Annotated in this window: 42 protein-coding genes, 2 rRNA genes and 1 pseudogene (1 of these 45 running past the window's edge); 19 read left to right on the top strand and 26 right to left on the bottom strand. The window is 72.2% G+C overall.

Going from position 1 to position 57,671, the window contains the following annotated elements; all coding sequences use genetic code 11:
- Together LY13_RS18635 and LY13_RS18630 are read left to right on the top strand one after the other, a co-directional pair.
- On the top strand, positions 1-11 hold the final stretch of the coding sequence (locus LY13_RS18635; RefSeq protein WP_253829863.1) for an acyl-CoA carboxylase subunit beta. Its footprint begins 1,639 nt before the window's first position; 11 of the gene's 1,650 nt are visible here — the last part of the coding sequence; the start codon falls outside the window, past its left edge; the stop codon is at positions 9-11.
- 98 nt (positions 12-109) lie between these two features.
- The gene (locus tag LY13_RS18630; protein WP_253829907.1) at positions 110-310 is read left to right on the top strand and encodes an acyl-CoA carboxylase subunit epsilon; all 201 of its coding nucleotides are present in this window, start codon (positions 110-112) and stop codon (positions 308-310) included.
- Positions 311-477: 167 nt separating this feature from the next.
- Here LY13_RS18630 and LY13_RS18625 read toward each other — a convergent pair whose 3' ends face one another.
- Positions 478-2,007: an MFS transporter gene (locus LY13_RS18625; protein WP_253829862.1), complete on the bottom strand. Its 1,530-nt coding sequence runs from the start codon at positions 2,005-2,007 to the stop codon at positions 478-480.
- A 90-nt stretch (positions 2,008-2,097) separates the two neighbouring features.
- On the opposite strand from LY13_RS18625, the gene LY13_RS18620 reads away from it, so the two are divergent.
- From LY13_RS18620 to LY13_RS18605, 4 genes are all read left to right on the top strand, one after another.
- Entirely contained in the window at positions 2,098-2,823 is a 726-nt protein-coding gene (locus tag LY13_RS18620; protein ID WP_253829860.1) for a GntR family transcriptional regulator, read from the top strand.
- A gap of 164 nt (positions 2,824-2,987) precedes the next feature.
- Positions 2,988-3,605 carry a Maf family protein gene (locus LY13_RS18615; RefSeq protein ID WP_253829859.1) on the top strand — a complete coding sequence of 206 codons (618 nt, stop codon included), beginning with the start codon at positions 2,988-2,990 and terminating at the stop codon, positions 3,603-3,605.
- A 499-nt stretch (positions 3,606-4,104) separates the two neighbouring features.
- Entirely contained in the window at positions 4,105-4,341 is a 237-nt protein-coding gene (locus tag LY13_RS18610) for a hypothetical protein (protein ID WP_253829858.1), read from the top strand.
- Between the two features lie 219 nt (positions 4,342-4,560).
- Positions 4,561-5,376 (top strand): 2,3-dihydro-2,3-dihydroxybenzoate dehydrogenase, encoded by an 816-nt coding sequence (locus tag LY13_RS18605; protein ID WP_308216368.1) that lies wholly within the window; start codon positions 4,561-4,563, stop codon positions 5,374-5,376.
- A gap of 106 nt (positions 5,377-5,482) precedes the next feature.
- Here LY13_RS18605 and LY13_RS18600 read toward each other — a convergent pair whose 3' ends face one another.
- The 12 genes from LY13_RS18600 to LY13_RS18545 form a co-directional block, all read right to left on the bottom strand.
- A complete protein-coding gene (locus LY13_RS18600; RefSeq protein WP_253829905.1) occupies positions 5,483-6,829 on the bottom strand; it encodes a DHA2 family efflux MFS transporter permease subunit in 1,347 nt (448 codons plus the stop codon).
- A 68-nt stretch (positions 6,830-6,897) separates the two neighbouring features.
- The gene (locus LY13_RS18595; RefSeq protein WP_253829857.1) at positions 6,898-17,505 is read right to left on the bottom strand and encodes a non-ribosomal peptide synthetase; all 10,608 of its coding nucleotides are present in this window, start codon (positions 17,503-17,505) and stop codon (positions 6,898-6,900) included.
- 51 nt (positions 17,506-17,556) lie between these two features.
- On the bottom strand, positions 17,557-18,330 hold the full coding sequence (locus tag LY13_RS18590) for an ABC transporter ATP-binding protein (RefSeq protein ID WP_253829856.1): 774 nt from the start codon (positions 18,328-18,330) through the stop codon (positions 17,557-17,559).
- Positions 18,327-19,388 (bottom strand): FecCD family ABC transporter permease, encoded by a 1,062-nt coding sequence (locus LY13_RS18585; protein ID WP_372493856.1) that lies wholly within the window; start codon positions 19,386-19,388, stop codon positions 18,327-18,329. Before LY13_RS18585 ends, LY13_RS18590 begins: the two co-directional genes overlap by 4 nt.
- On the bottom strand, positions 19,385-20,401 hold the full coding sequence (locus LY13_RS18580) for a FecCD family ABC transporter permease (protein ID WP_372493855.1): 1,017 nt from the start codon (positions 20,399-20,401) through the stop codon (positions 19,385-19,387). Before LY13_RS18580 ends, LY13_RS18585 begins: the two co-directional genes overlap by 4 nt.
- Positions 20,402-20,411: 10 nt before the next feature.
- On the bottom strand, positions 20,412-21,413 hold the full coding sequence (locus tag LY13_RS18575) for an ABC transporter substrate-binding protein (protein WP_253829855.1): 1,002 nt from the start codon (positions 21,411-21,413) through the stop codon (positions 20,412-20,414).
- Between the two features lie 57 nt (positions 21,414-21,470).
- Positions 21,471-22,334, bottom strand: a complete 864-nt coding sequence (locus tag LY13_RS18570; protein ID WP_253829854.1) for a siderophore-interacting protein — start codon at positions 22,332-22,334, stop codon at positions 21,471-21,473.
- Positions 22,331-22,585 (bottom strand): phosphopantetheine-binding protein, encoded by a 255-nt coding sequence (locus tag LY13_RS18565; protein WP_253829853.1) that lies wholly within the window; start codon positions 22,583-22,585, stop codon positions 22,331-22,333. Before LY13_RS18565 ends, LY13_RS18570 begins: the two co-directional genes overlap by 4 nt.
- A gap of 77 nt (positions 22,586-22,662) precedes the next feature.
- Positions 22,663-23,364: an isochorismatase family protein gene (locus LY13_RS18560; RefSeq protein WP_253829852.1), complete on the bottom strand. Its 702-nt coding sequence runs from the start codon at positions 23,362-23,364 to the stop codon at positions 22,663-22,665.
- Positions 23,364-24,950, bottom strand: coding sequence for a (2,3-dihydroxybenzoyl)adenylate synthase (locus tag LY13_RS18555; RefSeq protein ID WP_253829902.1), 1,587 nt, complete (start codon positions 24,948-24,950; stop codon positions 23,364-23,366). The genes LY13_RS18560 and LY13_RS18555 overlap by 1 nt, the downstream gene beginning before the upstream one ends.
- A gap of 116 nt (positions 24,951-25,066) precedes the next feature.
- Entirely contained in the window at positions 25,067-26,266 is a 1,200-nt protein-coding gene (locus tag LY13_RS18550; RefSeq protein WP_253829851.1) for an isochorismate synthase, read from the bottom strand.
- A gap of 260 nt (positions 26,267-26,526) precedes the next feature.
- Positions 26,527-27,303: a hypothetical protein gene (locus LY13_RS18545; RefSeq protein ID WP_308216367.1), complete on the bottom strand. Its 777-nt coding sequence runs from the start codon at positions 27,301-27,303 to the stop codon at positions 26,527-26,529.
- Positions 27,304-27,409: 106 nt separating this feature from the next.
- On the opposite strand from LY13_RS18545, the gene LY13_RS18540 reads away from it, so the two are divergent.
- The 3 genes from LY13_RS18540 (at position 27,410) to LY13_RS18530 (ending at position 30,104) form a co-directional block, all read left to right on the top strand.
- Positions 27,410-27,688: an SAV_915 family protein gene (locus tag LY13_RS18540; protein ID WP_253829849.1), complete on the top strand. Its 279-nt coding sequence runs from the start codon at positions 27,410-27,412 to the stop codon at positions 27,686-27,688.
- Between the two features lie 97 nt (positions 27,689-27,785).
- Positions 27,786-29,585 (top strand): acetyl/propionyl/methylcrotonyl-CoA carboxylase subunit alpha, encoded by a 1,800-nt coding sequence (locus LY13_RS18535; protein WP_253829848.1) that lies wholly within the window; start codon positions 27,786-27,788, stop codon positions 29,583-29,585.
- 96 nt (positions 29,586-29,681) lie between these two features.
- Positions 29,682-30,104: a DUF1707 SHOCT-like domain-containing protein gene (locus tag LY13_RS18530; RefSeq protein WP_253829847.1), complete on the top strand. Its 423-nt coding sequence runs from the start codon at positions 29,682-29,684 to the stop codon at positions 30,102-30,104.
- Positions 30,105-30,278: 174 nt separating this feature from the next.
- Here the strand turns inward: LY13_RS18530 and LY13_RS18525 are convergent.
- Together LY13_RS18525 and LY13_RS18520 are read right to left on the bottom strand one after the other, a co-directional pair.
- Positions 30,279-30,539: pseudogene (locus LY13_RS18525) on the bottom strand (GNAT family N-acetyltransferase); the annotation flags it as partial.
- Positions 30,491-32,248: a glycerol-3-phosphate dehydrogenase/oxidase gene (locus LY13_RS18520; RefSeq protein WP_253829846.1), complete on the bottom strand. Its 1,758-nt coding sequence runs from the start codon at positions 32,246-32,248 to the stop codon at positions 30,491-30,493. The gene LY13_RS18520 and the pseudogene LY13_RS18525, both read right to left, overlap by 49 nt.
- A 263-nt stretch (positions 32,249-32,511) precedes the next feature.
- Here LY13_RS18520 and LY13_RS18515 point away from each other — a divergent pair, with 263 nt between their 5' ends.
- Together LY13_RS18515 and glpK are read left to right on the top strand one after the other, a co-directional pair.
- Complete coding sequence (locus LY13_RS18515; protein WP_253829844.1) at positions 32,512-33,261, top strand: MIP/aquaporin family protein; 750 nt, start codon at positions 32,512-32,514, stop codon at positions 33,259-33,261.
- A gap of 13 nt (positions 33,262-33,274) precedes the next feature.
- The gene (glpK, locus tag LY13_RS18510; protein WP_253829843.1) at positions 33,275-34,780 is read left to right on the top strand and encodes a glycerol kinase GlpK; all 1,506 of its coding nucleotides are present in this window, start codon (positions 33,275-33,277) and stop codon (positions 34,778-34,780) included.
- A 41-nt stretch (positions 34,781-34,821) separates the two neighbouring features.
- On the opposite strand, the gene LY13_RS18505 is transcribed toward glpK, so the two are convergent.
- A complete protein-coding gene (locus LY13_RS18505) occupies positions 34,822-35,607 on the bottom strand; it encodes a VOC family protein (RefSeq protein WP_253829842.1) in 786 nt (261 codons plus the stop codon).
- 71 nt (positions 35,608-35,678) lie between these two features.
- Entirely contained in the window at positions 35,679-37,079 is a 1,401-nt protein-coding gene (locus LY13_RS18500; protein WP_253829841.1) for an NAD(P)H-quinone dehydrogenase, read from the bottom strand.
- Between the two features lie 84 nt (positions 37,080-37,163).
- On the opposite strand from LY13_RS18500, the gene LY13_RS18495 reads away from it, so the two are divergent.
- Positions 37,164-37,616: a gamma-glutamylcyclotransferase family protein gene (locus tag LY13_RS18495; RefSeq protein ID WP_253829840.1), complete on the top strand. Its 453-nt coding sequence runs from the start codon at positions 37,164-37,166 to the stop codon at positions 37,614-37,616.
- A gap of 222 nt (positions 37,617-37,838) precedes the next feature.
- Here the strand turns inward: LY13_RS18495 and LY13_RS18490 are convergent, their stop codons facing one another.
- The 6 genes from LY13_RS18490 to LY13_RS18465 all read right to left on the bottom strand — a co-directional run bounded on the left by LY13_RS18490 (position 37,839) and on the right by LY13_RS18465 (position 46,439).
- On the bottom strand, positions 37,839-38,786 hold the full coding sequence (locus LY13_RS18490) for a type IV toxin-antitoxin system AbiEi family antitoxin (RefSeq protein ID WP_253829839.1): 948 nt from the start codon (positions 38,784-38,786) through the stop codon (positions 37,839-37,841).
- Positions 38,787-39,084: 298 nt separating this feature from the next.
- Positions 39,085-40,368 carry a M20 family metallopeptidase gene (locus tag LY13_RS18485; protein ID WP_253829838.1) on the bottom strand — a complete coding sequence of 428 codons (1,284 nt, stop codon included), beginning with the start codon at positions 40,366-40,368 and terminating at the stop codon, positions 39,085-39,087.
- A gap of 337 nt (positions 40,369-40,705) precedes the next feature.
- The gene (locus LY13_RS18480; protein ID WP_253829837.1) at positions 40,706-41,212 is read right to left on the bottom strand and encodes a hypothetical protein; all 507 of its coding nucleotides are present in this window, start codon (positions 41,210-41,212) and stop codon (positions 40,706-40,708) included.
- A gap of 33 nt (positions 41,213-41,245) precedes the next feature.
- Positions 41,246-42,262 (bottom strand): methylmalonyl Co-A mutase-associated GTPase MeaB, encoded by a 1,017-nt coding sequence (gene meaB, locus LY13_RS18475; RefSeq protein ID WP_253829835.1) that lies wholly within the window; start codon positions 42,260-42,262, stop codon positions 41,246-41,248.
- Positions 42,262-44,451 carry a methylmalonyl-CoA mutase gene (gene scpA, locus LY13_RS18470; protein ID WP_253829834.1) on the bottom strand — a complete coding sequence of 730 codons (2,190 nt, stop codon included), beginning with the start codon at positions 44,449-44,451 and terminating at the stop codon, positions 42,262-42,264. Before scpA ends, meaB begins: the two co-directional genes overlap by 1 nt.
- Positions 44,448-46,439, bottom strand: coding sequence for a methylmalonyl-CoA mutase family protein (locus LY13_RS18465; protein WP_253829833.1), 1,992 nt, complete (start codon positions 46,437-46,439; stop codon positions 44,448-44,450). The genes scpA and LY13_RS18465 overlap by 4 nt, the downstream gene beginning before the upstream one ends.
- A gap of 188 nt (positions 46,440-46,627) precedes the next feature.
- On the opposite strand from LY13_RS18465, the gene LY13_RS18460 reads away from it, so the two are divergent.
- Together LY13_RS18460 and LY13_RS18455 are read left to right on the top strand one after the other, a co-directional pair.
- The gene (locus tag LY13_RS18460) at positions 46,628-48,325 is read left to right on the top strand and encodes a serine/threonine-protein kinase (RefSeq protein ID WP_253829900.1); all 1,698 of its coding nucleotides are present in this window, start codon (positions 46,628-46,630) and stop codon (positions 48,323-48,325) included.
- Between the two features lie 126 nt (positions 48,326-48,451).
- Positions 48,452-49,246: a purine-nucleoside phosphorylase gene (locus LY13_RS18455; protein ID WP_253829899.1), complete on the top strand. Its 795-nt coding sequence runs from the start codon at positions 48,452-48,454 to the stop codon at positions 49,244-49,246.
- Between the two features lie 452 nt (positions 49,247-49,698).
- Here LY13_RS18455 and LY13_RS18450 read toward each other — a convergent pair whose 3' ends face one another.
- Complete coding sequence (locus LY13_RS18450; protein ID WP_253829831.1) at positions 49,699-50,958, bottom strand: PucR family transcriptional regulator; 1,260 nt, start codon at positions 50,956-50,958, stop codon at positions 49,699-49,701.
- 102 nt (positions 50,959-51,060) lie between these two features.
- Here LY13_RS18450 and LY13_RS18445 point away from each other — a divergent pair, with 102 nt between their 5' ends.
- From LY13_RS18445 to hisS, 5 genes are all read left to right on the top strand, one after another.
- Positions 51,061-52,767, top strand: a complete 1,707-nt coding sequence (locus LY13_RS18445; protein ID WP_253829898.1) for a phospho-sugar mutase — start codon at positions 51,061-51,063, stop codon at positions 52,765-52,767.
- Between the two features lie 6 nt (positions 52,768-52,773).
- Positions 52,774-53,226: a flavodoxin family protein gene (locus tag LY13_RS18440; protein WP_253829830.1), complete on the top strand. Its 453-nt coding sequence runs from the start codon at positions 52,774-52,776 to the stop codon at positions 53,224-53,226.
- Between the two features lie 222 nt (positions 53,227-53,448).
- Positions 53,449-54,123, top strand: a complete 675-nt coding sequence (locus LY13_RS18435; RefSeq protein WP_253829828.1) for an LppX_LprAFG lipoprotein — start codon at positions 53,449-53,451, stop codon at positions 54,121-54,123.
- Positions 54,120-55,691: an MFS transporter gene (locus LY13_RS18430; protein WP_372493853.1), complete on the top strand. Its 1,572-nt coding sequence runs from the start codon at positions 54,120-54,122 to the stop codon at positions 55,689-55,691. Before LY13_RS18435 ends, LY13_RS18430 begins: the two co-directional genes overlap by 4 nt.
- Positions 55,692-55,737: 46 nt before the next feature.
- Complete coding sequence (gene hisS, locus LY13_RS18425) at positions 55,738-57,015, top strand: histidine--tRNA ligase (RefSeq protein WP_253829827.1); 1,278 nt, start codon at positions 55,738-55,740, stop codon at positions 57,013-57,015.
- A 327-nt stretch (positions 57,016-57,342) separates the two neighbouring features.
- Here the strand turns inward: hisS and rrf are convergent.
- Positions 57,343-57,459: ribosomal RNA gene (rrf, locus tag LY13_RS18420) — 5S ribosomal RNA — on the bottom strand.
- A 93-nt stretch (positions 57,460-57,552) separates the two neighbouring features.
- Positions 57,553-57,671 (bottom strand): 23S ribosomal RNA (locus tag LY13_RS18415); the annotation flags it as partial.

Genomic DNA, 57,671 nt, shown 5'->3' with positions numbered 1-57,671 from the left:
TTCCGCTGTGAGCGCCTCCGACGAGATGCCCGAGACCACGACCGCCGAGACCGACGGTTCCGGCGGAGCTGCCGGTTCCGGTGGCTCCGGTGCCGATGCCGGCCGGCCGCTGCTGCGCGTCGTGCGCGGCGAGCCGGACGACGCCGAGCTCGCCGCGCTGACCGCCGTCGTGGCCGGCCTGGCCGCGCACGGTGACGACGCCGAGGCGGAGCAGCCGGCGCGGTCCCGCTGGGCCGACCGTGCGGCGGCGATACGCAGACCGCTCACCCCCGGACCGGGAGCGTGGCGGGCGTCGGCGTTCCGCCGCTGACGACCCACCGTCGCGACACCCACCGTCGCTGAGCACCGGCCGTCGCAACACCGGCCGTGGCGACACCCGCCGTTGGAACACGCGGCGTGGCAACACCCGATCTCGCGGCACCGGCGGTCGCGGCACCGGTGTTCGAGCCGTAGAGCTGAGCTCGCCGGGTGCGGCCGCTAGCTCCCGGTCGGCGCCGTTGTCGAGACGGCCGGTTCCGACGAGACGGCCGGTTCCGACGACTCGGTGGGCCGCGGCGCCGTCCCCGCGTGACCGCGGAGGCGCGCCACCCCGACGAGCCCGACGACCGCCAGCACCAGCGGGATCGCGAACGCGTAGCGATGGGCGTCCGCCCGGCCCGCGCCTGCCGCCAACAGGCCGTCGATCGCCAGCCCTGCCGCCAGCTGTGACACCACGGCGAACGTGAAGCCGCCCATGTTGGCGAGCCCGCTCGCCACACCGGCCCGGTGTTCCGGACTGGCCGACCGCGCCAGGTCGAAGGCCAGCATGCTGACCCCACCGCCGACGCCCAGCGCCACCAGCGGCGGCAGCAGGGTCGCGACCGTCGCGCCCGCAGGCAGGGCCACGAGTGCGACGGCTCCGCACACGGCGACGACGCCCGCAGCCAGCACGAGGCGCCCCCGCAGACCTGGTCTGCGTGAGGCCAGCTGCCCCGCGGCCGTGCTGCTGACGACGAACCCGAGCACGACCACCGTGACCATGCCCGCCGCGGCTCCGTCGGAGAGACCGTGCGCGGCGACGAGGTACGGCTGGCCGAGCACCGCCGTGAACGAGACGAACGAACCCATCAACACGAAGTGGGTCAGCAGCGCGTGCCGCACGCCCGGCGAACGCCACGTCAGCCGCAGGGTGTCCCGCAACCGCTCACCGGAGCCGTCCGCCTCGACGGCCGTGCTCCGTCGCGTCCCACCGCCGTCACCCCGCGGCGACTGCCGCGGTGCCTCCCGCAGCGCCACGGCGGTCGCGACCAGCACGACGACGGTGACGACGCCGCCGATGAGGAACGCCCCCGTCCAGCCCCGGACATTCAGGAGCGCGGCCAGCGGCGAGGTGGCGATGATCTGGCCGAGTCCGCCGATCATGCCGGTGAGCGCCGCGACGAAGGCATAGCGGTTGCCGGGGAACCAGTTCCGTGTGATCCGCAGGACGCTGACGAACATGCAGGCATCGCCCGCACCGATCAGTGCCCGTCCTGCCATCGCGGCGGGATACGCCGTCGCCAGCGCGAACACGACCGAACCCACGGCCATCAGCGCGGTGCCCCCGAGCAGCAGCACCCGCGGGCCGTACCGGTCGTTGCCGATGCCGACGGGCACCTGCAGCAGGGCGTACAGCGTCAGTTGCACCACGGAGAACACGGCAAGGCCCGTCGCGTCGACGTCGAACCTCTCCTGGGCGGTCAACCCGGCGACCGACAGGCTCATCCGGTGGAACATCGCCACGAGGTAGCAGGCCGCACCCAACGCCCACATCGCCCACGGCAGGAGCGACCCGACCGCCGGGGCGCGCGACGTGCCCGCCCGCGCCCCGCCCCGTAACGCCCTGCCCTCCTGAGCGGTGTCGTGCAGTGCAGCGTCGTGCCGCGCCGTGTCCGGCTGAAGTGCCGCGCCGCGCGGCGGCGCGGTGTCGTACTCCTGCGCGGTGTCGCACGGCGCAGCGGACGGCGATCCGGAGGAACGCACAGTCATCCCCTCGTTCGACGGACCGACGTGCATGGACATCACATGCACATAACTTGTATCTATGTTGTGTTCAACGATCCGGCTAGACTGCGGGGCATGTCAACGAGCGACCCGTCACACCCGCCCGTGACGACCCGAACCCCGGCGGCGAGCGCATCCGGGGAGGCACCGACGTCCCCGGCCACGGATCGGCGTCCCGCGGGCGAACGGGTCTACGACTGGGTGAAGGAGCGCATCCTCGACGGCAGGCTGCCCGGCGGCGAACTGCTCAGCGAGGGCGACGCCGCGACGGCGCTGAACCTGTCACGCACGCCCGTACGCGAGGCGTTCCTGCGACTCGAGGTCGAAGGACTGCTGCGGCTGTATCCGAAGCGCGGCGCGCTCGTCGTACCCGTGTCGCCGGACGAGGTCGGCGAGGTCACCGAAGCCCGCATCCTGCTGGAGTGCCACGCCGCCGAGCGCGTCATCGACCGCGGTGACGCCGCCGACGTGGCCGCCCGTATGCGCACCGTCCTCGACAGGCAGCGGGAGCTCGAGGTACCCGCGGAGAAGGCGCGGTTCTCCGCCCTGGACCGCGAGTTCCACGCGACGCTCGTCGACGCGGCCGACAACAGGCTCATCTCGCAGTTCTACTCCGGCCTGCACGACCGCCAGGTGCGCATGGCCACCTCCGCACTCAGCCGGGTCCCCGATCGCCACCGGGAGATCCTCACCGAGCACGACACCCTCTGCACCCTGCTCGAACGCGGCGACGCCGCCGGCTTCCGCACCACCCTCACCGCACACATCAGCGGCACCCACGGCGCCCTGCTCGACAGCTGACAGGCTCGACAGCTGACGGAATCGACAGCCGCACGACTCGACAACACGGAGGCGCGACGGACGAGGGCTCGACAGCCGCAGCCCCTCCGGCCGAGCCGAGCCGGGGACCGCACCGACGGCGACCCGTAGACGCCACGGCCGTGGCAGCTCGTAATCTGGATCCCGTGCGCTTCGTCCTCGCCTCCGCATCGCCCGCCCGACTCGCCGTCCTGCGCGCGGCGGGGATCGAACCCGACGTGATCGTCTCCGGGGTCGACGAGGACGCCGTCGTGGCACAGCTCTCCGACCCGGCGCCCACCGAGACGGTGACGGCGCTCGCCGCCGCGAAGGCCCGTGCCGTGACCGCCGAACTCGACGCCGACACGGACGCCGTCGTGGTCGGGTGCGATTCGATGCTGTCGATCGGCGACGCGCTGGTCGGCAAGCCGCACACGCCCGAGGTGGCGCGCAAACGCTGGGCGGACATGGCAGGCGGCACGGGCGAACTGCTCACCGGACACGCCGTGCTGCGGGTGTCCGGCGGCGCGGTCACGGCCGAGGCGAGCGGCACCCGCACGACCACGGTGCGGTTCGCCGCACCCGCCCAGCACGAGCTCGACGCCTACATCGCGACGGGTGAGCCGCTGCAGGTCGCCGGAGCGTTCACCCTCGACGCACTGGGCGGCTGGTTCGTCGAAGGCATCGACGGCGACCCGTCCAGCGTCGTCGGCATCAGTCTCCCGCTGACGCGCGACCTGCTCGGCGAGGTCGGCGTCAGCGTCGTCGACCTCTGGCACCGCTGACGTCGCGACGCCACCGAGATCCGACGCCACCGACGCCCGACGCCGCCGATATCCCGACGGCCGGCCACGCCACGGCACCCACCACCAGCGCGCCCGACGGCCGTCGCGAACCTCAAGGGCACGCCACACCTCCCGCGCCGCTCCCCGGACACCGCAGTGTCCGCCTGCGCCCGACCTCGGGAACCGCGGTTTCACTCGTTCAGGGGCACCGCGCGGAAACCGATGTGGACACAATGGACAGCCTCTTCGCGGACACGACTCCGTCGCAAAACATGAATGACATTCCATTCCGAACTGTCGTCATTCGACGGTGTGACACCGAAAGCGGGAGCACTGAAAACCCAGTGTGACAACGCGTCACTCGTTCATGGTCCCCCACGTCTCGATCGCATGGCATGCCTTGCGACCTGCGATAACGGAGTTCGATGATCTTGGAGCCGGGTCACGGAACACTGCGATCCGGCCATCGAAGCACCCCGACTCCTAGGGAGACTGGAAAATGCGTAAGACCCTGGCTCGCACCACCGCTGCTACCGCCATCGCCCTCGGCGCCCTGACCGCGGGCGCGGGTGTCGCCTCCGCCGACCTCGTCACGCCGCCGGAGGTGCCGTCCAACCCGACCGGAGCCGACTACGTCAACGCCTGGAACGAGTCCGGTACTCACCTGGGCGCCGGCGCCGCCGGTCTCATCAGCTCCGCCTGGGCGGGTGCCATCCCGTCCATCCTGGGCGCCTGAGAGCCGGTTCTCGCGCCGTAGCGCCGATACCGAATCGCCGCGAAGTCCCCGGGGCCCCACGCCACCCGGGGACTTCGCGCGTCCGCCGCTGACGAACTGTGGTCTCGTCAACAGCGCTTCCGTCCCACATCGGGGTACTGTCGCCGCCGAACCGCGTCGGCTCACACGACCGACGGGGTCCGCAGGATCCGTTCGAAGCAGCCCGCCCCGAGGAGCGCCGTGGGTCAGCAGGAATTCGTAAGCAGCGGGGCCGCGGGCGGGGAGTTCGCGGGCAGGGAGTTCGGAGGCAGGGTCGCGTTCGTGACGGGCGCCGCCCAGGGCATCGGTGCGGCCGTGGCCAGGGCGCTGCGGGACGCGGGCGCCACCGTCGTGGCGACCGACCGCTCCCCCGGCGTCGTCGAGACGTACGACGCCGAGCCCGGCATCACCGGCATGCCGTGCGACGTGACCGACTCCGCGCAGGTCGACGAGGTCGTCGCACGGGCAGAGGCGACCGTCGGGCCCGTCGATGTGCTGGCCAACGTGGCGGGGGTCCTCGTGAAGGGTCCCGTCGCGTCCTATTCGGACGAGGACTGGCGGTTCACGTTCGACGTCAACACGACCGGCGTGTTCCACGTCTCCCGTGCCGTCAGCGGGCGAATGATCGAGCGGGAGCGCGGCTGCATCGTCACGGTGTCGTCGAACGCGAGCGGGGTGCCACGCCGTGGCATGGCGGCCTACGCGGCGTCGAAGGCGGCGACCACCATGTTCACCAAGTCGCTGGGCCTGGAGCTGGCCGACCACGGCATCCGCTGCAACGTCGTGTGCCCCGGGTCGACGGACACGCCGATGCAGCGTGCGATGTGGGAGCACGACGGCGGCGGACCGGATCCCGTGCTCAAGGGCGATCCGGAGAACTACCGGGTCGGCATCCCGCTGCGGCGGATCGCCGATCCCGAGGACGTCGCCGACGCCGTCCTGTATCTCGCCTCGGACCGTGCCCGGCACGTGACCATGCAGGAGCTCTACGTCGACGGCGGCGCGACCCTCCGCTGACCGTGTTGCGGATCCCGGGGCTCGTGTTGCGTTTCCCAGGCGCCGTGTTGCGGATTCCGGGGCTCGTGTTGCGGATTCCGGTGGCCGGGACGCCGGCGCGGGCGGGCTACCGCGACGGGGCGGTGCGCGGCAGTCGCAGCGCACCGGCGAGGGCGAGCACGCACAGCCCGAGCACGCACCAGAACGCCTCGCCGAACGACGCCGCAATGTCACCGGTCGCCGCGAGGCGCACCTCCAGCAGCACGGCGAGGCCCGCGGTGCCGATCGCCCCGCCGACGTAGTTGACGAGGCTGAGCGCGCTGGAGGCCCGCGGGAGCAACTCCTGGTCCACTCCGGTGTAGACGATGGTCATCACGGGTGAGGCGATCATGCTGGTGCCGAGGCCGCGCACGAACAGCGCCGCGATCAGCCAGCCGTCGGCGAGGCCGCCGAGCTGCGTGAACGGCACGGTCGCCGCGATGATCAACGCGAACCCGGTGACCACGATCGTCCGCGGCGCCACCCGGTCGATGAGCGGCTTCACCACGAGCAACGATCCCAGCACCGCGCCGACGCCCTGGGGCGCGAGCATCAGTCCCGCGTCCCACGCCGACAGGCCGCGGCCCGACTGCAGGTACATCGGCAGCAGGAACATCGTGCCGAACACCGACGCCGCGGCGACGAACAGCGCCAGCACGGCGGAGCCCAGTGGCGGGGTGCTCAGCAGCCGGGGGTCGATCAGGGGCGTCCGGTGGGACCGCAGCGCGTGCACCAGGAACGCCGTGAGCAGGCCGGCCCCCACCAGCAGTGCGGTCACCGCCGCGGGTGGGTTGCGGTCCTGGGAGCCGAGGTCGGTGAGGCCGAACAGCACGGCCGCCAGCCCCGGCGACAGCAGCATCGCCCCGCGCAGGTCGAACCGGGACACCTGCTCGGCGGGCGGCACGCGCGGCACCAGCCACACCGCCAGCAGCATCGCGACCAGCCCGACCGGGATGTTGACCAGGAACAGCCACGACCAGTCGGCGATCTCCAGCAGCGTGCCGCCCGCCAGCGGGCCGAACACGGGCGCCAGCATCGGCACCACGCCCACGATGCTCATGATCCTGCCGGTGCGGCTCTTGCCCGCCACCCGCGCCAGCAGCGCCTGACCGGTCGGCGGCAGCAGTCCGCCGCCGAACCCCTGCAGCACCCGGAACGCCGCCAACGACGCCGTCGACCACGCCAGCGCACACGCCAGTGATCCGGCCAGGAACACGGCCACCGCGGCCAGCCACACGCGGCGCGCGCCGAATCGTTCGGCCAGCCACCCCGACGTCGGCGCCGCCGCGACCACCGCGAGCAGGTAGGCGGTGCTCGCCCACTGCACCTCCGTCACGCTCGCGCCGAACTCGACACTCAACGTGCGAAGGCCGACGTTGACGATCGTCGAGTCCAGCGACGCCATGAACGTGCCGAGTACCAGCACCAGCGACATCGCCAGCAGCCGTCCGCCGATGCGGTCGGATCCGTCCGCGGCCGGACCGGCGCTGCGCGTGCCCGCGGTCACGCCGTGCCCTCCCGCAGCGTCCGCTCCGCGAGCCGCACCAGCGTCGCGCCGTCGACGTCGCACCCCTCCCCGGAACCTCCCGTCTCGCCGAGCACGTCCGGCAGTGCCCGCAGGACGCGTTCGAACGCCGCGGCGATGCGGTCCGCCTGCTCGGCCACGGCGCCCGGCCTGCAGGCGACGATGCCGCGCCAGCCCGCGCCCTCCGACATCACGGTGACCGTCACCGGATGGTGGGTGAACTCGCGGAACCGCATGCCGGCGAGCCGCAGACCGGGTGCGGGTTCGGCCAGCCGGTCGGGGTCGACGGGGTAGTTCTCGAACACCAGGAGGCTGTCGAAGAGCCGCTTCACGCCCACCGACCGCTCGAGATCGGGCAGCGACACCGCGTGGTGCGGGGCCAGTGCCTGGTGCCGTTCCTGCAGGTCCCGCAGCGCATCGCCGAGCCGTCCGGTCAGTGTGGCGCGCACCGGAACGGTGTTCGCCAGCAATCCGATGATCTCCTCGACACCGTCCACTTCGGGCGGCCTGCCGGACACCATCGCTCCGAAGTGGACGTCCTTGCGCCCGCTCCGTGCCGTCAGCACCGCCGCCCAGCCGCCCTGCACCAGGGTCGCCGGGGTGACCCCGCAGGCGGACGCCGTCGCGGTGAGCGTGCGCACCAGCTGCGGTTCGAGGTCGAACGTCACCGGCTCCGGCGGCCCGCCCGCGTCCCGGCCGTCACCGGCATCCGGAACGCGGTCGGTGGCCGTTCCGTTCCCGGTGGCCGCCGGGATGTCGGGCAGGGCCCGGTCGTAGCGGTCGACCGAGGCGAGCTCGCCCGACCATGCGGCCACGTCGGCACCGCGGTCCCGGCGGGAGAGCCAGCGCAGGTACCGGGTGAACGGAACCGGGGCGGGCAACTCCGCATCGCCGCCGGTGCGCGCGGTGTAGGCGGCGAAGAGCTCGCCGAGCATGCGGGGCGCCGACCAGCCGTCCGACAGCACGTGATGCGTGGTGAGCACCAGGTCCACCGCCTCGGCCGCCCGGCGGACCACGGTGAGCCGCACCGGACAGCCCGCGGCCAGGTCGAACGGTTCCGCCAGATCGGCCGACAGCACCCGTTCGACCGCGCCGTCGACGTCCGCCTCTCCCGACACGTCGACATACCGGCGGTCCGGTGCCGCGGTGGAACGGGTATCGGCGAGCAGGACCGCCACGTCGAGTCCCGGCGGGAACGCGGCGCCGAGGTTCGGGTGCCGGGCCACGAGGTCGCAGACCGCGGCGTGCAGCGCGTCGACGTCGACCCGGCCGGTCAGCGAGAACGCCGCCTGCACGGTGTAAGGATCACGCGTGCCCGCACGCCGGGAGTGCCGCAGCATCAGCTCCTGCAACGGGCTGAGCGGCACCACGTCGGCGACCGGGTAGCGCCGCTCCAGCTCGTCCACATCGGACTGGGTGAGCGAGACGAGGTCGAAGTCCGACGGGGTACGGCCCGCTCCGCGGAGCGCGTCCTCGTCGGAGGCCAGCTCGACCAGTTCGCCGCGGAACGCCTCGGCCAGCCCGGCGACGTCGTCGTCGGTCAGCACCGCGCGCGGCCAGGTGATCCGCACGTGCAGGGCCTGCCCGTCGCCGTCACCGGTCGTCATCGCGTTGATCATGAGGCTGTGCGGCATCGGGAGCGCATCGCCGCCGGATCCGAACGGTGCCGAGCCCGGCGGCGCCTGCCACGCGCGTTCGACGTCGGGGGCCTGCGCGAACTGGCCCAGGTAGTTCCAGCTGACGTCGGGGTGCACCGGCGTCACCCGGCCCGCAGCGGCGAGGATGCCGTGGCCGAGGCCGTCTCCCTGGGCGCGCAGCCGTTCCTTGACGGCCTTCAGCTGCGTCGCGGCGTCGCCGTCGGGCAGCGTGATCCGCGCCGGGTGGACCGCGGTGAACCAGCCGACGGTGCGCGACAGGTCGACGTCGCGGTCCGGGTCGGGCGCGTGCCTGCCGTGCCCCTCCAACGCGAGGTACAGGTCCGATTCGCGGTCGGACCATCGAGCGATCGCCCTGGTCAGCGCCGTGAGCAACACCGCGTCGGGCGTCGCGTGGTAGGCCGCGGGCAGGGTCGTCAGGAGTGTCCTGCTGGTGGCGGCATCGACGGCGAACTCGTGGTGCACCGCCGTCGCGCCCGTGTCACGGCCCGGGTCGAACCGTGCGCGCGTGAGCCGTTTCTGCGGGTTTCGCCCGACGGCGCGCCAGTGCGCCTGCTCGCCCGCCCGCGCATCGGCGGCCGACGCGAGCGACCGCGCCCAGCCGAGGAACGGCGTGGGCCGCGACAGCTCCCTGCCCTCGTAGGCGTCGGCGAGGTCGTCGACGAGCACGCGCCAGGACACGCCGTCGACCAGCAGGTGGTGCGCCACGAGTACGAATCGGCCGAGCTCGTCTGCTCCCCTGTCGACCCACAGTGCCCGCACCAACGGCGCGCGGCGGACGTCGAACTGCTCCCGCACGTCGGCGATCCAGCCGTCGACGAGGCCGCGCACGTCCCCGGTCGCGGTGACGCGAGTGAGCACGTCGGCCGCGGTGACGGCGTCGGGTTCGGCGATCCGCAGCACCGGGGTACGCGCCGCCACGGCGCCGTCCACGAGGTGGGCCCGCAGCACGTCGTGGGTCCGCAGGAGCGCGTCCACGGCCCGGGACCACGTGGCGAGGTCGCCACCCGCGGGCACGCAGATCTCGGTCCACTGGCAGAAGTCGCCGGGATCGGGCGCCCGGTCGAGCAGATCGCGCATCACCGGGGTCAACGGCGCGTCCCCTGTGGACGGTCCGGTGTCGGCGCTCTCCTCGGCGGCGTGGCAGCGCGCGGCGATGCCCGCGACCGTGCCGCCGTCGAGCACGTCGCGTGGGCCGAGCCGCAGTCCCTGCCTGCGCGCGCGGGACACGACCTGCAACGAGACGATGCTGTCGCCGCCGACCTCGAGGAAGTGGTCGTCGAGGCGGATGTCGCCCGAGTCCAGCACGTCACGGACGATGCCGAGCAGCACCGCCTCGGCGTGGGTCGACGGCTCCCGTCCCGCGCCGTCGCCGGTGTGCTCGGGTGCGGGCAGCGCGTGTTCGTCGAGCTTCCCGCCCGGGGTCAGGGGCAGCCGGTCGAGCCGCACGAACGCCGCGGGGACCATGTAGTCGGGCAGCTGCCCGAGCAGGTCCTCGCGCAGTCGCACCGGATCGAACTCGGCGCCCCCCGCCGGGATCACGTAGCCCACGAGCTGCCTGCCGTTCCGCACGACGACCGCGCACCCGCGCACGTCGGGATGCCGCGTCAGCGCGGTCTCGATCTCCGCGAGTTCGATGCGGAATCCGCGCACCTTGACCTGCCGGTCGGCGCGGCCGAGGAACACCAGCTGCCCGTCGGGTCGCCAGTACACGACGTCGCCGGTGCGGTACATCCGCGATCCCGGTTCGCCGTACGGGTCGGCCACGAACGCCTGCGACGTCTGTCCCGGCCTGCCGAGGTACCCGCGGGCGAGCTTCGGGCCGGCCAGGTACAGCTCGCCGGGAGCGCCGGTGCCGACGGGTTGCAGGCCGTCGTCGAGCACGTAGGCGCGCACGTTCGGATCGGGCCGTCCGATGGGGACGGCGCCGGTCTCGCCCGGTTCGTAGTGCCAGGTCACGGAGTTGATCGTGACCTCGGTCGGTCCGTAGGCGTTGAACAGCGCGCGCCTGCCCGTGCCCCACCGGTCGGCGAGCTCCGGGTCGAGGCGTTCGGCGCCGACCACGAAGAACACGTCGCCCGGCACCGTGCGGTCCTCGGGCACGGCCGAGAGGAACGACGGCAGCAGGTTGACGCCGGTCAGCCGGTGCTCGGCGATGTAGTCGAGCAGCTCGTCGCCGGGTACGCGTACCTCGTCCGGCGCGACGACGAGGGTTCCGCCGGAGGCCAGCGGCACCATCGTCTGCCAGAACGCGACGTCGAAGCTGGTCGACGCGAAGTGCAGGTAGCGGTCGCGTTCGGTGACACCGACGACCTCCTCCTGCAGCGCGATCAGGTCCGGGATGCCGCGGTGCGTCACGGCCACACCCTTGGGCTGTCCCGTCGTGCCGGAGGTGTAGATGACGTACGCCAGCGAATCCGGCGTCAGCTGCGCCCGGGCGTGGGCGGGGTCGGCGTCGCGGTCGGTCGGCTCGGCCGGATCGCCCAGCACGGCGGGATCGTCCACCCGCACCACGGTGCCGTCGCCGGGGACCTCGCCGCCGAGTGTCGCCAGCGCCCCGGCGTCGGTGACGAACGCGACGGGCCGCGCGTCGCCGATCATGTAGGCGAGCCGGTCGTTCGGGTAGTCCGGGTCGAGCGGCAGGTACACCGCGCCCGCCTTGAGGATGCCCAGCAGTGCCACGATCATCTCGACGTCGCGGCCCAGCAGCATCCCGACGGGCTGCTCCGGTCCGGCGCCCGCGTCGAGCAGGCGGTGCGCGAGCCGATTGGCGAGCCGGTCCAGCTCGGCGTACGTCAGGCTGCGGCTCCGGCACACGAGCGCCTCGGCGTCGGGGGTGCGCGCCACCCAGGAGGCGAACGTCTCCAGCACGCCGTCGCGGGGCTTCGCGGGCACCCGTGAGGTGCCGCGGTGCAGCACCGCGGCGGTGTCGGCGGCGTCCAGCATCGGCAGCCTGCCGACGGGCCGGTCGGCGTCGGTGACCAGTTCGGTGAGCAGCGCGTGCAGCCACCGGGCGTACCCGCGCACGGTGTCGTCGGTGAACGCGTGGGGCTGGTAACTCAGCACGAGGCTCAGCGCGTCGCCGGGCAACGCGATGACGGTCAGCGGGTAGTGCGTGGCGTCGGTGATGTCCACGTCCGCGAGTGCGACCTTCTCGTCAACGGCGAGTCCTGCACCGTTGAACGGGAAGTTCTCCATCACCAGCATCGTGTCGAACAGCTCGCCGACGCCGATCGCCCGCTGGATGTCCGGCAGTCCGAGGTGGTGATGGTCGGCGAGCGCGACGGACTCCTCGTGCACCGCCTCGAGCAGGTCGGCCGCGGACTGGTCCGCGCAGCAGCGCACGCGCACCGGAATGGTGTTGCCCAGCTGTCCGATCATCGACTCGACACCGTCCACCTCGGCGGGCCTGCCGGAGACCGGGCAGCCGAACACGACGTCACGCCTGCGGGTCAGCCGCCCGAGCAGCAGGCCCCACGCCGTCTGCAACACCGTGGTGACCGTGATGCCGCGAGCTCGGGCGAACGCACTCAGCCGCTCACTGAACTCCTCGCCCAGCTCCAGCGTGACCGCACCCGGACGGGCGACCTCCCGCCGCGCCGTGGCGGGCGCGAGGCGGGTCGCTTCGTCCACACCGGACAGCGCGTCGCGCCAGGCGTCGAGCGCCGCGTCGCGGTCGCGGCCCGCCAGCCAGTGGTGGTAATCCTGCGGCGACGCCGACGGCGGCACCGCCGGTCCGCCGCCGAGTTCGCGATACAGCCCGAGCAGGGTCCGCCCGGTCAGGGGCATCGACCAGCCGTCGAGCAGCGCGTGGTGGTTGGTGAGCACGAGGCGGTGTTCGGCGGGGCCGAACCGGAACAACCGGAACCGGATCAGCGGTGGCACCTCCGGGTCGAAGGGCCGCTCCAGCTCCTCACGGCATCGCGCGGCGAACCGGGCCTCGAGATCCTCGTCGCCGGACGCGACCGTTCCGGAGTCCGTTGTCGACATGTCGATGAGCTGCCAGTCGAGGTCGGGCTCGGCGGGAACGACCTGCACCACCTCGCCGGCCGCGGTCGTGGCAAGGTGCACACGCAGCGCGGGCTGCCTGCGCAGCAGCTCCCGGGCCGCGTCGGCGAGCCGTCGCTGGTCCAGCTCTCCGGTGAGCGTGAGGATCGCCTGCACCACGTACACGTCGGCGTCGGCATCCCCTGCCGCCATGGTGTGGAACGACAGTCCTGCCTGCAACGACGTCGCGGGCAGGACGTCCGACACCGGACGGACGCGTTCGAGCGCGTCGATGTCGGCCTGCGTCACCGACACCAACGGCAGGTCGGACGGGGTGAGACCGCCTCCTCCTGGCCCGATCCGCTCGGCGTGCGCGGCGAGGGCGTCGAGCGCCTCGGTCCAGCCGCGCTGCAGCTCGGCGAGCAGGTCGGCGCCGACGAGCCTGCCCGCTGCCGTCCACTCGACGGCGAGTCGCGGGCCGCCGTCGCCGTCACCGGCTCCGTCCGCGTCGTCTCCGTCACCGGTCGCCTCGTCGCCCGCGGCGTGCTCGTGGACGAAGCAGTTCAGTGCGAGGACCTGTTCGAGCGCCTTGCCCTCGGGTTCGAGGACGCCGAACGCCTCCCGTTCGGGCAGCCGCCAGTCGCCGCCGTCGGACGCCGCGAACCGGCCGAGGTAGTTGAGCAGCACCTCGGGCGGTGGCACGTCGAGCTCGGCGCCGTCGTCGAGGTGGCGGAGGATGCCGTAGCCGATGCCGCCGTCGGGCACGGCGCGACGGGCCTCCTTGGCCTCGCGCAACAGCCGTCCGGCCGCCTCGCCGCCCGCGAGGGCGTCGCGCAGTTCCGCGTCGGTGCGCAGCGCGTCGGCGGGGACGCGCACGGGAAACTCGGCGGTGAACCAGCCGATCGTGCGCGACAGGTCGGCGCCGGGAGTGACCGCGTCCCGGCCGTGGCTTTCCACCGTGATCCCGAAGGCGGCCGGGCGGGCATTCGTGGCCGGGGTCGTCGACGTCCGGGCGCGTACGGACCGCAGGGCGAGGGCCAGGGCCGCGAGCAGCACCTCGTCGGTGCCGGTGCGGTAGGCCGCGGGCAGCGTCGTCAGGGCGGCCGCCGACGACCGCCGGTTCACGACCGTGAGGTCGCGGCGTGCCGTCGCGGCGGTGTCCCGCTCGGGGTCGAGCGTCGGCACGCCGAGCGGCCGCAGTTCCGGGGCGGTGGCGGCCCGCCAGTGGTCGAGCTCGCCGCGCCGCTCCCCGGACGTGCCCTGTTCGGCCAGTGCCAGCGCGTGCGCGCGCCACGACGTGCCGACGGGTGCGAGCGCGTCACCACGGCAGGCGGCGCGCAGATCGGGCAACAGCACCCGCCAGGACACGCCGTCCATGACGAGGTGGTGGGCGACGATCACGAGGCGGTCGTCGCCGACGAGCGCCAGTCGCAGCATGTTGCCGGCAACCGGGTCCAGTTCGCCTGCCAGTCGTTCCGCGACGTCGGCCGGTTCGACGCCGAAGGGTTTGGCCGACACCATGTCCTCGGCAAAGACGGCTTCGGCGGAGACGTCCGCGGCCGCCCGCACCTCGAGGTCCCGTCGGCCGGTGAGCCGCAGGCGCAGCGCGGCATGCGTGTCGAGTACGACGCCGAGCCCGGCGACCAGGCTCGCGCGCTCCAGCGGCGTGTTCGTCGTGACGACCGTCCACTGTGCATAACCCGCGAACGCATCGGGGTCGGGATGCGGGTCGAGCAGACCCCGGACGATCGGCGGCGCGGGCAGCGGGCCGACCGGTTCGTCGGCGGCCGCAGGCGGCGCGTCCGCGGCCACGGTGGACATCCGGGTGGCCAGCGAGGCCAGGTCGCGGCGTGCCAAGAGGTCACGCGGCCGCAGCTCGACACCGTGGGCGCGGAGGCGGCTGCTGACGCTGATCGCGCTGATGCTGTCGCCACCCAGGCCGAAGAAGTCGTCGTCCGGGCTCACCTCGTCGGGCGCCAGGTCGAACACCTCGGCGACGACGGCGCACAGCAGGCGCTCGGACTCGGTCGACGGCGACCTGCCCGACGTCGTGGCCCGCGGCACCGGCAGCGCCGCACGGTCGACCTTGCCGCTCACGGTCAGCGGCAACTCGTCGAGCACGACGACCGCCGACGGCACCAGATGGTCGGGCAGCCGCTCGGCGAGGGCGTCCCGCAGCCCGTCCGGCGTCGGAGCGGCACCGCGTTCGGGCACGACGTAACCGGCGAGGCGCGGCGTGGCCGTATCGTGACGGACCATCGCGGCCGCGCCGCTCACACCCGGCAGCGCACCGAGCTCCGCCTCGACCTCACCGGCCTCGACGCGGTGGCCGCGGATCTTCACCTGGCCGTCGGCGCGTCCCAGGTAGTCGAACCCGCGATCCGGGGACCACCGGGCGAGGTCCCCGGTGCGGTACATCCGGTCGCCGGGCGCGCCGTGGGGATCGGCGACGAACCGCTCGGCGGTGCCGGCGAAGCGGCCGAGATACCCGCGCGCGAGCTGCGGCCCCGCAAGGTACAACTCCCCCACCGAACCCGGCGCGACCGGCTGCAGCGCGTTGTCCAGCAGGTACGCCCGCATCCCGGCGAGCGGCCGTCCGATCGCCGGCTCCTCGCCCGTGATGTCGGCGTGGGCGGCGTCGACGGTCGCCTCGGTCGGGCCGTAGATGTTCCGGCCGTCCACAGCAGATTCGGAGATGCGGCGCCACAGCGAGGGCGGGGTCGCCTCGCCGCCGAGCACGATCAGCGACGGCCGGTGCGAGCCGGTGAGCAGTCCGGCGTCGACGAGCGGCGCGGCCAGCGACGGCGTGGTGTCGACGACGTCGATCGCGTCACGGGCGTAGGCGGCCAGTAGCGCGTCCGCGTCCTTGGTGACGTCGGTGTCGTACAGGTGCAGCTCGTGCCCGCACAGCAGCCACAACAGCTGGTCGAGGGCGGAGTCGAACGCGAACGAGTACGTGTGCGCGACCCGCAGCCGCCTGCCCGTGCGGCGCTGCGTCTCGGCGATCACCGTCGCGCGCTGGTGGTGCAGCAGCGCGCGCAGGCCCGCCGACGGCACGAGCACGCCCTTCGGCGTTCCCGTCGACCCGGAGGTGTAGATGACGTACGCCAGGTCCTCGGGCCTGCGCTCGCGGGCCAGTTCGCCGGTCGACAGTGGACGGTCGTCGTGCCGGGCGGCGTCGGTGACCGTCAGCGTCGGCCAGGTGCCGACGTCGCGGCCGAGCGCCGGATCGGTCACCACCAGCGCGGGCCGCGCGTCGGCCAGGAGCAGGCGCAGCCGCTCGTCGGGGTGTTCGAGGTCGAGGGGCAGGAACGCGGCCCCGGCGTCCAGCGCCGCCAGCAGCGTCACGACGAGATCCGCCGACCGTGGCAGGGCGACCGCGACCACGTCGTCGGGTCCCACGCCGCGCGCCCGCAGCGCCCGCGCGAGCCGGTGCACGCGCGCGGCCAGCTCGGCGTAGGTGACCCGCTCGTCACCGTGGACCAGCGCGGGGTCGCCACCGCGGGACGCCGCGAGCGCGGACAGCACGTCGGGAACCGCGGCGGGTTCGCCCGGGACGGCCGCGGGCGCCCACGCCTCCAGCAGATCGTCACGAATCCCCGTCGGCAGCAGCGACACCTGCCCCGCGGCCGGCTTCGCATCGGCCGACAGCTGCCGGACGATCGTGCAGACCGTCTCGAGCCGAGCATCCACATCGGACTGCGAATGGGCGCGGGCGTCCACTTCGAACCCGAGCAACAGGCCGCCGCCGGACGCGGGCAGCACGCTCAGGCCCATGTCCTCGGGAGGCCCGCCCGCGACGTTGCGCATGACACCCGTCGACCCGGCGAAGTCCAGCGTCAGGTCGAACGCCTTCAGGTTCACACCCGCCCCGTGCAGGATCGCGCCCGCGCCCGGGGCCGCCAGGTCACGCGGTAGGTTCTCGCCGCGGTAGCGCTGGTGGGCACGCAGCTGCCCCATCGCCTCGGCGACCCGGCGGGCGACGACGCCGAGGGTGTCGCCGCCGCGCACCTCGACGCGCAGCGGCAGCACGTTGACCGCCATGCCCGGCGTCCGCAGTTCGGCGCCGCTCGTGCGACACATCAACGGCAACGCGAACAGCACGTCGCTGCGGCCGAGCACCCGGTGCAGGAACACGGCGTAGCAGGCCAGGAGGGCGTCGCCCCACGTGACGCCCTCCCGGTCCGCGCACGCGCGCAGCTGCGCCACGTCCTCGGCGGGCAGCGCGGCCTTCGCCGACACCGTGTCCGCGAGCCCCGAGCCGGGCGCCGTCCACTCGGGAAGGTCCGGCAGCGGTGTCATCCTGTCGACCCAGTAGGCACGGTCGGCCTCGGGTTTGTCGCTCGCCAGGTAGTCCCGGTCGGCGGCGACGAAGTCGGCGAACGGACTGAACGGGCACGTCGGAGGGTCCTCGCCCCGCACGAGCGCCGTGTACCGGGCGGCCGTGCGCCGGGCCAGCATCGCCGCGCTGTAGCCGTCGAACACGAGGTGGTGGCCGAGCTGGCTGTACCAGACCTCGGTGGCCGACAGCGTGATGATCGTCTGCGTGTACAACGGCGTGCCGGTCATGCCGCGCGTCGACTCGGCCAGCGCGAACCGTTCCTCTGCGACGAGCTGCTCGGCGGCGGCGCGCGGCTCGGCCTCACGGCTGACGTCGACGACCCGCGGCGCGGGTACCGGTTCGTCACTGACCCACTGCCGCGGCCCGTCGGCGGTGTCGGTCGTCCGCAACCGCAGCGACTCCGCCTCGGTGACCGTGCCGACCATCGCCTCGGCCAGCAGCGGGACGTCCACCGGCGCGTCACCGCTCAGCTCCACGACGTCGCCGACGACGTAGTACGGCGAATCGGGTTCGAGCCGCTGCGCGTTCCAGATGCCCTGCTGCGCACTGGTCAGCTCGAACAGCTCGGTGGCCGGTGCGGCGGATTCCGACGATGACAACACTCGCTCCTCACGAACGCCTGGACAGAGCCCGGCTGGGCCGGTCGCGGGCGCCTACTCGGGGACGACCATCGGCGTGCCGCTCACCGGGTCGGCGACGATCACGCTCGGCAGGTCGAACACGTCCTTGATCAGTGCCGCGTCGACGACGTCGGCCGCCGCACCCTCGGCGGCCACGCGGCCGTCCTTCATCGCGACGAGGTGGTCGGCGAACCGGCACGCCTGGTTGATGTCGTGCAGCACCGCGATCACGGTGCGGCCCTCGTCCCGCAGCCGGGACAGCAGCGCCAGCAGCCGGTACTGGTGCGTGATGTCCAGAAAGGACGTCGGCTCGTCGAGCAGCAGGTACGGCGTGTCCTGCGCGAGCACCATCGCCACCCACACGCGCTGCCGCTGGCCGCCGGAGAGCTCGGCCACCGGCCGGTCGGCGAGGTCCTCCACCTCGGCGGTGACCATGGCCTCGGCGACGGCCCGTTCGTCCTCGGGCGTCCACAGCGCCAGCAGCGACTGGTGCGGATACCGGCCGCGGGAGACGAGCTGGTGCACCGTGATGCCCTCCGGCGCCAGCGGATCCTGCGGCAGGAACGCCAGTTCGCGGGCGAGGCCCTTCGCCGGAAGGTCCGATACGGACCGCGAGTCGAGCGTGATCGCGCCCTCGGCGGGCTTCAGCAACCGGACCAGCGCCCGCAGCAACGTCGACTTGCCGCAGCCGTTCGGACCGACGACGGCGGTGAACGCACCGTCCGGAACATCGAGGCTGAGCCGGGTCGACACGACCCGATCGCCGTAGCCGAGGGTCACGTCCTGGGCGGACAGTCGGGTGGTCATCTCCGCCGCACCTCCTGGGCGAGCAGCCAGATCAGGTAACCGCCGCCGATCGCCGTCGTGACGACGCCGACGGGAAGGGACACGGGGGCGAGCAGCATCTGCGCGACGAGGTCGGCGAACTGCAGCAGTACCGCCCCGGTCAGGGCGGCGGGCAGCAACGGAACGCCGGGCGCCTGCGCGAGTCTGCGGCCGATCTGCGGTGCGGCCAGTGCCACGAACATCACCGGGCCCGCCACCGCCGTCACGGTCGCCGTGCAACCGACGCCGACCAGCACCATCAGCAGCCGCTGCCGTTCCAGCGGCACCCCGGTCGACACGGCGATCGAGTCACCCAGCGCCGACTGCTGCAACGCCGAGGCGCGGAGGCCGATGACGGTCAGCAGCACCGCGATGACGACCCCCGGCACGACCAGGTCCTCCCAGTCGATGCCGTTGAGCGAGCCCGAGTTCCAGCCCACCGCGGCCATCGCGACCTCGAGCTCCGCGCGCAGCACGAGCCAGTTGTTCAACGCCGTGACCATCGCGTTGACGGCGATGCCGATGACGACGAGCCGCATGCCGGACAGGCCGTTCGACCGCGACAGCGAGTACACCAGCGCCGCGGTCACCAGCCCACCTGCGACCGCGCCGAACGCGACGGTGACCGAGGCGCCCGCGAACACCGTCATGACCAGCAGCGCGCCGGTGTAGGCGCCCGCGTCGAGACCGATGATGTCCGGGCTGCCCATCGGGTTGCGTGTCAGATTCTGGAAGATCGCGCCCGCCACCCCGAGCGCGGCGCCGAACAGGATTCCCGCCACCACGCGGGGCGCTCGCCATTCGGCGATGACCACGGACGGTTCCAGCCCCGTCAGCGCACCGAACACCTCTCCGGGCGTGGCCCAGCTCGTGCCGTACGACAGGCCGACGAAGCCGAGTCCGAGCATCGCCACGACACAGCCGACGACGAGGCCGATCGTGCGCCGCTGGACGAACCATGCGCGGCCGCCGACGGGCACGCGCACCGTCGAGGTCCGTTCGAGCACGGGAGTCTCCCCCGTCTTCTGCGTGCCGGTCACAGTGATCCCGCCCCGTAGCGCCGGACGACCCAGATCAGCACCGGACCGCCGAGGAACGCGGTGACGATCGCGACCGGCACCTCGCCCGTGTGCAGCAGCACGCGCGCGATCGTGTCCGCCACGAGCATCAGGATCGGTCCCACGACCGCCGACAGGCCGACGAGCCACGGCACCGAACCGGACGTCAGCCGCCGCAGCAGGTGCGGCACGATCAGGCCGACGAACAGGATCGGCCCCGCGACGGCGGTCGCCGCGCCCGCCAGCACGGTGATCAGCACCAGCGTCGCCGTGCGCACCCGCGCGACGTTGGCGCCCAGCGTGTGCGCGACCGTCTCGCCCAGCGCTATCGCGTTGAGCGACCGTGCGATCACCAGCGCGCCGACGAGCGCCGCACCGATGGCCACGAGCGGCACCGTCAGGTCCGTCTGCTCCCGGCCTGCCAGCGAGCCGACCGCCCAGAACCGGTACTTGTCCAATGTGTCCGGCGACGTGAGCCGGATGCCGAGCGAGACGCCCATCAGTACGGCGGAGAACGCCACGCCCGCGAGCAGCAGCCGCAGCGTGGAATGCCTGCCGACGGCGTACACCAGTGCGGTCGCGAGCACGGAACCGGCGACACCGAGACCGAGCTGCGACACCGCCGAGCCCGCCAGGCCCAGCGCGGCACCCACGGTGAGCGCGAACCCCGCGCCGTGGGTGACGCCGAGGATGCCCGGTTCGGCGAGCGGGTTCCGCGACAACGTCTGGATCAGCGCGCCGCCGACCGCCAGTGCCGCGCCCACGGCGATCCCCAGCAGCGTGCGCGGGAGCCGGATGTCCCGCACGACCAGATGGTCGCCGTTGAGCGGGTCGAAGTCCGCCAGCGCCCCCCACAGCTCCCCGAGGGGCACGGCGCGCGCACCGACGGCGACGCTGGCGACGCCGGCGGCGAACAGGGCGAGCAGGCCCACGACGAGGATGGCCGGGCGGGCGGTCCTCGCCGTGGGCGGGCTCGCGGGTGGTGCGCTCGTCACGTCCGCGGCGTCACTTCTTCAGCAGCGGGGCGAACGACTCGTCCAGCGCGTCGAGCGTCTGCTGCGCCTGGCCGTACGTCGCCGCCTCGGTGTACTTGATCGGGAACGTCATGTCCTTCTTCACCGCGGGCAGGTTCTTCCACAGGTTCGAGTCCAGGACGTACTTGACGGACTGGGGAACGGACCCGTCGGCGTTCACGGTGTAGGTGATCGCGTCGGCCTCGCGCATGGCCGAGGGCAGCTCCTCGAGCGACGGGTACTCGCTGACCGCGCGGGACCCCTTGCCCTTCTCCTTGACCTCGCCGTAGTACGTCGCGCCGATGTCGCCCGCGATGTTCGTGCCCCACGAGCCGTCGAACTCGCGCTGGAAGTTGCCGTTCTCGACCTCGCCGTAGCCGCCGACGTGGGCCAGCTTCAGCCCCGACAGGGCGTCGGCGTACTTGTCCTTCAACTTCTCGGCCTTCGCCTCGTACTCGCCCTTGACCTCGTCGAAGCGCTCCAGCGCCCCGGCCGCGTCGGCCTGCTTGTGGGACACCTCGCGCCACGCCGACGGCACGTTCGGACCGATCGCCACGACGGGCGCGATCGACTCGAGTCGCTCGGCGTCGATCTCGGCGAAGATCGGCTTCGGGACGCCGATGACGATCAGGTCGGGGTTCTGCTCGGCGATGGCGTCGTAGTTCGTCTCGGCCGCGGTCTCACCGGCGACCTTCGGCAGGTCCTTGTACGTCTTGAGGTCCTCGTCGGACATCATCGGTTCGCCGCGTTCCCACGAGGAGATACCGACGAGCGGGGCGTCCGCCTCGATGAGCGACGGCACGGCGTAGCCCGTGGCGACCACCCGCTTCGGGTCCTGGGGAATCTCGACGGTGCCGTTGTCGGCCTTGAACTGCCGCGTCGGCCCCTCGGTCTGTTCCTCGCCCGCGGCTCCGCACGCGGAGAGGCCGACGGTCAACGCGAGGGCCGCCGCGGCGGCCGCGCCCCGGGTGAGGCGAGATCTGAGCAGAGACATCGTTTCTTCGTCCTTGAACAATTCGATGGGGTTGGGGATTCAGTTGTGGGCGGGAAATCAGTGGTGGTCGTCGTCGTAGTCGGCGACGCCGAGCTTCCAGTAGCCGGTGATGTCGTAGTCGCTCTTCGCGAGCCCGAGTTCGTCGCGGACCCAGCGGCGGAGCGGCTTGAGCGTGCCCGCCTCGCCTGCGAGCCACACGAAAAGGCTGTCCTCATCGGACGGACCGGGGACCGGGAGCGAACGGATCGCCGGCTCCAGCAGATCCGCCGTCCCCGGACGCGCCCCGTCGCGGTGGAGCCAGCGGACCTCGACCCCGTCGGGCACGTCCAGCGGGATCTCCTCGTCGGCGTCGGCGACCTCGATCACGGCCCACCCCTCCGCGGTCGGCGGCATCTCCTCGAGCCACCGGGCGATGGCGGGCAGCGCGGTGATGTCACCGGCGAGCAGGTACTTGTCGTAGCCGTCGGGCACGACGAGCCCACCGGGCGGACCCGCGACGTGGACGGTCTCGCCGACGACGGCGCCTCGCGCCCAGTCGGCCGCCAGGCCACCGTCGTGCACCGCGATGTCGATGTCGAGTTCCCGCGCCTGCGCGTCGAACCGGCGGACCGTGTACTCGCGCGTCGTCGGCGACGGCCGCGGCCACGACAACATCGTGCCGTTCGGCTCCGGCAGCCGCAGCGTGCCGTCCGGGTCGGGGAAGACCAGCTTGACGTGCTCGTCCGGCACGTGGGCCTCGAAGCCGTCCACCCCCGGACCGCCGAGGGTGAGACGGATCAGACCGGACCCCACCATCGCGGTGCGGACGACCTCGACCGTGCGGATACCGATCGGATAGCCCACCTTCTCGGCACCCCCACGGCCCGCCCTCACCTCGGCGATCCGGTCGAGATGGCGGTGACGGTGATCGACGCGGGTCATGCGTTCTCCTCGGTGAGCAGGGAGATCCAGTGGCCGAGCTCGGGCCGTTCGGCCAGGTCGGGGAACTCGACGGCGGCCGCTCCCGCACCGCGCCAGCGTTCGATCAGGCTCATGATGCGGATCGAGTCGAGACCCGCGTCCAGCAGATTCTCGTCGGCGGCGATGTCGCCGGGGTCACGGCCGAGCAGTTCGGCGACGTCGGCACGCACGGAGTCGGCCGTCGGTCCTGCCTGCTGCGTGGGTTCTGCCATGGTCCGTCCTCTGTCGTGGTGGTCACGCCGGTCGTCCGGCGGTGGGCCGTCGGTCGTGGACTGTCGGCGACCCGCCGTCACCGCGCCGCTGTGGTCACGGAAGTGGTGGTCACGGAAGCGGCGGGTACGGGAGCGGCGAGGGCGCCGCGGGCGGATGCGGTGTCGACGACGGTTCCGCAACAGCCCGCCACGTAGGCGCACGCCTGGTCGTGCCGCTCCCTGGCGAAGTCGGCGACCGCGTCGGCCACCAGAAACGGCCGCACGTCCCGCATGAACGCCTCCTGCGCGGTGGCCTGGCAGCCGATGTGGGCGTACACGCCGGTGATCAACAGCTGGTCACGTCCCGCGGCGGCGAGGCGCTCGGCGAAGTCGCTGCGCTGGAACGCGCTGTAGCGCCACTTCGTCAACACCGTGTCCTCGGCACCGGGGGTCAGTTCCTCGACGATGTCGCCCACGTGCGGATCGTCGTCGACGTGCGCGCGCATCCCCTGGCCCCAGAAGTCCGTCTGCAGACCGCGTTCGCCGGGCGGCGGGGTCGCGGGCTGGGCGGTGTAGAACACCGGCACGCCCTGCGCCCGGCATGCGGCGGCGAGCGCGGCGATGTTGGCGGTCATCTCCGGGATCGGCGCGCCCGCGAACGGGCGCATGAAGTACCGCTGCATGTCGTGCACCAGCAGCGCGGCCCGACCCGCCTCCAGCCGCCAGTCCACACGCGACACGGGCAGTTCACCGGCCGTGGGCAGCGCGTAGGGCTCGATCTTCGGCAGGGACAACGACATCACCCGTTCTTCGCCTGAGCCGCGAGCGCGGCCCGCAGCTCCCGCTTGCTCGTCTTGCCGACACCGGTCGTGGGGAACTCGGCGGTGAGCACCACCCGGTCCGGGACCTTGAACCCCGCGACGCCGCGTTCGCGCACGAACCGCCGCAGCTCCGCCTCTGCGGGCTCGGCACCGTCCACCGGCACCACGTAGGCGCAGGTGCGCTCCCCGAGGTACTCGTCGGACACACCGACGAGCGCGGCGTCGAGAACGTCGGGGTGCGCCATGAGGTGGTTCTCCACCTCCTCGGGTGCGACCTTCTCGCCGCCGCGGTTGATCTGCTCCTTCACCCGGCCGACGACCTCGACGTGCCCGGACGGATGCAGCCGCACCAGATCGCCGGTGCGGTAGAAGCCGTCGGCCGTGAAGGCGCTGGCGTTGTGCTCGGCCGCCCGGTAGTAGCCGCGGATCGTGTACGGACCTCGGGTGAGCAGTGCGCCCGCCTGCCCCGGCTCGACGACGTCGCCGGAGCTCGCTTCCGGGTCGTCGGGGTTCACCACGCGGATCTCGTCGTCGAGGGAGATCGGCCTGCCCTGTGTGGAGAGCACGAGCTCGTCGGGATCGTCGAGGCGCGTGTAGAACACGAGCCCCTCGGCCATGCCGAACACCTGCTGCAGCCTGCAGCCCAGCGCCGGCTCGATGCGCTCGGCGAGTTCCCTGCCGCACTTGGCCCCGCCGACGAGCAGCACCTCCAATGTGGACAGGTCCCGCCGCGTGCGTGCCGCGGCCTGCACCCACGCCGCCGCCAACGGCGGCACGACCCCGCACATCGTCACGCCCTCGGACTCGACGAGCGCGAACGCGGTGTCGGCGTCCGGTCGCGGCGAGAGCACCACGGCCGCCCCCGCGTGCAGCGCACCGAGGATCCCCGGCGAACTCATCGGAAAGTTGTGCGCGGCGGGCAGCACCACGAGATACACACTGTCGGACCGCAGCCGGCAGATCCGTGCGCTCTCGCGGACGCTGTAGAGATAGTCGTCGTGGGTGCGCGGGATCAGTTTGGACATTCCCGTGCTGCCACCCGACAACTGCAGGAACGCCGGTCCCTCGGGGTCCGGGTCCGGCAGCTGCCGGGGTTCGGTCGCGGCCAGCTCGGCGAACTCGTCGCTGCCGACCACGAACACGTGGCGCAGCGACGGCACCTCGTCGGCCACCGAGCGCGCCGCGGCGGCGTAGTCGTGGCGCTCGTGTTCGCCGACCGTGACGATCGCGGCCGCCTCCGAGTGCGCGGCGAAGTGCACCAGCTCGGAGTGGCGGTGCGCGGGCAGCGCGAACACCGGCAGCGCACCCGCGCGCCACAGTCCGAAGATCACCGGGACGTACTCGGCGACATTCGGCAGCTGCACGAGCACGCGCTCGCCCGCCGCGATGCCCCGGTCGGCGAATCCGGCGGCGAGCCGGTGGGACCGCTCGTCCAGTTCGGCGTAGGTCCAGCGCACCTGTTCGCCCGTCGCCGCGCTGACCCCCACGACGGCGGTGCGCTCGGCATACGCCGCGACCAGCCCGCTGAGCCAGGTGCCGAACGTCTGCCCGCGCCAGTGGCCCAGCGCCCGGTACCGCGCCGCGTCCTCGGCGGGCCAGGGCGTGAAGTCGGGACCTGCGGAGGCCGGCTCGGCGGCGGCATCCCGGGCGGCGGTCGGCTCGGCCGCTTCCGTGCGGGTGGTCACTCGCTCACCCCCAGCGCGTCGAGCAGTGTGCGGAACTTGGCGCGCGTCTCGGCCAGCTCCGCCTCGGGGTCGGATCCGGAGACGATGCCCGCGCCCGCGTGCACCCGCACGCTCCTGCCGGAGGCCTCGGCGCAGCGGATCGTCACGACCCATTCGCCGTCGCCGTCGGCGTCGGTCCAGCCGACGAGGCCCGCGTAGTAGCCGCGGCGCACCGGTTCGAGGTCGGCGATGACGTCGCGGGCCGTGGTCGTCGGCACCCCGCACACGGCGGGCGTCGGGTGCAACGCCTCGGCCAGTGCCAGCGACGACGAGGCGGGGTCGTCGGGTTCGGCGAGCGTGCCGGTGATGCGGGTCGACAGGTGCCACATCGTCGGCGTGCCGATCACCTCGGGCTCGGGCACGTCGAGGTCGGAGCACAGCGGGCGGAGCGCGTCGGCGACCTGGTGGATGACGAGGTCGTGCTCGGCGCGGTCCTTCGCGGCGGTGCGCAGGTCGTCGATGCGCGCGCGGTTCTCGGCGTCGTCGGCGCTGCGTGGCCGGGAGCCGGCGAGGGGGTTGACGGTGACGGTGCGGCCGCGCCGTGAGATCAGCAGTTCGGGGCTGGCGCCGAACAGGGTGCGGGCGGCCGGGTCGCCGGGTGCGGTGACGTCGACGGCGAAGGCGTGCGCGGCCGGGTCGGCGCGGACGAGCCGCGCCAGCAGCGGCGGCACGGCCACCGGGGCGTCGGCGGTGACGTCGAGCGCCCGCGCGAGGACGACCTTGTCGATGTCCCCGGTCTCGATGTGCAGCAGGGCCTTGCGGACGGCCTCGACGTAGTCGGCGGGATCGGGCTGCGCGGTGACGACGCGGCTCGCGCGCGCCGGGGCCGAGGCCGCCGACGCCGCGGTCGTCTCGTCCGGGGCGGGGGCGCGGCGGACGAGGGCGGGCACCACCAGGCTCGCCTCGTCGTCGGGCCGGAACCCGATGGCACCCGCGACGATCGGATCGGCAAGGCCCGCCGCGCGGGCGTCGGCGAGCGCGCGGGTGGCCGCACCGGCACGGGACGCTCCCGGCTCGGTGGCCACCACGGCGTGCACCCCGTCGGCGAGCAGCGTGCCCCGCGGCGACGAGTAGTAGAAGGAGCCGGGCAGGTACGCCGTCAGCAGGTCGGCGGCGTCGTACTGGGGCCGTGGCCGCGCCAGGACCGGTGAGGACACTCAGACAACTCCCTCGTGAGACACGGCGTTCTCCTCGTTTCCCGCCGGCTCGCGGTCGCCGGCGGTTCCCGGCGACGCCAGCCGCGCCTCGATGTCGTTCGCGGGGCGCCCGTGGGACACCGTCCGATCGGCAACATCTTGGTTAGCCTTACCTAATGAACCGAACCGTACGTTAGGCAAGCCTTAGATGAAAGATCCGGCTGTGAGATCCGGTTCACAGGGCTATGACCGGTTCGGACCAGTGCCCCGATGACCGTGTGTCACGAACACGCCATGAGCTCGTACGACTCGACGTCGACCTCGGGCCAGCCCCGCAGCGACCCCGGCGAACCGTAGGTGCCCGTGCAGCCGACCGTCCCGCCCGACAGGTCGAACACCTCGGCCAGCACCGGCGCCTGCCGGCACGCCGCGACACTGTCGACGTCGCTGCAGTCGTGGCTGACGACGACCACCTCGGGCACGTCGTCGCCGTCGACGTCGTCGAGCGTCACGCTGCCCGCGTCGGAGAAGTAGGGCCGCTGGTCCGAACGCCAGCTGTCGCCCTGCCACACGTGGAGCTCGCCGACCATGCCGCCGTCGTGCGGACCACGCACCAGGCACACCGGCGTCGCGCTCTCCTCGCAGCGCAGCGAGTCCTGGTTGAGCGGAACGCCCATCGTCCCGATCGCCACCTCGGCCACGCTCGCCGACGCGGGCCCGCCCGCACGCAACCGGCCCGCAGAGCCGCGCTCGGCCGCCAACAACTCGACCGTCATGCCGTTCACCGACGCCGACGCCACGACCCGGCACGGCCCGCCCGCGCAGCCGCCGTCCGCGGTCGCCGTCGGCATCGACAACCCGTCGGACGCCTCGTGGTCGTCCTCGCCCGGACGCAGCAGCACCGCCGCCACCAGCGACCCGACGACCACTACCGCCGCGAGCACCGCCGTCAGCAGCACCGGCCGGGGCGGCCTGCTCGGCGCAGACTCCGCCCCCTGGAGCTCTCCCGGCTCCTCGGCCCCTTCCGGCCGCTCCGGCTCCGACGACTCGCTGCGCACACACCGAGCCTAAAGCTCCGCACCAGCCGTGACCGCCCGTCCGTGGCACGTCGCGCGGACGTGGGACAAGCCGGGTCACGGACCGCGCACGACTACCGTCGCCGGCGTGACGAATCCCCAGCTGCCGCCCGTGGTGTACCTGCCCACCGGGCCGCACGACGGCAGGCACACCCTGCAGACCGACGTCGAGCTCCGCCGCACCCCCGACGGCCGCCTCGCCCTGCTCGCCTACACCGCCGTCGACCGGCTCGTCGAGTGCTGCGGCGAGCACCAGCCGTGGATGCTCGTGCAGACGTCCGACCTGCCGGCGTTGCACGAGTCCCAGCCCTACGACGTCATCCTCGTCGACGCCGAGATCCCCGAGGAGCTGCGCCACCCGGCGTGACCCCGCGCCGCGTCACCCGGCCGTGACTCGGGTCTCACCGACGGGCGCCCGCCGGTCCGTAGACTCCGACCGAGAACGGCTTGACATGGAGGTAGGCGTGCCGGAGCGAGGCAGCAAGGTCGTGGCAGGCGCGGTGACGAAGGTGCTCATCGCGAACCGTGGCGAGATCGCCGTGCGCGTGATCCGGGCTGCGAAGGACGCGGGGGTCGCCAGCGTGGCGGTCTACGCCGACCCGGACAGGGACGCGCCGCACGTCCGGCTCGCCGACGAGGCGTTCGCCCTGGGCGGCGACACGGCGGCCGACAGCTACCTGGTGTTCGACAAGCTGCTGGACGCGGCGAAGCGCTCCGGCGCGGACGCGGTCCACCCCGGCTACGGGTTCCTGTCCGAGAACGCGGACTTCGCGCAGGCGGTCATCGACGCGGGCCTGACCTGGATCGGCCCGTCGCCGCAGGCCATCCGCGACCTCGGCGACAAGGTCACCGCCCGGCACATCGCGCTGAAGGCAGGCGCTCCCCTCGTGCCCGGCACCAAGGACCCCGCGGGCAGCGCGGACGAGATCGTCGCGTTCGCCGAGGAGCACGGCCTGCCCGTCGCCATCAAGGCCGCCTTCGGCGGCGGCGGCCGCGGCCTGAAGGTCGCCCGCACGATCGACGAGATCCCCGAGCTGTTCGAGTCGGCCACCCGCGAGGCCGTGGCCGCGTTCGGCCGCGGCGAGTGCTTCGTCGAGCGCTACCTCGACAAGCCCCGCCACGTCGAGGCGCAGGTGCTGGCCGACCAGCACGGCAACGTCATCGTCGTCGGCACCCGCGACTGCTCGCTGCAGCGCCGTCACCAGAAACTCGTCGAGGAGGCGCCCGCGCCGTTCCTGACCGACGAGCAGCGCGAGACCATCCACGCCTCCGCCAAGGCGATCTGCTCCGAGGCCGGATACCACGGCGCGGGCACCGTCGAGTACCTCGTCGGCGTCGATGGCACGATCTCGTTTCTCGAGGTCAACACCCGGCTGCAGGTCGAGCACCCGGTGTCGGAGGAGACGACGGGCCTCGACCTCGTGCGCGAACAGTTCCGCATCGCCGAGGGTGGCGTGCTGCCGCTGACCGAGGACCCGACGCCGCGCGGCCACTCCATCGAGTTCCGCATCAACGGCGAGGACGCCGGCCGGAACTTCCTGCCCGCCCCCGGCACGGTGACGCGCCTCGACTTCCCCTCCGGCCCCGGCGTGCGCATCGACGCGGGCATGGAGACCGGCACCGTCATCGGCGGCCAGTTCGACTCGATGCTGGCGAAGGTCATCGTCACCGGCGCCGACCGCGACCAGGCCATCGAACGGTCCCGGCGCGCCCTCGACGAGATGGTCGCCGAGGGCATCGCCACCGTGCTGCCGTTCCACCGGACGATCCTGCGCGACCCGGCGTTCGTCGGCGACGGCAAGAACTTCTCGGTGCACACCCGTTGGATCGAGACCGAGTTCGACAACACCATCGAGCCGTACGTCGCACCGGACACCGCGGCCGACGCCGACGAGGAGCCGCGCCAGAACGTGGTCGTCGAGGTCGGCGGGCGCCGACTCGAGGTGTCGCTGCCCGGGAACCTCGCGTCGGCGGGCGGCGGTGGTGGCGGCGCGGCCACGAAGTCGAAGCCGCGCAAACGCACCGGCGGCGGCAAGACCGCGGTCAGCGGCGACGCGGTGACGGCCCCGATGCAGGGCACGGTCATCAAGGTCGCCGTCGAGGACGGTCAGTACGTCGAGGCGGGCGAGCAGATCGTCGTCCTCGAGGCCATGAAGATGGAGAACCCGGTGACCGCGCACAAGTCCGGCACCGTGACCGGCCTGTCCGCCGAGACCGGCACCACCGTCAACCAGGGCGCCGTCCTCCTCGAACTCAAGGACTGACGTCGGCGCCTCCGGGGGCGGCACTCCGGCGAACACCGGACAACGGTTTCGCAGGCGGCATGGCCGCGGCCCGGTCGCCACGCCTACGATCGACGTGTGGCCGCTGATCGATCCGAGTTGCGGCTCAGCGATGCTGAGCGGCAGGAAGCCCTCGACGCACTGTCCGAGCACGTGCGCACCGGGCGGCTCGAGCTGACCGAGTTCGACGAACGCTCGGTTCAGGTCAGCGGGGCCAAGTTCCGTAAGGACCTGAAACCCCTGTTCGCAGACCTGCCCGAGCCTCGGCCCAGCGTCCTCGGTGACCTCTCGCGCCACGACGGCGGCGTGGCCCGCGCCGGCAGAGCCTCACCGGCGCCCGCTCCCGTACAACCGTGGCGGCAACGGCTGGCCTCCGCGGTCGTGCCTGCCGCCGCGGTGCTGGCGATCGCACTGTTCTTCGTCACCCGCGCCGGGTTCTTCGTGTTCCTCATCCCGGCTGCGGCGGCACTGCTCGCCGGCATGATCGTGGGCCGCCGCTGACACCGGTGCGCCGCTGGCGTCGGTCGACGGCTGCGCCGCTGCCCACCGCACGGCGTCGACCACGGGACGGTGTCACCCACCGCACGGCGTCGACCACGGGACGGTGTCACCCACCGCACGGTGTCGACCACGGGCGGTCCGTCCACAGTAGACGTCCACTACGGATTCAGCCCGTCACGCGGCGCCGGGTCCCCGGTCCCTCGCCAGTACGGCGTAGACGACCTCGTCGGTCCACTCGCCCTTGACGTACTCGTTCTCGCGCAGGTGTGCTTCCCGCCGCATGCCGAGCTTCTCGAGCACCCGCGCCGACGCCGCATTCCGGCCGTCGAGCCGTCCGCACACGTGATGCACGCCGAGTTCGGCGAAGGCGAGGTCGATCAGCCGTGTCAGCTGACGGGTTCGGTGAGGCGCTGCCTGGCCTCCGGGGCCGCGACCCGGCGGGCGTCGGCCGCCTCGTCGTCGGGCTGGGCCTGCGAGTCGCGCTCGGCCTCGACGCGTGCGCGGTACACGTCGACCTCCTCGCGCCGCTGCTCCGGCGTCCAGCCGAGCACGTCGCCCACCAGCTCGGCGACCTGCTCGGCACAGTCGACGCCGCGGTGCGGGTACTCGATGGAGATCCGCGTCCGCCGCGCCAGCACGTCCTCCAGGTGCAGCGCGCCCTCGTCGGTGGCGGCGTAGACGGCCTCGACCCGCAGGTAGTCCGGCGCCGCCTCGATCGGCTTGAGCAGGTCCGGCCTGCCCTCGGCCAGTGCGAGGACGTCGCCGATGAGCGAGCCGTACCGGTCGAGCAGGTGCCGCACGCGGTACGGGTGCAGCCCGTGGTCGGACGCCAGATGGTCGGCCTGGTTGACGAGCGCGTGGTAGCCGTCCGCGCCGACGAGCGGCACCTTGTCGGTGATCGACTCCTGCACGCGCTCGGGCACGTCGACGGCCGCGGCGTCCACCGCGTCGGCCGCCATCACGCGGTAGGTCGTGTACTTGCCGCCCGCGATCGCCACCAGGCCGGGCGCCACCCGTGCGACGGCGTGTTCGCGCGAGAGCTTCGACGTCTCCTCGCTCTCGCCCGCCAGCAACGGCCGCAACCCGGCGTACACGCCTTCGATGTCGTCGTGCGTCAGCGGCGTTGCGAGGACCTTGTTGACGTGCTCGAGCAGGTAGTCGATGTCGCCCCGCGTCGCCGACGGGTGCGCCAGGTCGAGGTTCCAGTCGGTGTCGGTGGTGCCGATGACCCAGTGGTTGCGCCACGGGATCACGAACAGCACCGACTTCTCGGTCCGCAGGATCATGCCACTCTCCGCGACGATCCGGTCACGCGGAACGACGATGTGGACGCCCTTGCTCGACCGCACGCGGAACCGGCCGCGGCTGCCGGAGAGCCGCTGCAGCTCGTCGGTCCACACGCCGGTGGCGTTGATCACGGCGTGGGCACGGACGTCGGCCTCCTGTCCACTCTCGACATCGCGCACCCGGACCCCCGAGACGCGGTCGGCCTCCCTGAGGAAGTCGACGACCTGCGTCGAGTTGCGCACCACGGCGCCGTAGTGCGCCGCCGTGCGGGCCACGGTCATCGTGTGGCGGGCGTCGTCGGCCTGCGCGTCGTAGTAGCGGATGCCGCCGATGAGCGCGTCCCGCTTCAACGCGGGCACCATGCGCAGCGCACCCGCGCGGGTGAGGTGCTTCTGCCCCGGCACCGACCGCGCGCCGCCCATCGTGTCGTACATGAGCAGGCCCGCCGCGGTGTACGGCCGCTCCCAGCCGCGGTGCGTCAGCGGGTACAGGAAGCTCACCGGCTTGACCAGGTGCGGCGCGAGGCGGGTGAGCATCAGCTCGCGTTCCCGCAGCGCCTCCCTGACGAGGCCGAACTCCAGCTGTTCGAGGTAGCGTAGGCCGCCGTGAAAGAGCTTGCTCGACCGGCTCGACGTGCCCGACGCGAGGTCACGGGCCTCGATGAGCGCCACGCGCAGGCCGCGGGTCGCCGCGTCCAGGGCCGTACCCGCGCCGACGATGCCGCCACCGATGACGACGAGGTCGAACGTCTCCTCGCCGAGCCGCTGCCACGTCTCGGCGCGCGTCTCCGGACCCAGCTGGGCCGACGCCGCAGCCCTCGCCGACGTCCTCGCCTCGCGTCCACGCTGCGCTGTCACCTGACTCCTCCTCGCCCACGTCGAACCCGATCACCGGGACGCTTCCAGCATGTCACGTTCACGGTCACTCGCACGTCCGCACGCCGCCACTGGTCCGAAACGACGCTTTGAGCGATCACTCACATGCGAGTAGCGTTCTGATCCAACGTGGAACGGCAGCGGCGCCGCCCGCCCCGGGCTCGCCCTGCACGGACAGGTCAACAGCGACCGCGGGCGGATCCGCCGTCCCGGCCGCGACGTCCGAGGTGGAGGGCTGAACGCCTATGAGCGCCGGAGCGATTTTCGTATGGGAGATGCTGGGCACCTCGGTGCTCGTCCTCCTCGGTACCGCCGTGGTGGCGAACCATTCGCTGCGCAAGACCCTCGGGAGCGGTGCCGGATTCCTGTTCATCACCGTCGGCTGGGCGTTCGCGGTCTTCGCGGGCGCCAGCGTCGCCGACGCGACGGGCGGCCACATCAACCCGGCGGTGACCTTCGGGCTCGCCGTCTCCGGGGAACTGCCGTGGGCCGACGTGCCGATCTACTGGGCGGGCCAGCTCGTCGGTGGTGTGCTCGGTGCGGTGCTGACGTGGCTGACCTACAAGTTGCAATTCGACGACCACCCGGAACCGGAGGGGACGCTCGGCATCTTCTCCACCATCCCGACGATCCCGAACAAGGTGTGGAACACCGTCACCGAGGTCATCGGCACGTTCGTCCTGCTGATCTGGATCCTGCTCACGCCGACCGCGACCGTCACCGAAGGCGGGGAGCCGGTGTTCGGCAACGCCGCGCTCGGCTACGCGGGCGTGTCGTTCGTCGTGTTGGTGATCGGTACGTCGCTCGGCGGCCCGACGGGGTACGCGATCAACCCGGCTCGCGACCTCGGGCCCCGCATCGCGTATGCATGGATCCTGCCGATCCGCGGCAAGGGAAGCCCGCAGTGGGGATACTCGTGGGTCCCCGTCGTCGGCCCGCTCATCGGTGCCGGTCTCGCCGGCCTCCTCTACCTCGCCGTCAGCGGCCTGAGCTGAGTTTGGAGCAACAGTGTCTCGTTTCGTCGCCGCCATCGACCAGGGCACCACATCGACCCGCACGATGATCTTCGACCATTCCGGCAACGTGGTCGCCGTCGATCAACGGGAGCACGAGCAGATCTTCCCGCAGGCGGGCTGGGTCGAGCACGATCCGGAAGAGATCTGGGCCAACACGCGTGCCACGGCCGCGGGCGCGCTGGCCAACGCCGACATCACGGCCGCCGACGTCGCGAGCGTCGGCATCACCAACCAGCGCGAGACGACCGTCGTGTGGGACCGAAACACCGGCAAGCCGGTCTACAACGCGATCGTCTGGCAGGACACGCGCACCGACCGGATCATCACCGAGCTGGGTGGGCTGGGAGGCGGTCAGGAGCGGTACCGCGAGAAGACCGGCCTGCCGCTCGCGACGTACTTCTCCGGTCCGAAGATCAAGTGGATCCTCGACAACGTCGAGGGGGTACGGGAGCGCGCCGAGGCCGGTGACCTGCTGTTCGGCAACATGGACACGTGGGTGCTGTGGAACATGACCGGCGGCGTCGACGGCGGCCTCCACGTCACCGACCCGACCAACGCCTCGCGCACCATGTTGATGGACCTGTCGACACTGACCTGGGACGAAGGCGTCGCCACCGACATGGGCATCCCCGTGTCCATGCTGCCGGAGATCCGCTCCTCGTCCGAGGTGTACGGCACCGTACGCGAACGCGGGGCACTCGGTGGCGTACCGATCGCGGGCATCCTCGGCGACCAGCAGGCGGCGACGTTCGGCCAGGCCTGCCTGTCACCCGGCGAGGCCAAGAACACCTACGGCACCGGCAACTTCGTGCTGCTCAACACCGGCACCGACAAGGTGCTGTCGGAGAACGGCCTGCTGACGACGGTCTGCTACAAGATCGGCGAGAAGGCCACCGTGTACGCGCTGGAAGGGTCGATCGCCGTCACCGGTTCGCTCGTGCAGTGGCTGCGCGACAACCTTGGCATGATCGGCTCGGCCGCGGAGATCGAGGGCCACGCCCGCACCGTCGACGACAACGGCGGCGCCTACTTCGTGCCCGCCTTCTCCGGCCTGTTCGCCCCGTACTGGCGTTCCGACGCGCGGGGCGCGATCGTCGGCCTGACCCGCTTCGTCAACAAGGGCCACCTCGCCAGGGCCGTGCTCGAGGCGACCGCGTTCCAGACGCGGGAGGTCATCGACGCCATGAACGCCGACTCCGGCGTACCGCTGCGCACGCTCAAGGTCGACGGCGGCATGGTCGTCAACGACCTGCTGATGCAGTTCCAGGCCGACATCCTGGGCGTGTCGGTGATCCGGCCCAAGGTCAACGAGACCACCGCCCTCGGCGCGGCCTACGCGGCCGGGCTGGCCGTCGGGTTCTGGCAGTCCGAAGAGGACATCCGCTCGAACTGGGCCAAGGACAAGGAATGGCAGCCCGCCATGGACGAGCAGCGCCGCGACCGCGAGTACCGCAACTGGAAGAAGGCCGTCACCAAGACGTTCGACTGGGTGGAGTGAGCCCGGAAGCGACCGAGTGAGCAGCCGCAGGCCCGGCGGCGTCAGCTTTCGATCACCCGGAAGTAGGCGCCGCCCGGGTCGGCGACGGCGGCCAGCCTGCCGCGCGGCGAGTCGACCGGCCCGCCGTGCACGGTGCCGCCGAGGTCGACCAGCCGCGTCACGACCGCGTCCACCTCGGTGACGGCGAAGTACGTCGTCCAGTGGGGCGGGATCTCCACCGGCGCGGCGTCCGGCAACGTGCCGATACCGCCGACCTCCGCGGCCTCGTCCCCGTCGCCGGCGTCCACCCGCAGGGTGGCGTACTCGAAGTCGCCGTGGGACGGCTCGTCGAAGCCGTACCCGAACACCTCCGCGTAGAACCGCTTCGCCGCCGGATAGTCGCGGACGACGCACTCGTTCCAGGTGAGCGCGCCGGGCACGTTGGCGATCTGCACACCCGTGGTGCGGCCCGCCTGCCAGATGCCGAACACCGCGCCCGCCGGATCGACCGCGACGGCCATCCGTGCCGCCTCACCGACGTCACCCGGCGGCAGGAGCAGCTTCCCGCCCGCCGCCGCGATGCGCTCGGCGGTCGCGTCCGCGTCCGCAACAGCCAGGTAGGTGCTCCACGCCGACGGCGCCTGCACCCCCGGCGGTTTCGGCCCGATCGCCGCGGTCGCACGACCGTCGACCATCGCGATCGAGTAGTGCCCGTAGTCCTCGCCGGTGTCGACGAACTCCCAGCCGAGCAGATCGCCGTAGAACCGCGCGGCCTCGTCGACGTCGTCGGCCATCATGTCGACCCAGCAGGGCGCGCCTTCGGGCCAGGCGCTGTCGCGGAAGGTCACCGGCGCCCCTTTCGTCTCCAGAGGTCCAGTGTGACACGGCCCACTCTGCGGGCAAGTGTCGTCGAAGCGCGTCAGTCCAGGTCGTCGTGCTGCATCAGCTGGCGGCCCGCCTCGGTGATCGACCCGGACAGCGACGGGTAGACCGAGAACGTCAGCGCCAGGTTCTCCACCGTGAGCTGGTTCTGCACGGCCAGCGCGATCGGCAGGATCAGCTCGCTCGCCGTCGGCGCCACGACGACACCGCCGACGACCACACCCGTGGCCGGCCGGCAGAAGAGCTTCACGAAACCGTGGCGGACGCCTTCCATCTTGGCGCGCGGGTTCGTCGACAGCGGCAGCATGATCGTGCGCGCGGGCACCTCGCCGGAGTCGATCGCCTGCTGGCCGATGCCGACCGTCGCGATCTCCGGGTGGGTGAACACGTTCGCGGCGACCGTGCGCAGCCGGATCGGGGCGACGCCCTCACCCAGCGCGTGCCACATCGCGATCCGCCCCTGCATGCTCGCCACCGACGCCAGCGGCAGCAGCCCGGTGCAGTCACCCGCGGCGTACACGCCCGGCGCGCTCGTGCGGGACACCCGGTCCACCGGGATGGAGCCGTTCTGGGCCGTCTCGATGCCGACCCGGTCGAGTCCGATGTCGTCGGTGTTCGGCACCGAACCGACGGTCATCAGCGCGTGGCTCGCCTCGATGGTGCGGCCGTCGGCCAGGTGGATCGTCACGCCCTTCTCGGTGCGCTCCACCCGGTCGGCACGCGCGTGCTTGACCACCTGCGTGCCGCGCTGCGAGAAGGTCTCCTCCAGTACGGCCGCGGCGTCGGCGTCCTCGTGCGGCAGCACCCGGTCACGGCTCGACACGACCGTCACCTTGACGCCCATCTCGGTGTAGGCGGACGCGAACTCGGCACCCGTCACACCGGAACCGACGACGGCGAGGTGTTCCGGCAGCTCGGGCAGGTCGTACAGCTGACGCCAGTCGAGGATGCGCTCCCCGTCCGGCACGGCACCGGGCAGCACGCGCGGCGTGGCGCCGGTGGCGATGAGCACGACGTCGGCGTCCAGCACCTCGTCGCCGTCCTTGCCTTCGACGGCGATCTTGTGCGTGGCCAGGCCCGGCTCGTCGTCGCAGAACCGGGCGGCGCCGGTGATCACGCGTACGCCCTCCCGCTGCACCCGGGCGCGGATGTCGGCCGACTGCGCGAGCGCCAGCCCACGGACGCGGCCGTGGACGGTCGACAGGTCCACGCGCGTGTCCTCGAGATCGACGTTGACGCCCAGCTCGCGGAAGCCGTGCAGGCTCGCCCTGGCACCCGACGAGGCGATGAACGTCTTCGACGGCACGCAGTCGTACAGCACACAGGCGCCACCGAGACCGTCCCGCTCGACGACGGTCACGTCCGCACCGTGCTGAGCCGCCACGAGAGCGGCCTCGTAGCCGGCAGGTCCGCCGCCCATGATCACGATCTTGGTCACGTCTGGTGCCTCCTCACACGCCGTCCGGTCCCACTTTAGGCGTGGCCGGGTTCCGAGTTCCGGAGAGGCCGTTACGCTGTCGCCGTGCCTCTCTATGCCGCGTACGGGTCCAACATGGAACCCTCCCAGATGGCCGAGCGAGCGCCGCACTCGCCGATGGCGGGAACCGGCTGGCTGGAAGGCTGGCGGTTGACGTTCGGCGGCGAAGACCTGTTGTGGGAAGGTGCGCTCTCCACGATCGTGGAGGACCCCGACTCCCGGGTGTTCGTGGTGCTCTACGACGTCACCCCGCTCGACGAGGGTCAGCTCGACCGTTGGGAGGGCAACGAGCTCGGGCTGCACAACAAGATCCGGCTGCGGGTTCAGACCATGGACGGGTCGGTACTCGCGTGGCTGTACGTGCTGGACGCCTACGAGGGCGGCCTGCCGTCGGCGCGCTACCTCGGCGTGCTGGCCGACGCCGCCGAAGCCGCGGGCGCCCCCGCCGACTACGTGGCCGACCTGCGCACCCGCCCCTGCAAGGGCATCGGCCCGTAACCACGCGCGTCCCCTGCGTTCGAACGCCCCGTGTTGCGCCACCCGGAGCGCGTGTTGCAGATCCCGGAGCGCGTGTTGCAGATCCCGGGGGCCGTGTTGCGGATTCGGGAGCCCGTGTTGCGCCCCCCGGATCGCGTCGGCACGCGCCCGTCGGCGATCAAGGGCTTCAGGGCAGCCGCACGCCTCGTGGCGCGGTGGTTCCGTGCCCGAGGTGGGCGGAGCTCAGCGCCGCCGTGCCGAGTGGGGACGCCGCCGACCGGGTGAACTCTGCGAGAGTGGACGGCCCCGCTTCTCGAAGGCTCTCCACAGCTCGTTGAGCACCGGTTCCGGGCTCGCAAGCTGCTCTTTCCGGACTCTGACGGTGAGCCACCCGCGCTCCGCCATACGCCGGTCACGTTCGGCGTCGTAGGAACTCCGGTCTTCGTGCGCTTCGTACCCGTCGTACTCCAACGCGATCTTGACATCCGGCCACGCCAGGTCGAACACGTAGAGCAGCCGACCGCGCAGATCGAGCACCTGGAACTGGGGCGTCGGTACAGGGAGACCGGCGTCCACGACGAGTAAACGCAATCTGCTCTCCTGCGGCGACTCGGCGGCCCCGGTCGCCAGTTGGAGAAGCGCCTGCGCACCCGGCACACCGCGGCGGTCGTCCCGCAGGGTGAGCCTGTCGCTGATGCTCTGCACCAACGCCCCGGCCCGGTCGTCCGGCACGGCCGCCAGCGCCTGGTCGACGGTCGCCAGCGCTACCCATCTCCGCTCGACGCACAACAGCTCCACCAACGTCGGGGCGAGCGAGAGGACCGGTAACCCGTACCGGAGCTCGACGTCGTCGTCGCCGAACCTGTCCCGGTGTACGGTCAGCCCGCCGCGCGATCGGGCCGTGCTGCCGTAAGGCACGGTCACGTGCAGCTCTCCGGTCTCGGCGGCGTCGCATCCGTGCAGCACCGCTGCGGTGCCGTGCGAGACGACTGCGCCCGGCCCCGCGGCGAGGAGCCCGGCGGCGCACCGGGTCACGGTGTCGAGGGAACGCGCCGTGTCCATGACCACTCCGCGCCACGGCTGACTCAGCAGTCCGTGACGCAGCGCCGATCGGACGGCCTGTTCCCCGAGCGCGTGCAGGAGGTCACTTCGCTTCGCCGCCCCGTGCCGGTCCCAGTTCGATCTGAACATGTCGTCACTGTGACCTGCCGAGGAGCCTCACCGGAGCCTGTGAGCAAATCTGTGGACAACTGACCTCGGTGTGGACAACTTGGGGGCGACTGGGCCGTCACGCCCCGCAGATGTTCACCTGTTCAGCCCACGGAGAGGATGCAGGTGCGTCAATCCGGTTTTTCCCCGGAAGGCGACACGGGCCCCGAGAAACGCAACACGGGCCCGGGAATCCACAACACGATCCCCGGGAAACGCAACACGCGCCCCTGGACCTGCAACACGATCCCCTGGGAACGCAACACGGGCCCCGGGCGGGTCAGGGTTCGAGTGCCGCCAGGGTCGTGTTGACCAGGACCCGCGTACCGGTGAGCAGGGCGCGTTCGTCGGCTTCGAAGGTCGGCTGGTGCAGGTCGCGTTGCGGCCCTTCGCCCGGCCACACGCCCAGGCGCGCGAACGCCCCCGGCACGTGCTGCAGGTACCAGCCGAAGTCCTCACCTCCGGAGGACTGCTCCGTGCTCACCAGCGCTTCCGCACCGAGCGCGGCCTCGACCCCGCCGCGCAGCAGCTCGGTGCTGTCCTGCCCGCTCACCACGGGCGGCACGCCGCGCTGGTAGTTCAGCTCGTAGCCGACACCCAGAGGCGCCAGCATCGACTCCATCGACGATTCGACGAGCGATTCGAGCTGCTTCCACGTCTCCTCGTCGGCGGTGCGCAACGTGCCGCGCAGGAGTCCGTCCTGGGGCACGGCGTTCGGCGCTTCGCCCGCGTGCACCGCACCCCAGACGAGCACCGTGCCCGACCGCGGATCGACCCGCCGCGACAGCACCGACGGCAGCGAGGTGATCACGGTGCCCAGCGCGTGGACGAGGTCCGCCGTCAGGTGCGGCCGCGAGGTGTGCCCGCCGGGTGAGGTCAGTCGCAGCTCGACGAGGTCGGCCGCCGACGTCAGCGCGCCGATGCGGGTGCCGACCTTGCCGACCTCCACGCGCGGGTCGCAGTGCAGCCCGAAGATCCGGTCGACGCCGTCGAGGTGGCCCGCGCGGATGACGTCGAGCGCACCGCCGGGCATGACCTCCTCGGCGGGCTGAAAGATCAGCCGCACGCGTCCGGGCAGGCTGTCGGCGACCTGCGCCAGCGCCAGTCCCGTGGCCAGCACGACGGTGGTGTGCAGGTCGTGGCCGCAGGCGTGGGCGACACCGTCGACCGTGGAGGCGAACGGCAGCCCGCTCTCCTCGGTCAGCGGCAGCGCGTCGAGGTCCGCGCGCAGCGCCACGCAGGTCGGGCCGTCGCCGATGTCGCAGATCAGGCCCGTACCGGAGGCCATCACCCGCGGCGTCAGGCCCGCCGACCGCAGTATTCCCGCGACGAGTTCCGTGGTGCCGTACTCGCGTCGCGCCAGTTCGGGGTTGCTGTGAATGTGCCTGCGCCAGGCGAGGACGTCGCACGCATGCTCGGTCAGCCAGTCGTCCAGCCACTCCGGCCCTCTGCCCGCACCGAGGTCGGCCACCGGCGCCATGCTCACACCGGAATCGGTGAGCACCGCGTCCGACGAGCCGTCCGGGTCACCCGGCACCTCGGGTCGCGAGTCGAGAACGGTCACCGCACACCTCCGCGCACGCCCGTCGACGCCGAACCCTGTCCACGGCGCGGCGGACGTCACCTATGAATCCTGTTCCCAGTGTTGCACCGAACAGGTGAGCACGAGACCCGGATGTCGTAGCGGGGAGACCGACGGTAGGCAGATTGCGGCGAGCGGCTTTGCGAATTTCGTCCGCTACCGGCGATCGCACGACGGGTGACCACTGATCGCCGCCGAACGCACGTCGACCTGCGGGACCCTCCGCCCGGCGACGCAGCCACACTCGCGATGCTCGCCTCGACGGCGACCCGGCAGGCGGCACCGACCGGGCGTGCGCCGACCCCGAGGTCCTCGGTGGCTAGTTGTCCTTGTCGGCGCGCTTCTTACGGATGATGCGGCCCCACACGATGATGCCCAGCAGCGCCGCCGCGGCCAGGCCGACGACGAGCTTGCTCCTGGCGTTCTCCTGGTCGGCCTCGGTCTGCGGATCCAGCTCCGGCCCGGAGTCCCCACCCTGGGCGAGGTCGGCCCCGCCCGTGACGCCGCCCGTGATGTTCTCGGCAGTGGCTTCGGCAGGGACAGTGGCTTCCACGGGGACCGTGGCTTCCGCGGGGGCAGTGGCTTCCACGGGGACCGTGGCTTCCGCGGGGGCAGTGGCTTCCGCGGGGGCAGTGGCTTCCGCGGGGGCAGTGGCTTCCGCGGTCGCGGCCACCTGCTCAGCGGCAGCGGCCGACGCGGCGACCGTGCCTGCGCCGAACCACGCGACGCCGGCCACGACGGCCGACACCACGACGACCGCGGCGCGACGCACCCGGGACGACGGAGTTGTGGACGGGATTCGGCGGACATCTCGGCAGGCACGCATCACTGCCAGTGTGCCCACGAATCCGCGCCGTGGTCAGCCTCCGCGCGGAGTGTCGCCGAAGCCGTACCCGAACGCGGCAAGGATCCGTTCGGCGGCGAGCGTCGCGGTGAGCGTGCCGTCGCGGACGCCGCGCTCGGCCTCGGCCGCCGCCTCCTGCACGGCAGGGTCCTGCCCGAGGCGGTCGAGCAGCTGGTCGCGCACCATCGCCCACGTCCAGTCGATGCGCTGACGGGTGCGCTTGGCCTCCAGCTCACCGGTGGATTCGAGGGCGGAGCGGTGGCTGCCGATCTGGTTCCACACCTCGTCGAGGCCGTCACCGGTCATGCCGCTGCAGGTCAGCACGGGCGGGGTCCACGTCGCGTCGGGGCCGTAGAGCATGCGCAGCGCTCCGGAGAGCTCCCGGGCGGCGCGGCGCGCGTCGCGGGCGTGCTCGCCGTCGGCCTTGTTCACGGCGATGACGTCGGCGAGCTCCAGCACGCCCTTCTTGATGCCCTGCAGCTGGTCACCGGTGCGCGCGAGGGTGAGCAGCAGGAAGCAGTCGACCATGCCCGCGACGGTGACCTCGGACTGGCCGACCCCGACCGTCTCGACGAGGACGACGTCGTAGCCCGCCGCCTCCATCAGGACGATGGTCTCGCGGGTGGCGCGGGCGACGCCGCCGAGTGTGCCGGACGTCGGCGAGGGGCGGATGAACGCCGACGGGTCGACGGCGAGCCGTGCCATGCGGGTCTTGTCGCCGAGGATCGATCCGCCGGTGCGGGTGGACGACGGGTCGACCGCGAGCACACCGATACGGTGTCCGGCCTCGGTCAGGTGCGTGCCGAGCTGGTCGATGAACGTCGACTTGCCGACTCCCGGGACGCCGGTGATGCCGACCCGCCGTGCGCCACCGGCGTGCGGCAGCAGTTCGACGAGCAGTTCCTGCGCCTTCCTCCGGTGCTCGGGCTTGGCCGACTCGACGAGCGTGATCGCCCGCGACAGCATGCCGCGGTCACCGGCGCGTACCCCCTTCGCGTACGTCGCGACGTCGACGGCGTTGCGGCGCGGCACTATCCGTCCTGCTCCAGCTGGTCGAGCAGGTCGACCGCGGCGTCGGCGATGACCGTGCCGGGGCCGAAGATCGCGGCGGCGCCCGCGGCGCGGAGCTCGTCGTAGTCCTGCGGCGGGATCACCCCGCCGCACACCACGAGGATGTCCTCCCGGTCGAGCGCGGCCAGCTCGGAGCGCAGCGCGGGCACGAGCGACAGGTGCCCCGCGGCGAGCGACGAGACGCCCACGACGTGCACGTCCGCCTCGACGGCCTGAGCCGCCACCTCGGCGGGCGTGGAGAACAGCGGGCCGACGTCGACGTCGAACCCGACGTCCGCGAACGCCGAGGCGATCACCTTCTGGCCGCGGTCGTGCCCGTCCTGGCCCATCTTGGCCACGAGGACGCGTGGGCGGCGCCCCTCCTGTTCGGCGAACTCCTCGACCCGCTGCCGTGCGGCGTCGACTCCGCCGCCGCCCTCGGTCTTGCCGACCTCGTCCCGGTACACACCCGAGATCGTACGAATCTGGCCGGAGTGGCGCCCCCACGCCTTCTCCAGCGCCTCGGAGATCTCGCCGACGGTGGCCTTGGCGCGGGCCGCGTCGACGGCGAGTTCGAGCAGGTTGCCCTGGCCCGCGCCGTCCCCGCTCCCGGCCGCCGCGGTGAGCCGCCGCAGCGTGTCCTCCACCGCGCCCGCGTCGCGTTCGGCCCGCAGCCGCTCCAACTTCTCCAGCTGCTGCGCGCGGACCTCGGCGTTGTCGACCTTGAGCACGTCGATCTGCTCGTCGGCCTCGGGGCGGTACTTGTTGACGCCGATGACGGGCTGGCGGCCGGAGTCGATGCGCGCCTGCGTGCGCGCGGCGGCCTCCTCGATGCGCAGCTTGGGGATGCCGGCGTCGATGGCCTTGGCCATGCCGCCCGCGGCCTCGACCTCCTCGATGTGCGCCCACGCGCGGCGGGCGAGGTCGTAGGTGAGCTTCTCGACGAACGCGCTGCCGCCCCACGGGTCGATGACGCGGGTGGTGCCCGACTCCTGCTGCAGCACCAGCTGGGTGTTGCGGGCGATGCGCGCGGAGAAGTCCGTCGGCAGGGCCAGCGCCTCGTCGAGCGCGTTGGTGTGCAGCGACTGGGTGTGCCCCTGCGTGGCCGCCATCGCCTCCACGCACGTGCGCACGACGTTGTTGTAGACGTCCTGTGCGGTCAGTGACCAGCCCGAGGTCTGCGAGTGCGTGCGCAGCGACAGCGACTTCGGGTTCTGCGCGCCGAACCGCTTGACGAGCTTGGCCCACAGCAGCCGGGCCGCACGGAGCTTGGCGACCTCCATGAAGAAGTTCATGCCGATGGCCCAGAAGAACGACAGCCGCGGCGCGAACGCGTCGATGTCCAGTCCCGCACCCTCGCCCGCACGCAGGTACTCGACACCGTCGGCGAGCGTGTAAGCCAGCTCGAGGTCGGCGGTCGCCCCGGCCTCCTGCATGTGGTAGCCGGAGATGGAGATCGAGTTGAACTTCGGCATCCGCTGCGAGGTGTAGGCGAAGATGTCGGAGATGATCCGCATCGACGGCTGCGGCGGGTAGATGTAGGTGTTGCGGACCATGAACTCTTTGAGGATGTCGTTCTGGATGGTCCCCGCCAGTTTCTCCGGCGCGACGCCCTGTTCCTCCGCGGCGACGATGTAGAGCGCCATCACCGGCAGCACCGCGCCGTTCATGGTCATCGACACCGACATCTTGTCCAGCGGAATCCCGTCGAACAGCTGGCGCATGTCGTAGATCGAGTCGATCGCCACGCCCGCCATGCCGACGTCACCCGCGACGCGCGGGTGGTCCGAGTCGTAACCGCGATGGGTGGCGAGGTCGAACGCCACCGACAGTCCTTTTTGGCCGGCCGCGAGGTTGCGGCGGTAGAAGGCGTTCGAGTCGGCGGCCGTGGAGAAACCGGCGTACTGCCGGACGGTCCACGGCTGGTTCACGTACATGGTCGGGTACGGCCCACGCAGGAACGGCGGCGCACCGGGGTACGTGTTCAGGAAGTCCACATCGGACAGGTCGTCCGCCGTGTAGAGCGGTTTGACGCCGATGCCCTCGGGCGTTTCCCATTCGAGCGCGTCCGCGCCCTTGCCGGTGGCCGACTGCAGCGCCTCGGCCCAGCGCTCGCGCTCACCGGCCGCGGGCGCGCCGAGGTCGACGTCGGAGAAATCGGGGATGCTCATCGGGCGGCTCCCTGCTTGTCGGATCCCTGCTCGGCCGTCCGCTGCTCGTCGGCAGCCTGCCCGCCGACGCCGAGGGTGTCGAGGATGCGGCTCAGGGCGGCGAGCACGTCGCAGCCGGCGTGGACGGTGCCGTCGACGGTCACGCCGTCCGGTGCCCTGCCCGCGAGCCACACCTCGGTGGCACCGGCCTCGCGCAGTGCCGCGACGACGTCGGCCGCCTGCTCGGCGTAGGCCGCGTCCGGGCCGCACAGGCACGCCACCGTCGATCCGCTCTCGCGGAACCGTGCGACGAGGTCGGCGAGGCCGTCGGTCTCGCCGGGGTTGACGGGTTCGATACCGCCCGCCTGCAGGAAGTTGGTGGTGAACGTCGCGCGTGCGGTGTGCCGGGCGAGGGTGTCGAGCGTCGCGAGGAAGACCGTCGGCCGCGCCCCGGTGGCGGCGGCGTGGGCGTCCGCCCGGTCGCGCAGTGCCTCGAAGTCCTGCGCGTACCGCACCCGCGGCAGCCCGCCGACGAGACCGTCCGATTCGGACGGCGTGCGCTCGAGGGGACGTTCGTCGGCGAGCGGGAACTCGCTGACGCCGGTGATCGGGTCGTGGCGGGTCGCGATGCGGTCCGCCCGTGCGCGCCGGGTCTCGGCCAGTCGCTCCGCCAGCGCCCCGGAGGTCAGCTCGGCGACCACGCCGCCCGCCTTCTCGATCGCCGTGAACTCGCGCCACGCGGCGTGGGCGAGCTCGTCGGTGAGCTTCTCGACGTACCAGGAACCGCCTGCCGGGTCGACGACACCCGCCAGCTTGGTCTCGTCGAGCAGGATCGCCTGCGTGTTCCGGGCCAGGCGCAGCGACAGCTCCTCGGGCCTGCCGAGTGCCTCGTCGAACGGCAGCACCGTGACCGCGTCGGCCCCGCCCGCGCCCGCGGCGAACCCGGCGATCGTCGTGCGCAGCATGTTCACCCACGGGTCCCGCCGGGTGACCATCGCGGGTGAGGTGACGGCGTGCTGGCGCATGGCGGCCCCCGGCCCGGTCACGCCCGACACCTCGGCCACGCGCGCCCACAGCCTGCGAGCCGCGCGCAGTTTCGCGATCGTCAGGAACTGGTCGGCGGTCGCCGCGAGGCGGAACTCCAGCTGCCCGGCGGCCGTGTCGACGTCGAGACCCGCGTCGACCAGCCCGCGCAGGTAGGCCACGCCCGCCGCGATCGTCGCGCCGAGCTCCTGCGCGTCGGATCCGCCTGCCTCGTGGAACGGCAGCCCGTCGGCGACGACGGTGCGCAGCAACGGGTGGCGGGCCGCGGCGCGCGTGGCGAGTTCGGCGGCGGGCGCCAGGTCGCGGGGCGTGCCGGTGCGCGCGTGCACCCCGATCGGGTCGGCGCCGAGGGAGCCGCCGACGTCACCGTCGGGAACCCCGTGCTCGGCGTGGACGGCCAGCAGCGCGTCGGCCGCGGCCGCGTAGTCCTCCCCCGCGTCGAGCGTGACCGGCGCCAGATCGAGCCGCACCTCGTGCAGCGCGTCGGCCAGCGCGTCGACGGGCACGCCCCCGCGGCCCGCCCGCAGCCACACCGACGTGACACCGCTTTCCAGATCGGCGAGCACCTCACGGTTGACCGTGGCCGCGTCGCCGTGGCCGTGGCGGGACCGGACGTCCCAGCCCGCGCCGACGTTGCCCTCGGGGCGGCCGCCGCGCACGAACGACGGCAGCCCGGGGAAGCCGGCCTCGGGGGACTCGTCGGCTGCCGTGTACAGCGGCCGGATCTCGATGCCGTCGTAGGTCGTGGTGGTCAGCAGGCTCTCGGGCGCGCCGTCGAACCCCTCGGGCAACGCGCCGGTCTTGCCGAGCACGCCCGCGACGAGCCGCTGCCAGGTCGCGTGGTCGGGGGTGTCGAACTCGGCCGCGAGCGACAGCGTCGGAGCCGTCCGCGCCGCGGGGTCCGTCGAACCGGTCCGCCGGGATTCCGGGCCGCCCGCACCTGGCGTCCCTGCCACTTCCGTCATACCGAGTGATGGTAGGTCCCGTGGCGATCCGTCAAGTGTGAGGCTGGTCGCGACCGCGGCCCACGAACGGGGTGGGTACCCGGCCGCCCACGAGCGCCGTCGGCCGACAGAATGGGTGCGTGACCGCAGACCAGCCGCGTGTCGTCGCAGGCCGCTACCGACTCGACTCCGTGCTCGGTGCCGGCTCGATGGGCACCGTCTGGGTGGCCCACGACGAGTTCCTGCAGCGGCAGGTCGCGCTGAAAGAGGTGCACGTCCCGCCGGGCGTGCCCGCCGAACAGCTCGCCGAGCTGCGGGAACGCACCCTCCGCGAGGCGCGTGCCATCGCGGTGCTCTCGCACCCCAACGTGGTCGTGCTGCACGACGTCGTCCGCGAGGGCCACGATCCGTACGTCGTCATGGAGCTGCTGCCCTCGCGGAGCCTGGCGTCGATCCTCGACAGCGACCGCGAACGGCTGACGACGGCCCAGGCGGTGACGGTCGCCGAGGCCGTGGCCGCCGCGCTGGAGGCCGCCCACGCGTCCGGCATCACGCACCGCGACGTCAAACCCGGCAACGTGCTCATCGCCGACGACGGGCGGATCAAGCTGACCGACTTCGGCATCGCCCGCAACGTCTCCGAAGTGACGATGACGCACACCGGCATGATGCTCGGCTCGCCCGCGTTCATCGCGCCGGAAGTGGCCTCGGGCGGGGCCGTCACGTACGCCGCCGACCTGTGGGGTCTCGGGGCGACACTGTTCGCCGCCACCGAGGGCCGCCCGCCCTACGACGAGGGCGGCGACCCGCTGGCCACCGTCACCGAGGTCGTGCGCGGCACTCCGCCGGTGCCGTCGTCCGGCCCGCTCTCGGGCGTCATCCAGGGGCTGATGGCGAAGGAGCCGAGCGTGCGACTGCCCCTCGCGGAGGTGCGGCGCAGACTGCGGCCACTGCTGCCCCCGCACGGCGAGGAGGTCTTCCCCGCGTCGCTGTTCGACGACACGGGCGCGGGCGGCGGACACGATCCGGGCGCCACGCAGATCATCCCGAAGCTGCCTCCCGATCCCGACCCGCCTCGCGACCCCGCGACCGGACCTGCGGCCGAGGCGGGCGGTGGCGGGCAGGGCGGCGCCGCCGGGGGCTCCGGGGAGTTGGCCGCCGACCCGGGGCCGCTGCCGTTCACACCCACGCCGGGTCCGGGTGGTCACGCCGCCGAGCCGGAGCCGTCCTCACGCGGCCGGCTCGTGCTGATCTCGGCCGCGGTGATCGTGGTGTTCCTGTTGGCCGTCACCTGCGGTGTCCTGCTGATCCGCGCGGTGTCGGGCCACTCCCTCGGCCCGCCCGCGGAGGGAGCGACCCCGGAGCGCACGGCCGACGCGGCCGGGGCCACCGCTCCCCAGCCACTGGAGCTGCGCCACGGCGACGCGACGAACATGCGCGGCGCCAAGGGCGGGCTGTTCACGGTCCGCGTGCCTGCCGACTGGAAGCGGTTCGTCACCCAGCGCCCCGCCGACACGCTGCCCACCAGCACGCACATCCAGTTCGTCTCGGCGGACGGCGCGCGGACCCTCGGTGTGGAACGGTTCGCGGGCGAGGACCTCGGAGCCGAGCAGTACGTGACCCGCCTGCGACGGTCGTGGACCCGGTCGGACTTCACGCTGGTGCAGCAGGAGAAGATCCACGACGGCCAGGGCGTGCGCATCACGTACCGCACCGCCGAACGCGGCGGCCGGGACGAGGAGTCCGGCGACAACGGCCGCGCGATCAACCGCAGCACCACCGCCGACGTGTTCCCCACCAGCACCGGCCTGTGGGTGGTCGCCGTGACCGTCCCGGTGGACCAGGAACGGCTCGGCAGGCAGCACCTGTTCGACCGGATCGTCCCGACGTTCCGCCAGACGGACTGAGGCCGCCGCCCGTTCCACGAGGCCGCCCGCCCCGCGTCACGGCAGCGGGCCGACTGCGGTGTTCCCGCCGCGGACGCCTGCGGGCCTGCAGTAACCTGCGCGTTCGTGACGGATTCGAACTCCCCCATGGACCGGGCCCAGGAAACGGCCCACCAGGCCGCGGCCGCCCTCGCCGAACGCACCGGCACCGATCGGCACGACATCGCGATCGTGCTGGGATCGGGCTGGCGTCCCGCCGCCGACGTCATCGGCACGCCCGACGCGGAGGTCGAGCTGGGCGACCTGCCCGGATTCGCCGAGCCCGGCGCCGTCGGCCACGGCAGCACCGCGCGGTCGGTCTCGCTCGGCGACAACCGCGCGCTGGTGCTGCTCGGCCGCACGCACCTGTACGAGGGCCGTGGCGTGGCGAACGTCGTGCACGGCATCCGTACCGCCGCGGCGGCGGGCGTGAAGACCGTGCTGCTGACCAACGCCGCGGGCGGACTGCGGCAGGGCTTCGAGGTCGGCCAGCCGGTGATGATCTCCGATCACCTGAACATGACGGGCACCTCGCCGATCGTCGGGGCGAGCTTCGTCGACCTGACGGACCTGTACTCGAGCAGGCTGCGCGGACTGGCGTCGTCGATCGACCCGTCACTGGCCGAAGGCGTGTACGCGGCGATGCCGGGACCGCACTTCGAGACTCCCGCGGAGATCCGGATGTTGCGCACGCTCGGCGCCGATCTGGTCGGCATGTCGACCGTGCTCGAGGCGATCGCCGCGCGGGCGGCGGGGCTGGAGGTGTTCGGGCTGTCGTTGGTGACGAACCTGGCTGCAGGGATCACGGGCGACCCGCTCAGCCACGACGAGGTCATCGAGGCCGGCCGGGCCGCGGCCGAGCGGATGGGTTCACTGCTGCGGGACCTCGCCGCCGGGGCCTGACGCCCACCGGCGGGCGAGGTACGCCGGGCGAGGGTTACTTCGACGTGACGGTGCCGGTCACGATCGGCACGTCCGTGACTTCCCTGCGAATCATCGAGGGTCCTTTCCTGGGAATGATGTCCTCGCGGACCTCGGCACCCCGGTGACCGAGGCGGCGACAGCGCCGTCGCACGCCGCACCGGGGCGGTTCGCGAGCCGAACCAGCTCGAGCTGCACGTCAATCTCCCCCGCAGGGGTGGCCCGGGACAATAACCCGTTCGAGTAGCCCGACCGGCCCACGACGGCGGTTGTCATCGCGTTGACAAAACGGCCTCGTCCGTTGCTCACCGCGGTGCGGGCGATGTCCGCTTTCGCTGGTCCGCGTCGGTGACGACCACCGCGACCGGGAAGCGGGAGTGTGCTGCACGCCACTCTCCGGCCGTCAACGCCTCACCGGGCACGTGCACGGACAGTCACGGGCGCGCCGCGTCCTGCTTGCGCAGCAGGTTCCTCGCCAACAGTCCCGCCGCGAGCCACACCCGTTTGTCGGGGTCGTGGAGCCGGCCGCCGTAGCGTTCCTCGAGTTGGTGCATGCGATACCGGACCGTCTGCGGGTGGATGTTGAGCTGCGCGGCGATGTCCGGCGCGCTGCCCCGACGTTGGATCCAGGCCAGCAGCGTTTCGGCGAGTCGCTCACGCTGGCGGACGTTGAACCCGGCCAGCGGTGCGACGGCCTTCTCACTGAGCAGCCGCGCCAACGGCGGATCGCTGAGGAGCCACAGCGTGAGCAGGTGATCGTCGGCGCGCAGCACGTCGTCGTCGGCGTCGCCCGTGCCGTCCTCCGCCGCGGCTCCCGGTGCTGCGGGTGCGACGACGCCCGCCACCCGCAGCTCGGCGAGGTGACGGGCCCATCGGAGCGAGTGCGCGGCCTCCTCGACCGGCACGGGCGGTCCGACGACGGCGTTCCTGCCGCGGAGATCGGCGGCGGGAAGCCCGCCCTCCCCGCCGGCCTCGCGCCACGGCAGCACGACGCACGGCACGTCGCCCTCTAGGTCCACGAGCACGTCACCGGGCAGGTCGGGGTAGGCGGCCGGATCGTCACCGGGCGGGTCGACGACGGCGACCGCGAGGCGCCGCGGCAGCGGCCACGCGGCGGCGGACGCCAGCTCCTCGAGCAGGTCGCGCGGTGCGGGAGTGTCCGCGACGAGCAGCTCGAGCAACCGTTTGCGCCTGCGTTCGAGCGCGCCTGCCACGCGCCGCTGCGCCGCGGTGTAGCCCTCGTGGGACAGGTCGGACAGCTCGTCCACGTAGGCGAACAGCGCCGCGGCCAGCTCGCACATCGTCTCGGTCTGCAACCCCGCCGCGAGTCCGATCTCGGCGAGGCGTTTCCAGCCGACCCGCACGGCGAGGCGGAACGCCGAGTGCAGCACCTCGAGCCCGCGGCCCTCGGCGACCTCGAAACCGCCGAGTCTGCGGAACACCGCGTCGGTGCGATCGTCGCCGGGCGCGTTGCCGAGCAACCGGTCGAGGAAGTCGACGACACCCTGTTCGACGCCGTCACGCACCGCCTGGCCGAACACGCCCTCCAACGGCCGCTGGTACTCGGGGATCGTGTACTGGATCTGCTCGATGATCCGTTCGGCGACGTTGCCGGCCTGCTCCCGGAACACCGGCGCCATCCGCGCCAGTTCCTCCCGCGCGGACGGGCCGACCAGCGCGGCATCGGACAACACTCCAGGCCACCCCCACTCGGCTCAGGCGAGGCAAAGCTATCGACCCCCGTCTCGGCCTGACAACATGGGCCCGTGCCCGAGTCCGCAGAACCCACCGCCCGATTGACACCCGACCTGCGCGACGCCGCCTACCGGTGGATCGCCGACGACCCGGACTCCGCGACGCGGGAGGAGTTGCAGGCCGTGCTCGCCCGCGCCATGGCGGGTGAGGCCGAGGCGATCGCCGAGTTGACCGATCGCATGGCGGGCCCGCTCGAATTCGGCACCGCGGGCCTGCGCGGTCCGGTCCGCTCGGGGCCGAACGGCATGAACACGGCCGTCGTGGTCCGGACGACCGCGGGCGTGGCGCAGTGGCTGTCCGACTCCGGCCACGCAGGCGCCACGGTGGTGATCGGCCGTGACGCCCGGCACGGGTCGGAGCGGTTCGCGACGGCGGCCGCCGAGGTGCTGACCGCGGCGGGATTCGACGTCTCGGTGCTGCCCTCGCCGCTGCCGACGCCGCTGCTGGCGTTCGCGGTCGGGCATCTCGGCGCGGCGGCGGGCATCCAGATCACGGCGTCGCACAACCCGCCCGCCGACAACGGCTACAAGCTCTACGACCACACGGGTGCGCAGATCGTGCCGCCCGCCGACCGTCGGATCGAGGCGGCGATCGAGGCGGCACCTCCCGCGCGGCAGGTGCCGCGGGCGGGCGGTGCGACGACCGTCGACGTGCTCGACGCCTACCTCGCCGCGACGACGAGGCTGCCGCGCGGCGAGGCACGCGACGTGCGGATCGCGGCGACGGCGCTGCACGGCGTGGGCGCGGACGTCCTCGGGAGCGCGCTGCACGGAGCGGGATTCACCGACGTCCACCTGGTCGATGCGCAGCGCGCGCCGGACCCCGACTTCCCGACCGTCACCTTCCCCAACCCGGAGGAACCGGGTGCCACGGACCGGCTGCTGGCGCTGGCCGCGGACATCGGCGCCGACGTGGCGATCGCGCTCGACCCCGACGCCGACCGGTGCGCGCTCGGCGTCCCCGGGTCCGACGGCGCGTGGCGGATGCTCCGCGGCGACGACACCGGCGTGGTCCTCGGCGAGTACGTGCTGTCCGGTGTGGACGGCAGCGGTCCGACTTCGGATGCCGGCGAACTGATCGTCGAGTCCGACGGCACGGTCACCGACTCCGGCGCTCCGCTGGTAGCGACGACGATCGTGTCGTCGTCACTGCTGGGCGACATCGCCCGTGCCCACGGCGCGCGGTACGCCGAGACGCTGACCGGCTTCAAGTGGCTCGCCCGTGCCGGAGAGGGGCTGGTGTTCGCCTACGAGGAGGCACTCGGACTGTGCGTCGCGCCGGACGTCGTGCGCGACAAGGACGGCATCTCCGCGGCGGTCGTCGCCTGCGACCTGGTCGCGACGCTGAAGGCGGGCGGACGCACGGTGCTGGACTCGCTCGACGACCTCGCCACGCGCCACGGCGTTCACGCGACCGACCAGGTGTCGCTGCGCTTCGCCGACCTGACCGTCCGCGCCGAGTTGATGACCCGGCTGCGCGCCGACCCGCCCGCCGACCTCGCGGATGTGGCCGTCACGGCCGAGGACCTGCTGCCGGACGCCGACGTACTGCGGCTGCACGGCGACGGCGTCCGGGTACTGCTGCGTCCTTCCGGCACGGAACCGAAGCTCAAGGCCTACCTCGAGGTGACCGAGCCGCCCGGCGACGACCTCGCCGCCGCACGGTCCCGCGCCGCGGAACGGCTCACCGCGCTGCGCGGCGCCCTCGACCGCGTGCTTGCCGAGTCCGCTCCCACCGAGGCACCCTGATACGCCGTGGCCACGCTGCTGATCGTTCACCACACGCCGTCGCCGAGCCTGCAGACGATGTTCGAATCGGTCGTCTCCGGGGCGACCGACCCCGAGATCGAGGGCGTCGACGTCGTGCGCAGGCCCGCGCTGTCGGCGACCGCCTCGGACGTGCTCGGCGCCGACGGGATCGTGCTCGGTACCCCCGCGAACCTCGGGTACATGTCGGGTGCGCTGAAGCACTTCTTCGACACCGTCTACTACCCGTGCCTCGACGCCACGTCCGGGCTGCCGTTCGGCTACTACGTGCACGGCAACGAGGGCGTCGAAGGCGCGCAGAAGGCCATCGCGACCGTGACGACCGGCCTGGGCTGGCAGCAGTCGACCGCGGCCGTGACCGTCATGGGCGAGCCCGGCAAGGACGACCTCGCCGCCTGCTGGGAGCTCGGCGCCACCTCGGCCGCCAACCTCATGGAGTGACCCCCACCCGGCCCAGCCAGGCATCTCCGACCCGCGGGGTGGTACCGGTTGTGAGGGGCGCCCACGGCATGGTGTCGCTCTTTCGTGGCGCTCCGCGCCCCAGTACGGCCGGCCCCTCTCCCACCACCACCCAAAAGGTGACGCTCCGCGCCCCAGTATGGCCAGCCCCTCTCCCACCACCACCCAAAAGGTGACGCTCCGCGCCCCAGTATTTTCATCGGCATGCGCACACGTCGTCTGCTCGCCGGGGTGCTGGTCGCCGCGGCCGTCACCGCCAGCGGGTGTTCCTCCGGCTCCGACGAATCGCTCCCGGAAGCGGCGACGCTCGTCGACGACGCCGCGAAAGCCACGGCCGACATCGACAGCACCCACTTCGCTATCCAGGTCAACGGCAACGTGCAGGGCCTGATGATTCAGTCGCTGGACGGCGACCTGACCGCCGACGGCGAGGCCGAGGGCAGCGGCACCATCACGCAGGCGGGCCAGTTGGTGGAGATCGACTTCGTCCTCACCGGCGATGCGCTGCACCTCAAGGGCCCGACGGGCGGTTACCAGCAGCTGCCCGCGTCGATGGTGTCGAGCATCTACGACCCGTCGGCGGTCCTCGACGAGGACCGGGGCGTCGCCAAGCTCGTCTCCAGCCTCCAGGACCCCGAGACGACGGCCAGGGAGGAGGTGTCGGGCACGGAGGCCTTCAAGGTCGAGGGCAAACTCGCACGGGACGTGCTGTCCGAGGTGCTGCCCGGTGTGCCGTCGGCGGCCGACGTGGCGTTCTGGATCCGCGACGACGAGTCGCGCCTGCCCGTCAAGGCCACGGCGACCTTCTCGGGTGACGCCTCCGTCGACATCACCCTGTCCGACGTGAACAAGCCCGTCACGGTCGAGCCTCCGCAGTGACCTCCCCCGACGCCACCGGCACCCACGACACCGCCGACACCGCCGACGACAGCGGCGGTAACAGCACGGGCGACGCGGCCGCCCGTTCGCGCGGTCTGGCGATCAGCGCAGGCGGGCTCGCGGTACTCCTCGGCGCACTGGACACGTACGTCGTCCTCGGGCTGCTGCGGCAGATCGTCGAGGACCTCCAGGTCCCGCTCAACCGCATCGAACGGGTCACGCCGATCGTCACGGGCTATCTGCTCGGCTACGTCGCCGCGATGCCCCTGCTCGGACAGGCGTCGGACCGGTTCGGCCGCAAGGCGCTGTTGCAGACGTGCCTGACGGTGTTCATCGGCGGCTCCGTACTGACGGCCGCGGCCGAGTCCGTGCCGCTGCTGGTGGCGGGCCGCGTGGTACTGGGCGTCGCGGGTGGTGCGCTGCTGCCGGTCACGTTGGCGCTGGCGGCCGACCTGTGGTCGCAGCACCGGCGCGCGGCCGTGCTCGGCGCGGTCGGCGGTGCGCAGGAACTGGGCAGCGTCCTCGGCCCGGTGTACGGCATCGCGCTGGCCGGACTCGCGGGCTGGCGAGCCGTGTTCTGGGTGAACGTGCCGTTGGCGCTGCTGGCGATGGTGGTGGTGCACCTGTCGATCCGGGGCGGACGTCCCGAGCGGCGACAGAAGGCCGACGTCGTGGGTGCGAGCCTGCTGGCCGTCGCACTCGGGCTGCTCGTCGTCGCGCTGTACAACCCGGAACCGCAGGAACAGGTGCTGCCGAGCTGGGGGATGCCGACGCTGATCGCCGCGGCGGCGGCGCTCGTGGCGTTCGTGGGCTGGGAGGTCAAGGCCCGCACCCGGCTGCTCGACACCGCGCACGTCCAGCTCCGCCCGTTCTTCGCCGCCCTCGGAGCGAGCCTGGCCGCGGGTGCGGCGCTCATGGTCACGCTGGTCGACGTCGAGTTGTTCGCCCAGACGCTGCTCGGCGAACGCGACCACGGCGCGGTGCTGCTGTTGTTGCGGTTCCTCATCGCGCTGCCGGTGGGTGCGGTGATCGGCGGTCTGCTGGCGAACCGGCTCGCGGAACGCTGGGTGGCGGCCGCGGGCCTGCTCATCGCCGCCTGTGGGTTCCTGCTCATGTCGCAGTGGCCCGCCGACGTGCTGTCGAGCCCGCGCGAACTCGGCCCGCTGACGCTGCCGAGGCTGGACACGGATCTGGTCCTCGTCGGCATCGGGCTGGGGCTGGTCATCGCGCCGTTGTCGGCGGTCGTGCTGCGCGTCGTGCCGTCGGACCAGCACGGCATGGCCTCGGCGGCCGTGGTCGTGGCGCGGATGACGGGCATGCTCGTGGGCATCTCGGCGCTGTCGGCGTGGGGGCTGCACCGGTTCCACACCCTGACCGCGGAGCTGCAGACGCCGCTGCCGATGCTGTACCCGAACGACGCGGCGTTCGATCGGGCCGCGGCCGAGTACGCGGCGAAGCTGCAGGACGCGATGCTCACCCAGTACACGGAGATCTTCGCGATCACCGCGGTCGTCTGCGTCGTCGGCGCGGGTCTCGCCCTGCTCACCGGTCCACGGCGCGCTCGATAGACTCGGCGGGTATCCCTGCCCGTACGCATGTTCAAGGACTCTCCTGGTGAAGATCGACAACAGCCCCGCTCGGGGCACCCGTGACCTGCTTCCTGCTGCGGTGGCGGTGCGCGACCATGTGCTGTCGACGATCACCGAGGTGTACGGGCGCTACGGCTATCAGCGCATCGAGACGCCCGCGCTGGAGCGGATCGAGCGGCTCTCCGGCGGCCAGGGCGGCGAGAACGAGAAGATGATCTTCCAGGTGCTGCGCCGCGGGCTGCCCGAGCGCATCGAGGCAGGCACCGACCTGGCCGAACTGGTCGACATGGGGCTGCGTTACGACCTGACGGTCCCGCTGGCCCGCTTCTACGGCCAGCACCGGGGCGAACTGCCGACCCCGTTCCGCTCGTTCCAGTTCGGACCGGTGTGGCGCGCCGAGCGGCCGCAGAAGGGCCGGTACCGCCAGTTCTACCAGTGCGACATCGACATGGTCGGTGAGCCGGGCACACTCGCCGAGGCCGAACTGATCGAGGCGACGACGCAGGCTCTGAACCGTGTGGGGCTCACCGGCACCACGGTGCGGATCTCGGACCGCCGCTTCCTGTCGGCGCTGGCCACCGAGGCCGGTGTTCCGGCCGAGGAGCAGGACGGCTTCTTCATCACGCTCGACAAGCTGGACAAGATCGGCTGGGACGGTGTCGCAGGCGAACTGGAGAAGCGCGGCTTCGGCTCGGACGTCGTGTCGGCGGCCCGCAACCGCATCGAGGCGCTCGGCGAGGTCTCGGGCGACAAGCTGCCGGCCACGCTCTCCGAGGTGCTGCCGAGCCTTCCGGACGCCGTGCTCGACGACCTCGCGACCACCGCGACGTGCTTGTCGGAGATCGGCGCTCAGAACTCGGTGTCGTGGGAGTTCGACCCGACTCTCGTGCGCGGCATGGGCTACTACACGGGCCACATCTTCGAGGTGACCGCGCCGGACGCCGCCGGGTCGGTCGCCGGCGGTGGACGCTACGACAACCTCATCGGGCGTTCGCTCGGCACCGACGTCCCCGCGTGCGGTTTCTCCATCGGTTTCGAGCGGATCGTCGACCTGCTGTCGGAGCCGCCTGCGCAGGACCGCCTCGCAGTGCTCTACGACGTCGACGTGCCGACCCCGAACGTGCTGGCCTCGGCACGGGAGTTGCGTGCCGGCGGCAGGTCCGTCGCGCCCGTCGGCCGCAGCGGCAAGTTCGCAGCACAGCTGAAGCGCCTGGAGGCCGCAGGCTTCACGGCGTTCGTCCACCTGCGCGCCGGCGAGGCGACCGGAACGCTCGAGGAACGCCCCCTCCACGGCGACGACTGACCGACACCCGATCACACAAAAAATGGGGGTACGTGACTCCGTGAGTCACGTACCCCCATTTTTTGTGTTTTTTATGTTGTGCCCACCTTTGTGGTGCCCACGGCTTCTGTGTTGTTCCCACGGCTCCTCCCGAGGCCGGGAGAACACATCCGGGGGGCGGGAGTCTGTCGTGAGGACGCCGGCCACACACTGCCCCGATTCGACACCCTGCCCCGATTCGACACACTGCGCCGATTCGACCTGAGGTCGAGCAATGAGGCGAGCCTCCCGGCGAGTCCTCGTGGTGGGACTCGAGCCGGGAGGCTCGTCTCATTTTTTTTCTGTTAAGTTCGGCGGTGTCCTACTCTCCCACACCCCTTCGGGTGCAGTACCATCGGCGCTGGCAGGCTTAGCTTCCGGGTTCGGAATGGGACCGGGCGTACCCCTACCGCTATCACCACCGAAACACTACGAAACAACACACCGGCTGCCTCCCCACACACCCACGTGGGGGTGGTGTGGTGTTTCAGGATCGTAGAGTGGGTGCGTAGCATCGTTGTGGACAAGTCCTCGGCCGATTAGTACCAGTCCACTCCAACACACATTACTGCGCTTCCATGTCTGGCCTATCAACCCAGTCATCTACTGGGGGCCTTAACCCACAACGGGGTGGGAGA

The organism is Prauserella aidingensis (assembly GCF_024171865.1).
GTDB classification, from domain to species: Bacteria; Actinomycetota; Actinomycetes; order Mycobacteriales; family Pseudonocardiaceae; genus Prauserella; species Prauserella aidingensis.
The sequence above is the reverse complement of the archived record's forward strand: the minus strand, read 5'-3'. Positions and strand labels throughout refer to the sequence as shown.

Bases quoted from the DNA above. Each gene is read 5' to 3' on its own strand.
- LY13_RS18590 (WP_253829856.1), bottom strand. From the start codon at position 18,330: ATGACCACCCGACTGTCCGCCCAGGACGTGACCCTCGGCTACGGCGAT.
- LY13_RS18625 (WP_253829862.1), bottom strand. From the start codon at position 2,007: ATGACTGTGCGTTCCTCCGGATCGCCGTCCGCTGCGCCGTGCGACACC.
- LY13_RS18515 (WP_253829844.1), top strand. From the start codon at position 32,512: ATGAGCGCCGGAGCGATTTTCGTATGGGAGATGCTGGGCACCTCGGTG.
- LY13_RS18460 (WP_253829900.1), top strand. From the start codon at position 46,628: ATGGGCACCGTCTGGGTGGCCCACGACGAGTTCCTGCAGCGGCAGGTC.
- LY13_RS18570 (WP_253829854.1), bottom strand. From the start codon at position 22,334: ATGACCCGCGTCGATCACCGTCACCGCCATCTCGACCGGATCGCCGAG.
- LY13_RS18465 (WP_253829833.1), bottom strand. From the start codon at position 46,439: ATGACGGAAGTGGCAGGGACGCCAGGTGCGGGCGGCCCGGAATCCCGG.
- scpA (WP_253829834.1), bottom strand. From the start codon at position 44,451: ATGAGCATCCCCGATTTCTCCGACGTCGACCTCGGCGCGCCCGCGGCC.
- LY13_RS18480 (WP_253829837.1), bottom strand. From the start codon at position 41,212: ATGCGTGCCTGCCGAGATGTCCGCCGAATCCCGTCCACAACTCCGTCG.
- LY13_RS18610 (WP_253829858.1), top strand. From the start codon at position 4,105: ATGCGTAAGACCCTGGCTCGCACCACCGCTGCTACCGCCATCGCCCTC.
- LY13_RS18490 (WP_253829839.1), bottom strand. From the start codon at position 38,786: ATGTTCAGATCGAACTGGGACCGGCACGGGGCGGCGAAGCGAAGTGAC.
- LY13_RS18620 (WP_253829860.1), top strand. From the start codon at position 2,098: ATGTCAACGAGCGACCCGTCACACCCGCCCGTGACGACCCGAACCCCG.
- LY13_RS18560 (WP_253829852.1), bottom strand. From the start codon at position 23,364: ATGTCGTTGTCCCTGCCGAAGATCGAGCCCTACGCGCTGCCCACGGCC.
- LY13_RS18575 (WP_253829855.1), bottom strand. From the start codon at position 21,413: ATGTCTCTGCTCAGATCTCGCCTCACCCGGGGCGCGGCCGCCGCGGCG.
- LY13_RS18455 (WP_253829899.1), top strand. From the start codon at position 48,452: ATGGACCGGGCCCAGGAAACGGCCCACCAGGCCGCGGCCGCCCTCGCC.
- LY13_RS18600 (WP_253829905.1), bottom strand. From the start codon at position 6,829: ATGTCGCTGGTGCTGGTACTCGGCACGTTCATGGCGTCGCTGGACTCG.
- LY13_RS18435 (WP_253829828.1), top strand. From the start codon at position 53,449: ATGCGCACACGTCGTCTGCTCGCCGGGGTGCTGGTCGCCGCGGCCGTC.
- LY13_RS18565 (WP_253829853.1), bottom strand. From the start codon at position 22,585: ATGGCAGAACCCACGCAGCAGGCAGGACCGACGGCCGACTCCGTGCGT.